This is a genomic window from Marisediminicola sp. LYQ85 (assembly GCF_046600695.1).
In the GTDB taxonomy this organism is placed as follows: Bacteria; Actinomycetota; Actinomycetes; order Actinomycetales; family Microbacteriaceae; genus Marisediminicola.
On sequence record NZ_JBKIWO010000003.1, the window covers coordinates 1 to 55,298 of the forward strand.

Annotated in this window: 57 protein-coding genes and 2 tRNA genes (1 of these 59 running past the window's edge); 22 read left to right on the forward strand and 37 right to left on the reverse strand. The window is 67.1% G+C overall.

The annotated features are described in order from the left end of the window. Positions 1-452: 452 nt before the first annotated feature. Together ACLHG5_RS12210 and ACLHG5_RS12215 are read right to left on the reverse strand one after the other, a co-directional pair. Entirely contained in the window at positions 453-3,218 is a 2,766-nt protein-coding gene (locus ACLHG5_RS12210; RefSeq protein ID WP_411319092.1) for a phosphoenolpyruvate carboxylase, read from the reverse strand. A 64-nt stretch (positions 3,219-3,282) separates the two neighbouring features. Continuing rightward, positions 3,283-4,032, reverse strand: coding sequence for a MerR family transcriptional regulator (locus ACLHG5_RS12215; RefSeq protein ID WP_411319005.1), 750 nt, complete (start codon positions 4,030-4,032; stop codon positions 3,283-3,285). Between the two features lie 80 nt (positions 4,033-4,112). On the opposite strand from ACLHG5_RS12215, the gene ACLHG5_RS12220 reads away from it, so the two are divergent. Then, positions 4,113-4,526, forward strand: a complete 414-nt coding sequence (locus ACLHG5_RS12220) for a DUF1801 domain-containing protein (RefSeq protein WP_411319006.1) — start codon at positions 4,113-4,115, stop codon at positions 4,524-4,526. Positions 4,527-4,546: 20 nt separating this feature from the next. Here ACLHG5_RS12220 and ACLHG5_RS12225 read toward each other — a convergent pair whose 3' ends face one another. Together ACLHG5_RS12225 and ACLHG5_RS12230 are read right to left on the reverse strand one after the other, a co-directional pair. Beyond that, on the reverse strand, positions 4,547-5,020 hold the full coding sequence (locus tag ACLHG5_RS12225; RefSeq protein WP_411317469.1) for a YdeI/OmpD-associated family protein: 474 nt from the start codon (positions 5,018-5,020) through the stop codon (positions 4,547-4,549). A 9-nt stretch (positions 5,021-5,029) separates the two neighbouring features. After that, entirely contained in the window at positions 5,030-6,577 is a 1,548-nt protein-coding gene (locus ACLHG5_RS12230; RefSeq protein WP_411319007.1) for an MFS transporter, read from the reverse strand. Positions 6,578-6,643: 66 nt separating this feature from the next. Here ACLHG5_RS12230 and ACLHG5_RS12235 point away from each other — a divergent pair, with 66 nt between their 5' ends. Then, on the forward strand, positions 6,644-7,150 hold the full coding sequence (locus tag ACLHG5_RS12235) for a MarR family winged helix-turn-helix transcriptional regulator (RefSeq protein WP_411319008.1): 507 nt from the start codon (positions 6,644-6,646) through the stop codon (positions 7,148-7,150). 40 nt (positions 7,151-7,190) lie between these two features. On the opposite strand, the gene ACLHG5_RS12240 is transcribed toward ACLHG5_RS12235, so the two are convergent. The 4 genes from ACLHG5_RS12240 to ACLHG5_RS12255 form a co-directional block, all read right to left on the reverse strand. Further along, a complete protein-coding gene (locus tag ACLHG5_RS12240) occupies positions 7,191-8,006 on the reverse strand; it encodes a hypothetical protein (RefSeq protein WP_411319009.1) in 816 nt (271 codons plus the stop codon). Next, a complete protein-coding gene (locus ACLHG5_RS12245) occupies positions 8,003-9,028 on the reverse strand; it encodes a TerC family protein (protein WP_411319010.1) in 1,026 nt (341 codons plus the stop codon). The genes ACLHG5_RS12240 and ACLHG5_RS12245 overlap by 4 nt, the downstream gene beginning before the upstream one ends. Positions 9,029-9,318: 290 nt before the next feature. Next, positions 9,319-9,483 (reverse strand): hypothetical protein, encoded by a 165-nt coding sequence (locus ACLHG5_RS12250; RefSeq protein WP_411319011.1) that lies wholly within the window; start codon positions 9,481-9,483, stop codon positions 9,319-9,321. 48 nt (positions 9,484-9,531) lie between these two features. Further along, a complete protein-coding gene (locus ACLHG5_RS12255) occupies positions 9,532-10,065 on the reverse strand; it encodes a hypothetical protein (protein WP_411319012.1) in 534 nt (177 codons plus the stop codon). A 502-nt stretch (positions 10,066-10,567) separates the two neighbouring features. On the opposite strand from ACLHG5_RS12255, the gene ACLHG5_RS12260 reads away from it, so the two are divergent. Next, on the forward strand, positions 10,568-11,245 hold the full coding sequence (locus ACLHG5_RS12260; RefSeq protein ID WP_411319013.1) for a hypothetical protein: 678 nt from the start codon (positions 10,568-10,570) through the stop codon (positions 11,243-11,245). A gap of 586 nt (positions 11,246-11,831) precedes the next feature. Here the strand turns inward: ACLHG5_RS12260 and ACLHG5_RS12265 are convergent. The 5 genes from ACLHG5_RS12265 to ACLHG5_RS12285 form a co-directional block, all read right to left on the reverse strand. Continuing rightward, a complete protein-coding gene (locus tag ACLHG5_RS12265; RefSeq protein WP_411319014.1) occupies positions 11,832-12,752 on the reverse strand; it encodes a hypothetical protein in 921 nt (306 codons plus the stop codon). Beyond that, positions 12,752-14,506 carry a hypothetical protein gene (locus ACLHG5_RS12270; protein ID WP_411319015.1) on the reverse strand — a complete coding sequence of 585 codons (1,755 nt, stop codon included), beginning with the start codon at positions 14,504-14,506 and terminating at the stop codon, positions 12,752-12,754. The genes ACLHG5_RS12265 and ACLHG5_RS12270 overlap by 1 nt, the downstream gene beginning before the upstream one ends. Continuing rightward, the gene (locus ACLHG5_RS12275) at positions 14,503-15,729 is read right to left on the reverse strand and encodes a metallophosphoesterase family protein (RefSeq protein ID WP_411319016.1); all 1,227 of its coding nucleotides are present in this window, start codon (positions 15,727-15,729) and stop codon (positions 14,503-14,505) included. Before ACLHG5_RS12275 ends, ACLHG5_RS12270 begins: the two co-directional genes overlap by 4 nt. Next, a complete protein-coding gene (locus tag ACLHG5_RS12280; RefSeq protein ID WP_411319017.1) occupies positions 15,726-16,553 on the reverse strand; it encodes a DNA adenine methylase in 828 nt (275 codons plus the stop codon). Before ACLHG5_RS12280 ends, ACLHG5_RS12275 begins: the two co-directional genes overlap by 4 nt. A 121-nt stretch (positions 16,554-16,674) precedes the next feature. Further along, positions 16,675-16,746 (reverse strand) — tRNA-Arg (locus ACLHG5_RS12285). A 216-nt stretch (positions 16,747-16,962) separates the two neighbouring features. Between ACLHG5_RS12285 and ACLHG5_RS12290 the strand changes: the two genes are divergently transcribed. Together ACLHG5_RS12290 and ACLHG5_RS12295 are read left to right on the forward strand one after the other, a co-directional pair. After that, positions 16,963-17,760 carry an ABC transporter ATP-binding protein gene (locus ACLHG5_RS12290; RefSeq protein WP_411317488.1) on the forward strand — a complete coding sequence of 266 codons (798 nt, stop codon included), beginning with the start codon at positions 16,963-16,965 and terminating at the stop codon, positions 17,758-17,760. Continuing rightward, entirely contained in the window at positions 17,742-19,313 is a 1,572-nt protein-coding gene (locus ACLHG5_RS12295; RefSeq protein WP_411319018.1) for a transporter, read from the forward strand. Before ACLHG5_RS12290 ends, ACLHG5_RS12295 begins: the two co-directional genes overlap by 19 nt. 6 nt (positions 19,314-19,319) lie before the next feature. On the opposite strand, the gene ACLHG5_RS12300 is transcribed toward ACLHG5_RS12295, so the two are convergent. Both ACLHG5_RS12300 and ACLHG5_RS12305 read right to left on the reverse strand, forming a co-directional pair. Next, positions 19,320-19,814, reverse strand: coding sequence for an HNH endonuclease (locus tag ACLHG5_RS12300; protein WP_411317453.1), 495 nt, complete (start codon positions 19,812-19,814; stop codon positions 19,320-19,322). A 484-nt stretch (positions 19,815-20,298) separates the two neighbouring features. After that, positions 20,299-20,991: a metal-dependent transcriptional regulator gene (locus tag ACLHG5_RS12305; RefSeq protein WP_411317452.1), complete on the reverse strand. Its 693-nt coding sequence runs from the start codon at positions 20,989-20,991 to the stop codon at positions 20,299-20,301. A 160-nt stretch (positions 20,992-21,151) separates the two neighbouring features. On the opposite strand from ACLHG5_RS12305, the gene serC reads away from it, so the two are divergent. Both serC and ACLHG5_RS12315 read left to right on the forward strand, forming a co-directional pair. Beyond that, positions 21,152-22,264, forward strand: coding sequence for a phosphoserine transaminase (gene serC / locus ACLHG5_RS12310; RefSeq protein WP_411319019.1), 1,113 nt, complete (start codon positions 21,152-21,154; stop codon positions 22,262-22,264). Positions 22,265-22,297: 33 nt separating this feature from the next. Beyond that, positions 22,298-22,549, forward strand: a complete 252-nt coding sequence (locus tag ACLHG5_RS12315; protein ID WP_411319020.1) for a DUF2530 domain-containing protein — start codon at positions 22,298-22,300, stop codon at positions 22,547-22,549. Positions 22,550-22,665: 116 nt separating this feature from the next. Here ACLHG5_RS12315 and ACLHG5_RS12320 read toward each other — a convergent pair whose 3' ends face one another. Further along, positions 22,666-23,571: a DUF3027 domain-containing protein gene (locus ACLHG5_RS12320; protein ID WP_411319021.1), complete on the reverse strand. Its 906-nt coding sequence runs from the start codon at positions 23,569-23,571 to the stop codon at positions 22,666-22,668. A 4-nt stretch (positions 23,572-23,575) separates the two neighbouring features. Next, a complete protein-coding gene (locus ACLHG5_RS12325; RefSeq protein WP_411317448.1) occupies positions 23,576-23,956 on the reverse strand; it encodes a cold-shock protein in 381 nt (126 codons plus the stop codon). A gap of 70 nt (positions 23,957-24,026) precedes the next feature. Between ACLHG5_RS12325 and ACLHG5_RS12330 the strand changes: the two genes are divergently transcribed. The 6 genes from ACLHG5_RS12330 (at position 24,027) to ACLHG5_RS12355 (ending at position 30,927) form a co-directional block, all read left to right on the forward strand. Further along, positions 24,027-24,290: a hypothetical protein gene (locus ACLHG5_RS12330; protein WP_411317447.1), complete on the forward strand. Its 264-nt coding sequence runs from the start codon at positions 24,027-24,029 to the stop codon at positions 24,288-24,290. Further along, the gene (locus tag ACLHG5_RS12335) at positions 24,287-26,224 is read left to right on the forward strand and encodes a helicase-associated domain-containing protein (RefSeq protein WP_411319022.1); all 1,938 of its coding nucleotides are present in this window, start codon (positions 24,287-24,289) and stop codon (positions 26,222-26,224) included. The genes ACLHG5_RS12330 and ACLHG5_RS12335 overlap by 4 nt, the downstream gene beginning before the upstream one ends. Before the next feature lie 111 nt (positions 26,225-26,335). Beyond that, positions 26,336-28,021 (forward strand): DNA repair helicase XPB, encoded by a 1,686-nt coding sequence (locus ACLHG5_RS12340; protein ID WP_411319023.1) that lies wholly within the window; start codon positions 26,336-26,338, stop codon positions 28,019-28,021. Positions 28,022-28,097: 76 nt separating this feature from the next. Continuing rightward, a complete protein-coding gene (locus ACLHG5_RS12345; RefSeq protein WP_411317444.1) occupies positions 28,098-28,790 on the forward strand; it encodes a response regulator transcription factor in 693 nt (230 codons plus the stop codon). A gap of 73 nt (positions 28,791-28,863) precedes the next feature. Then, on the forward strand, positions 28,864-30,540 hold the full coding sequence (locus ACLHG5_RS12350; protein ID WP_411319024.1) for a sensor histidine kinase: 1,677 nt from the start codon (positions 28,864-28,866) through the stop codon (positions 30,538-30,540). Positions 30,541-30,636: 96 nt separating this feature from the next. Next, positions 30,637-30,927 (forward strand): WXG100 family type VII secretion target, encoded by a 291-nt coding sequence (locus ACLHG5_RS12355; RefSeq protein WP_411319025.1) that lies wholly within the window; start codon positions 30,637-30,639, stop codon positions 30,925-30,927. A 91-nt stretch (positions 30,928-31,018) separates the two neighbouring features. Here ACLHG5_RS12355 and groL read toward each other — a convergent pair whose 3' ends face one another. From groL to ACLHG5_RS12385, 6 genes are all read right to left on the reverse strand, one after another. Continuing rightward, a complete protein-coding gene (gene groL / locus ACLHG5_RS12360; RefSeq protein ID WP_411317441.1) occupies positions 31,019-32,647 on the reverse strand; it encodes a chaperonin GroEL in 1,629 nt (542 codons plus the stop codon). A 128-nt stretch (positions 32,648-32,775) separates the two neighbouring features. Next, entirely contained in the window at positions 32,776-33,834 is a 1,059-nt protein-coding gene (locus tag ACLHG5_RS12365) for a DUF3048 domain-containing protein (RefSeq protein WP_411319026.1), read from the reverse strand. A 59-nt stretch (positions 33,835-33,893) separates the two neighbouring features. Beyond that, positions 33,894-34,094 (reverse strand): cold-shock protein, encoded by a 201-nt coding sequence (locus ACLHG5_RS12370; RefSeq protein WP_411317439.1) that lies wholly within the window; start codon positions 34,092-34,094, stop codon positions 33,894-33,896. 140 nt (positions 34,095-34,234) lie between these two features. Further along, a complete protein-coding gene (locus ACLHG5_RS12375; protein WP_411317438.1) occupies positions 34,235-34,804 on the reverse strand; it encodes a LytR C-terminal domain-containing protein in 570 nt (189 codons plus the stop codon). Between the two features lie 15 nt (positions 34,805-34,819). Next, positions 34,820-35,143, reverse strand: a complete 324-nt coding sequence (locus ACLHG5_RS12380) for a DUF3263 domain-containing protein (protein WP_411317437.1) — start codon at positions 35,141-35,143, stop codon at positions 34,820-34,822. Between the two features lie 4 nt (positions 35,144-35,147). Continuing rightward, positions 35,148-35,609, reverse strand: a complete 462-nt coding sequence (locus tag ACLHG5_RS12385; RefSeq protein WP_411319027.1) for a GNAT family N-acetyltransferase — start codon at positions 35,607-35,609, stop codon at positions 35,148-35,150. A gap of 50 nt (positions 35,610-35,659) precedes the next feature. Between ACLHG5_RS12385 and msrB the strand changes: the two genes are divergently transcribed. The 3 genes from msrB (at position 35,660) to ACLHG5_RS12400 (ending at position 36,806) form a co-directional block, all read left to right on the forward strand. Next, entirely contained in the window at positions 35,660-36,079 is a 420-nt protein-coding gene (gene msrB / locus ACLHG5_RS12390) for a peptide-methionine (R)-S-oxide reductase MsrB (RefSeq protein ID WP_411317435.1), read from the forward strand. 7 nt (positions 36,080-36,086) lie between these two features. Continuing rightward, positions 36,087-36,635 (forward strand): nitroreductase family protein, encoded by a 549-nt coding sequence (locus tag ACLHG5_RS12395; RefSeq protein ID WP_411317434.1) that lies wholly within the window; start codon positions 36,087-36,089, stop codon positions 36,633-36,635. A gap of 98 nt (positions 36,636-36,733) precedes the next feature. Then, positions 36,734-36,806, forward strand: a tRNA-Thr gene (locus ACLHG5_RS12400). Positions 36,807-36,834: 28 nt separating this feature from the next. Here ACLHG5_RS12400 and ACLHG5_RS12405 read toward each other — a convergent pair. The 3 genes from ACLHG5_RS12405 to ACLHG5_RS12415 all read right to left on the reverse strand — a co-directional run bounded on the left by ACLHG5_RS12405 (position 36,835) and on the right by ACLHG5_RS12415 (position 39,667). Further along, complete coding sequence (locus tag ACLHG5_RS12405; RefSeq protein ID WP_411319028.1) at positions 36,835-38,046, reverse strand: cobalamin-independent methionine synthase II family protein; 1,212 nt, start codon at positions 38,044-38,046, stop codon at positions 36,835-36,837. A gap of 104 nt (positions 38,047-38,150) precedes the next feature. Then, positions 38,151-38,603 carry a hypothetical protein gene (locus ACLHG5_RS12410; protein WP_411319029.1) on the reverse strand — a complete coding sequence of 151 codons (453 nt, stop codon included), beginning with the start codon at positions 38,601-38,603 and terminating at the stop codon, positions 38,151-38,153. 146 nt (positions 38,604-38,749) lie between these two features. After that, positions 38,750-39,667, reverse strand: coding sequence for a DsbA family protein (locus ACLHG5_RS12415; protein ID WP_411317431.1), 918 nt, complete (start codon positions 39,665-39,667; stop codon positions 38,750-38,752). A 210-nt stretch (positions 39,668-39,877) separates the two neighbouring features. Here ACLHG5_RS12415 and ACLHG5_RS12420 point away from each other — a divergent pair, with 210 nt between their 5' ends. Both ACLHG5_RS12420 and ACLHG5_RS12425 read left to right on the forward strand, forming a co-directional pair. Further along, complete coding sequence (locus ACLHG5_RS12420) at positions 39,878-40,972, forward strand: ABC transporter ATP-binding protein (protein WP_411317430.1); 1,095 nt, start codon at positions 39,878-39,880, stop codon at positions 40,970-40,972. A 103-nt stretch (positions 40,973-41,075) separates the two neighbouring features. Continuing rightward, the gene (locus tag ACLHG5_RS12425; protein WP_411319030.1) at positions 41,076-42,353 is read left to right on the forward strand and encodes a DUF4032 domain-containing protein; all 1,278 of its coding nucleotides are present in this window, start codon (positions 41,076-41,078) and stop codon (positions 42,351-42,353) included. A 123-nt stretch (positions 42,354-42,476) separates the two neighbouring features. On the opposite strand, the gene rlmB is transcribed toward ACLHG5_RS12425, so the two are convergent. From rlmB to ACLHG5_RS12445, 4 genes are read right to left on the reverse strand one after another with little or no spacing between them, the layout of a single operon-like run. Beyond that, the gene (gene rlmB, locus ACLHG5_RS12430) at positions 42,477-43,517 is read right to left on the reverse strand and encodes a 23S rRNA (guanosine(2251)-2'-O)-methyltransferase RlmB (protein WP_411319031.1); all 1,041 of its coding nucleotides are present in this window, start codon (positions 43,515-43,517) and stop codon (positions 42,477-42,479) included. Beyond that, positions 43,514-44,932 (reverse strand): cysteine--tRNA ligase, encoded by a 1,419-nt coding sequence (gene cysS / locus ACLHG5_RS12435; protein WP_411319032.1) that lies wholly within the window; start codon positions 44,930-44,932, stop codon positions 43,514-43,516. Before cysS ends, rlmB begins: the two co-directional genes overlap by 4 nt. 10 nt (positions 44,933-44,942) lie before the next feature. Further along, on the reverse strand, positions 44,943-46,109 hold the full coding sequence (gene ispD, locus ACLHG5_RS12440; protein WP_411319033.1) for a 2-C-methyl-D-erythritol 4-phosphate cytidylyltransferase: 1,167 nt from the start codon (positions 46,107-46,109) through the stop codon (positions 44,943-44,945). A 48-nt stretch (positions 46,110-46,157) separates the two neighbouring features. Continuing rightward, positions 46,158-46,640: a CarD family transcriptional regulator gene (locus tag ACLHG5_RS12445; protein WP_411317425.1), complete on the reverse strand. Its 483-nt coding sequence runs from the start codon at positions 46,638-46,640 to the stop codon at positions 46,158-46,160. 100 nt (positions 46,641-46,740) lie between these two features. Here ACLHG5_RS12445 and ACLHG5_RS12450 point away from each other — a divergent pair, with 100 nt between their 5' ends. Next, positions 46,741-47,259, forward strand: coding sequence for a hypothetical protein (locus ACLHG5_RS12450; RefSeq protein WP_411319034.1), 519 nt, complete (start codon positions 46,741-46,743; stop codon positions 47,257-47,259). A gap of 35 nt (positions 47,260-47,294) precedes the next feature. On the opposite strand, the gene ACLHG5_RS12455 is transcribed toward ACLHG5_RS12450, so the two are convergent. Both ACLHG5_RS12455 and ACLHG5_RS12460 read right to left on the reverse strand, forming a co-directional pair. Continuing rightward, a complete protein-coding gene (locus tag ACLHG5_RS12455; protein WP_411317423.1) occupies positions 47,295-47,975 on the reverse strand; it encodes a response regulator in 681 nt (226 codons plus the stop codon). Next, positions 47,972-49,126: a sensor histidine kinase gene (locus ACLHG5_RS12460; protein ID WP_411317422.1), complete on the reverse strand. Its 1,155-nt coding sequence runs from the start codon at positions 49,124-49,126 to the stop codon at positions 47,972-47,974. The genes ACLHG5_RS12455 and ACLHG5_RS12460 overlap by 4 nt, the downstream gene beginning before the upstream one ends. Positions 49,127-49,294: 168 nt before the next feature. Here ACLHG5_RS12460 and phoU point away from each other — a divergent pair, with 168 nt between their 5' ends. Then, positions 49,295-49,945 carry a phosphate signaling complex protein PhoU gene (gene phoU, locus ACLHG5_RS12465; RefSeq protein ID WP_411319035.1) on the forward strand — a complete coding sequence of 217 codons (651 nt, stop codon included), beginning with the start codon at positions 49,295-49,297 and terminating at the stop codon, positions 49,943-49,945. Positions 49,946-50,032: 87 nt separating this feature from the next. Here phoU and ACLHG5_RS12470 read toward each other — a convergent pair whose 3' ends face one another. Then, entirely contained in the window at positions 50,033-50,776 is a 744-nt protein-coding gene (locus ACLHG5_RS12470; protein WP_411317420.1) for a phosphoglyceromutase, read from the reverse strand. A 123-nt stretch (positions 50,777-50,899) separates the two neighbouring features. On the opposite strand from ACLHG5_RS12470, the gene ACLHG5_RS12475 reads away from it, so the two are divergent. Then, entirely contained in the window at positions 50,900-51,691 is a 792-nt protein-coding gene (locus tag ACLHG5_RS12475; protein WP_411317419.1) for a class I SAM-dependent methyltransferase, read from the forward strand. Between the two features lie 58 nt (positions 51,692-51,749). Here ACLHG5_RS12475 and ACLHG5_RS12480 read toward each other — a convergent pair whose 3' ends face one another. The 4 genes from ACLHG5_RS12480 to ACLHG5_RS12495 all read right to left on the reverse strand — a co-directional run bounded on the left by ACLHG5_RS12480 (position 51,750) and on the right by ACLHG5_RS12495 (position 54,969). Continuing rightward, positions 51,750-52,850, reverse strand: a complete 1,101-nt coding sequence (locus tag ACLHG5_RS12480; protein ID WP_411317418.1) for an FUSC family protein — start codon at positions 52,848-52,850, stop codon at positions 51,750-51,752. Between the two features lie 2 nt (positions 52,851-52,852). Then, positions 52,853-53,935: a YgfZ/GcvT domain-containing protein gene (locus ACLHG5_RS12485; RefSeq protein ID WP_411319036.1), complete on the reverse strand. Its 1,083-nt coding sequence runs from the start codon at positions 53,933-53,935 to the stop codon at positions 52,853-52,855. Continuing rightward, positions 53,925-54,548, reverse strand: coding sequence for an FABP family protein (locus ACLHG5_RS12490; RefSeq protein ID WP_411319037.1), 624 nt, complete (start codon positions 54,546-54,548; stop codon positions 53,925-53,927). Before ACLHG5_RS12490 ends, ACLHG5_RS12485 begins: the two co-directional genes overlap by 11 nt. Before the next feature lie 166 nt (positions 54,549-54,714). Beyond that, positions 54,715-54,969 (reverse strand): hypothetical protein, encoded by a 255-nt coding sequence (locus tag ACLHG5_RS12495; RefSeq protein WP_411317415.1) that lies wholly within the window; start codon positions 54,967-54,969, stop codon positions 54,715-54,717. Positions 54,970-55,069: 100 nt separating this feature from the next. On the opposite strand from ACLHG5_RS12495, the gene ACLHG5_RS12500 reads away from it, so the two are divergent. Further along, a protein-coding gene (locus ACLHG5_RS12500; RefSeq protein ID WP_411317414.1) for a DNA-binding response regulator crosses the window boundary here: on the forward strand, positions 55,070-55,298 show its start. 461 nt of this gene lie beyond the right edge of the window; 229 of the gene's 690 nt are visible here — the first part of the coding sequence; it begins with the start codon at positions 55,070-55,072; its stop codon lies beyond the right edge, outside the window.

Genomic DNA, 55,298 nt, shown 5'->3' on the forward strand with positions numbered 1-55,298 from the left:
CGCGGCGAGCCTCGCTTCGTCGCGTTGCACGAGTTGAAGGTCATCCAGGAGCGCGTCGCCGCGCTCGATCTCGGCCATGGCAGGGTCGAGCTCGACGTGCAGCAGGTGACTGTCGCCGGATAGCGAATCCTCCCGCTGACCAGTCAGTTCCTCGAACTTCATGCTCTAAGACAACACCCGACCACCGACATTCTCGGCAGAGAAAACCGATGCGTGTGATCCCTAATCGCGCAACCGTATCGGCAGGACTAGATGCCCCCACGAACAGCCCGCCCATCACCTCGACGACACTCCGGCATCGCGGCACCGCGCCCAAACGACCATCGAACAGCCAACCGGGCCCACTGCCCAAGCGGTCGCGCAACATCGGCCACCCCGCCTACCCACTGACGCAGCGGCCACACAACAAACCGCCGAACAACTACCGCCGCACAGCCCGCACAATCCCCGCGTCAGCCGGTGTTCTGCAGCCCCGCGGCCACTCCGTTCACGGTGAGCAACAGCAACTGACGGTCGGCGTCGGTCGCCCCCGTTTCGCCGGGATGGCGGAGGGCCCGCAGGGCTCGCAGCTGCAGCAGCGAGAGCGCGTCGACGTAGGGGCTGCGCAAGCGCACCGCGCGGCGCAGCACCGACCGGGTCTCGAGAATGCTGTCGCGTCCGGTGGCGCGCTGCACCCACTCGCGGGTGAGCTGCATCTCGTCCATCACGAGGTCGGCGAGGTCGTCGCGATCGCCGAGCGCGAGGTACCGCGCCGCGAGCCTGCCGTCGGTTTTGGCGAGCGACATCTCGACGTTGTCGATCATCGACCGAAAGAGCGGCCAGTCCCGGTAGGCCGCCCGCAGCTCGGCGTCGTCTCCCCCGGCAGCGTCGCCGACGGCGGAGAGAGCCGATCCGAGCCCGAACCACCCGGTGAGGTTGATGCGGGCCTGAGTCCAGGCGAACACCCACGGAATGGCGCGCAGGTCGGCGAGCGACTCGACGGAGAGACCTCGGCGGGCCGGTCGTGACCCGAGCGCGAGCAGACCGATCTCCTCCATCGGGGTCACCTGGGCGAACCACGGGGCGAACCCGGGAGCCTTCACGAGGTCGAAGAATCGCGCGCGGGACGCGTCATCCATCACCTTCGCCATCGGAGCGAATCGCGAAGCGGCGGATGCATTCCTCTGCTCGTTCGAGGGGCCAGACGCCAGGAGCGTGGCCGCCGCCATCTGCTCGATGTGACGCGCGGCGATCTTCTTGTCGCCGTAGTGGGCGAAGATCACCTCACCCTGCTCGGTCACTTTGAAGCGACCGTCGACCGATCCGGGCGGCTGCGCGAGCACCGCTTCGTTGGCCGGCCCCCCACCGCGGCCGAGAGCTCCGCCGCGGCCGTGGAACAGCGTGAGGGTGATGTCGTTCTCGCGCGCCCACGTCGCGATGCGCGACTGGGCGTCGAACAGGGCGAAGGTCGCCGAGACGGGCCCGACGTCTTTCGACGAGTCGGAGTATCCGAGCATCACTTCGAGCCGGCGGTCCGTCGCCGCGAGACGCGCTTGCACCTCGGGAAGCTGGATCATCTCGTCGAGGATCGACACGCTCGCACTGAGGTCGGCGAACGTCTCGAACAGCGGGATGGCGTTGATCACCGGGGCGTCATCCGCACCGAGGGCGAGGGCGGCGAGCTCGTAAACGGTTTTGATGTCGGCAGCCGACTGGGTGAACGAGACGATGTAGCGCGAGAAAGGCTGCGTGCCGTAGCGCTTCTGCAGGCGAGCGATCGTGCGATACACCTCGAGCACTTCGACGGTCATGTCGCTGAGTTCGGCGGCGCCGCCCGTCCCATCGGCGCCGGCCACGGAAACATCCGCACCCGACTCCGCTGCCGCCTTCGCCTCCTTCAGCGCCTCGCGGTGCACCTGCGAGTGCTGCCGCACCTCCATCTCGGCGAGGTGGAGCCCGAAGGTCTCGACCTGCCAGATGAGGCCCTGAAGCTCACCGTTCGCGCTGCGGTGCGCGCCGGCCGACCGCAGCGACTCCTGCAGCACCCTCAGGTCGGCGAGCAGCTCTGCCGCCTCGCGGTAGGCCATCGGCTCATCGTTGTGGGTGCGCGTCGCCGCGATGCGCCCGGCGATCACGAGCAGAACGCGCCGGTGCATCTCGAACGGTGCCCGGGTGCCGACCTGCGCGAACAGGGTGGGGGCGAGCTGCTGCTGCGTGTCGGCGAGCGCGAGGAGGTCTGCCGAGGGCGGGGTTCCCTCGTCGCTCAGCGTCAGCGAGCGGCCGACGCGCAGCGCGACCCGCTCGAGACCGAGGAGGATGTGTTCGGCCGCGATCTCGGCGGCTTCGCCGGTGACGTCGGCGGTCACGAACGGGTTGCCGTCGCGGTCGGCGGCGATCCAGCTGCCCAACCGGAAGAACGCGGGCGCGATGGCGGGCTGCAGCCCCGCGTCGTCGCCGCGCAACCAGTCGTCGAGCTTGCGATACACGCGCGGCACGACCTCGAACATCGTCTGGTCGAAGATGCTCATCGCGGTGCGCACCTCGTCGAGCGGGGTCGGACGCTTGGTGCGCAGCGGCGAGGTGCGCCACAGCACGTCGATCTCTTCGAGCAGGCGGCGCTCGACGTCGGCGCCCGACACCGTGGCCTCCGTCGTGGCATCGCGCTCGCCCAGAAGGTCGCCGATGCGACGGATGCCGGTCGACACGGCCCGCCTGCGAGCCTCGGTCGGATGCGCGGTGAGCACCGGGTGAAACCTCAGGTCGGCGAGTCGGCGCGCGACCTCCTCTTCGCCGAGCTCGTCGGTGAGTTCAGTGAGAGCGCCGGGAATGGAGTCGGCGACGACAGCCGACACCGCCTCCCGCGCGCGCAGCACCCGGGCGCGGTGGTGCTCTTCGGCGAGGTTGGCGAGATGGAAATAGCACGTGAACGCCCGCGCGACCTGTTCCGCCCGTTCGGCGGAGAACCCCGCCACGAGCGTCTCGGCGTCGGCGATGCCCGCGTCGTTTCCGGTCTCGTAGGCGTCGATCACGAGCGCCCGCAGCTGCTCGACATCGCGGTAGAGGTCCTCCCCTCCCGACTCACGCAACACGCGCCCCAGAAGGCGGCCGAGCAGGCCCACATCCGATCGGAGGGCGCTGTCGACAGCCTCGCGCGTGGCGTCGCGGCTGGAATCGCGAGTCGAATCGCGGGTCGAATCGCGGGTCGAATCGAACGTGGGCGAGTGGGGCGAAGGAGGCATCGTCACGCGTTTACGCTATCGGCACCCCGGGGCACGCCCAACACGAGCGCCCGGCACCCCTCCCCTAGCTCGCAGATTCGAGACGCCCCACCAGCGCATCCCGCACGAACTCCGCGCCCGCCACTCCGCCGTAGTTCGCCGCGAATCTCTCGTCGGCGACATACATCTCGGCAAGCCCGCGCACGTAGTCGGCGAAGTCGTCGCCGGAGGGCGTGCCGGGCACGCTCCGCAGCCAGTCGAGGTGGCGCGCCGCGAGCTGCTGCGCCTCGGGGGAGCCTGCGGAGGTGCCGACTGCCGCGGCATCCGTCCAGTGCCGGTTGAGTTCGTCGACCCGCGACATCCACTGCCGCCTCTCGTCGTCGCTCATGCCGCGCCACCAGGCGTCGGAGCGCGCATAGGCGTCCGCGCCCCAGTGCTCCTCGACCTCGGCTTTGTGCTGCGTGTGGTCGAAGCCGTCGAACATCGTCTCTGCCATCAGGTCGTCCTTTCTCTGGATGCTGGCGATGGTGTGCTCGACGGCGGCGATCTGCCGCGCGAGCCGGTCGTTCTCCTGCCTCAGCAGCGACAGGTGGGTGGTGAGAGCCGATGCTTCGTCGCTCTCGTGGGCGAGCACATCTGCGATCTGGCGCAATCCGAGCCCGAGGTCGCGCAGCAGCAACACGCGCTGCAGGCGCACGAGCGCGTGCTCGTCGTAGTAGCGATAGCCGTTGCTGCCGATGCGGCTCGGTGGCACGAGGCCGAGCTCGCCGTAGTGCCGCAGCGCGCGACTCGTGATGCCCGTGAGCCGAGCGATTTCTTGAATCGACCGTTCCATGCGAGCCACGCTAGAGGTTGACGTCGCGTCAAGGTCAAGCGGCACGGGCACATCGATTGCGCCAGTGCCACACTGGGCTCATGGCAGAGAACAAGACCGGCCCGACGGATGCGAGCGTCGACGACTTTCTCGCCGCCGCGACGCCCGCCCGCCGACGGGACGACGGCCTGCGCCTCGCCGAGATCTTGCGCGAGGTGACCGGCGTGGAGCCCGTGGTGTGGGGCCCCTCGATGGTCGGCTACGGCAGCTACCGCTACGTCTCCCCCGCCAACCCGCGCACCCACGGCGACTGGCCGAAGGTCGCGTTCTCCCCGCGCAAGGCCGCCCTCTCGATCTACGGCCTCAAGGATCTCTCCGAGGGTGCCGCTCTTCTCCCCTCCCTCGGAACCTTCACCGAGGGCGCCGGTTGCGTCTACGTGAAGAAGCTCGAGGACGTCGACCTCGAGGTGCTCAAGCGCCTCATCGCGATCGCGTGGTCGCGGCCCGACGCGTAACGCCCACCCAGGCGCAGCCCCTACAGCCCCTCCACCAGCGCCCGAACCCGCTTCGCCCGGGTCTTCTCCGTCGCCGCCGAATCGATAGGCACGAGATGGCGCCGCCGAACCGTCGGCGGCAGGCCGTCCCACACGTCTCGGCGCCCGGCATCCGCTAATGCCTCCGCCAGGTCGCCCGCGACGGGAACCTCGTCGGGGTCGATCGGCGAGAGAAACCCCGTGACCGGGTCTCCCACCTCGAGGCGCAACCGCCGCAGCAGGGATGCTCCCGCCCAGATGAAGACGCCTGAGAATACCGGGGCACGGTTGAGGGCCACGTTCACCTCGACACCCTCGAGCTCACCCGCGACCCGCCTCGTGCCGAGCGCTTCCGCTGCCTCGACGAGCGAGGGCGGCGCCGCGATCACGGTGTAGTTCGACGACCCCCACGGCATGGGGCGGATGAAGTCGTCCACCGCATGCGGCGGACCGAGAAGAGGCCACTCCACGCTCATGGCCGCAGGTTACTGAGCGGACATCCGCTGCGGCTCTGAATCGCCGACCTCTCGCCGGCGCCCGCGCGGCCCGATCACGGCGACGAGTACCGACGCACCGAGCGTGACGATGCCCGCGACCCTCATGGCGTCGGCGGTCCCCTCTTCGAAGGCGCTGCGGATATCTGCGGCGAGCGCCTCACCTCCGACCGGGGCCTGCTCGGCGATCGCGAGCCCCGCACCCGCGCTCTCTTCGATCACCTCGGCTACTTCGGCGGGAACCCCCGCAGGCGTCTCGACGTGTGCGGCGTATCCGACGGCGAGCACCGAACCGAGGATCGCGATGCCGACGACCCCGCCGACCTCCCGCGTGATGTCGTTGACGGCACTCGCGACCGAGCGCCGTTCGGCGGGGATGCCGTCGATGATGAGCACCGTGCCGGGAGTGATGGCGAGACCGAAACCGAGGCCGAACAGCACGACGCCGATGCCCGCGATCCAGAGGTTGGCGTCTCCCGCACCGAGCACGACGGCGAGAAGGATGAAGCCGACTCCCATCACCCCGAGGCCGAGCGCACCGGGCGGTGTCGCCCCGACTCGCGCGATCATCGCCGCGGCGAGGGCGGTTCCGCCGCCCACCCCGACGGTCACGGTGAGCAGGGCGACGGCGGCACCGAGCGGGCTGAACTCGGCCACGATCTGGAGATACTGCGGCGAGATGACGAAGAACCCGAGCGATGCGAAGAACTGCAGCGCGACGATGAGTGACCCGGTGGTCAGCCCGCGCGATCGGAACAGCCGCACGTCGAGTGCCGGCTCACGAGTGCGCAGCTCGTGCACCACGAACGCGGTGAGCGCGCCGGCCGCGAGCGCGTAGGCGGCGATCACGGCGGGGTCGGTGATGCCGAGCGCCGAGGTCTCGATGATGGCCCACACGAGTGCCGCGAGGCCGATCACCGACCAGGCCGCAGCCCAGGGGTCGAGAGAGAGCCCCGGTCGCTTGTTCTCGGCGACGAGCACCACGGTCGGAACGATCAGCAGAGCGGCGAGCGCCCCGAACACGATCTGGATGCTCGGCCACTCCTGCACTTCGAGCAACGCCCCGGCCACGAGGGTGCCGAGCACAGCCCCGGCCCCACTCACGGCCGACCAGACGCTGATGGCGAAAGCCCGCCGCTCACTCGGATACGCGTCGACGAGCGCCGACAGAGTCACCGGAAACACGGCCGCCGCCCCCGCACCGGCCACGGCCCGCCAGACGATGAAGGTCTCCGGGTCTGCAGAGAATCCGGAGAGGATGTTCGCGGCGGCGAACACGATGAGGCCGACGGTCAGTGTCGTGCGGCGACCGAACCTGTCCGCCGCGATGCCCGCGGGCAGCAGGAGCGCGGCGAAAGCGAGAGCGTAGGCGTCGATGATCCAGGTGAGATCGCTCTGGCTCGCATCGAGGTCGGCCGCGACATCCGGAAGCGCGATCGCCAACGCCGAGTTGCCCGCGATCACGAGGGCGAGCGCGATGCACAGCGCGATGAGCAGAAGCCGCAGGCGGGACCGGCTCTCCGTGGCGGTCGACGACATGGTCACCCTTTCGGTCGGAATCCTTATCTTTCGGAAACCATACGTTCAGGACGCTAGGGTGTCAACATGTCGGATGCGTGGACACCAGACCCTTCGGAGCTCGCCGAGCGTGAGCTCACCGAGGCGGATGAGGTCTCCTGGGCGTTCCGGGAGGCAAACCGCGCTGCGTCCGAACTCGACGCCGCCCTCGCTCGCCGGCTCGGACTCAAACACACCGACTACGAGGCGATGGGCCACCTCATGTCGACCCGCGAACCCCTCGGGCCGAACGGTCTCGCCCAGCGCCTCGGCATCACCGCGGCCTCGGCAACCGAACTCGTGGATCGCCTCGAAAGCGCCGGCCATCTCAGCCGCGAGCGTTCGACAACCGATCGCCGCCGTGTCGAGCTGCACGCCACCCCCGAGTCGGTCGCGCGAATCATCACCGAACTGCAGCCGCTCTTCGCCGGCTTCGACGACATCGCGCAGGGACTCAGCGAAACCGAGCGTGCCGTCGTGACGACGTATCTGCGAGCGGTCAGCCGTGAGACCCGGCGCTTCATCGACGACGAGCTGAAGCGCGCGGACGCATAAACGAGAGCGGTAGGCGGGAGCCCCGCCTACCGCTCAACGCTTATCGCCCGAAGAAATCGTCGAGCCCGGGCAGTTCGAAGCCCGACCCGAACTCACCCACCTGGTCGCCGAGGCCCGACACAGCGCCTCCGGCACCGGACGCGAGGTCGTCGACCCCGCCGGTCAGACCCTCGACGTCGATCCCCGACGCGAGAGCATCGAAGTCCACTCCGAGGCTCGCAGCCTGGTCGAGGAGGGGGCCCGCGACGGAGCTCAGGATGGCTCCGCCCGCGACAGCCCCAAGAACTCCGCCGGCAGCAAGGCCCGCACCCGCGACCGCACCGCCGACCATCATTCCGCGGCCTGCACCGCCGCCACCGCTCCCCGACCGCGTTCCGCCGCCGCCGACGCGGGCGAGGAGGCCGCGAAGCGACCCCGGACGACCCGCCTCCGTGCGCGCGGCGGCGCGTGCGAGGTCACCCGTTTCTGCGCTGGTCGGGCGTTCGTGCGGGGGCAGCTCGGCATTCATCCGCTCCTGGATCTCCTGCCGCTGGGCAGGAGTGAGACCCTCGAACGCCTCGCGATGCACCTGCTCGATCTGGCGAGGGTCGGCGGTCTCAAGCAGGTAGTCGTAGCGCGCGATCGCGGCACGGTCGGCATCGGTGAGGTTCGCCGCGGGCTGCGCACGCTCGGGCCGCACGGGCGCAGAGTTCGGTCGGCCCTGCGGCTCGGCACGGCCGTCGCCGGTCAGCGCATCCGCGGCGCTCCGCACGACCGCACGCCAGTCGTTCTGTCCGGAACCGGATGTCTTCGAGCCCGAGCCCGACTTGTCGAGCGCCTTCTGGGCGAGGCGGGCCAACTTCGAGATCTTGCTCACTTGCGCTCCTCCTTCACGGCGGCGATGTCGCCCTCATCTGGTGCGCCGACGTGGGCGGCTCGATCTCCGCGGGTCTTGATGAGGCTTGCGACGGTGGCGACGGTGATCGTCGCACCGATGAAGAGGAGCGAGAACGAGATCGGAATCTCGGGCACCCACAGAAGCGGCTCACCACCGTTGATGAAGGGCAGCTCGTTGACGTGCAGGGCGTGGAAGACGAGCTTCACACCGATGAACGCGAGGATGACGGCGAGACCCTGGGCGAGGTAGACGAGGCGCTCGAGCAGTCCTCCGATGAGGAAGTACAGCTGGCGCAGACCCATGAGCGCGAAGGCGTTCGCGGTGAACACGATGTATGCCTCTTCGGTGAGCCCGTAGATGGCGGGGATCGAGTCGACCGCGAAGATCAGGTCGACGAAGCCGATGGCGACGATCGTGAGCAGCATCGGGGTGACGAAGCGCTTGCCGTCGATCTTCACCGTGAGCTTGTCTTCGTGGTACTCGTCGGTCACCGACAGGTGGCGGCGCACGAAGCGCATGAACTTGTTGTTCGCGGGGTCGAGTTCGTGGCTTCCGAACGCCTGGCGGTAGGCCAGGAAGAGCAGCAGGGCGCCGAAGATGTAGAAGATCCACGACAGGTTCTCGATGAGCGTCGCGCCGACGGCGATGAAACCGCCGCGCAGAACCAGCGCGATGATGATGCCGATCATCAGCACCTTCTGCTGGTAGATCTTCGGAACGGCGAACGCCCCCATCACGAGCAGGAAGACGAACAGGTTGTCGATCGACAGCGCCTTCTCGGTGAGGTAGCCGGCGAAGTACTCGCCGCCGAAAGTCCATCCGGAGGTCATTCCGATGCCGACACCGAAGAGCAGCGCGAGTCCGATGTAGAACGCCGACCAGCGGGCGGATTCACCGATGCTGGGCTCGTGCGGTTTGCGCACGTGCGCGAAGAACTCGTAGACGAAGAAGAGGATCGTCACCGCGATGGTGATGACCCAGATCAGGGGTGTGACCTGCATGAAGGCGCTCCAAGGGTAGGCAAATAGATGCCAAGGTCTCCTCCGCCCTGACGAATCAGAACCAGCAGCCCGGAACGCAATGATGCGATCGTATTGACGGGCCTACCGCAGACGGGAGTACTCCCCTTGATGTGAACAGTTTACAAGACAGTTGGGCTAGGTTCGACCCGACCAACCGCTCGGGGTGCCCAACACGCTTCGCAGCCAGTCGATGCGACGGTCAGCGAGCTGCTTCGCCTCGGGTGAGTTAGCGGAGATGCCCGCGGCCGCGGCATCCGTCCAGTCGCGGTTTAGCTAGTAGAGACCGACATCCACTCGCGCCGCTCGTTGTCGCCCATGCCGCGCCACCAGGTGTCGGAGCGGGCGTAGACATCCGCTCCCCAGCACTCGGAACCCGCGCGGGCCGACGTCGTCGAGCAGCGATGCGCGGCACCGAGGAGTTCGCCCTCAAACATGCCACCAGCAGGCCCGAGAAGACCAGCCTGGCTCGGGAGACTAGTTACCTACCCCTCCGCCAGCATCTGAGCAACATGATCCAAGTCATCCCCGAACCAAGTGAGCCATTGAGGTGGATCCGACGGATAGACGGTAAGCCATGCTGTTTCCTGAGCCTGCGAGCCCGTGTGTTGACCCAAGTGTCCGATGACGTGCGCATCTAACGCGTCCTTGGGGATGAGCCACGCGTGAACACTTTTCGGCGAGAGCCCCAAGCAGAAGCAGAAGTCGAAATCCCGATCCCGTATTTGTTGAAATCTATAGAAACCACTTTGCCAGAGTGTCGAAAACTTGACCTGAACACGGAAGCCGTTTATCAAAAGGTAGATTTGCTTGTCGTCGGACGTCCACGATTCTGCATCAAAGCCAGCTTGCTGCGCCCAACGTTCGACGAGGCGGCGACCGACGGAACCCCGCTTTGCGGGCGGCATGGTCTGAATCCATTCGAAGGGGCTCCCCCGCCACGCCGGACTCGGCGTGTAGTTCATCGCCAGACCCTTCGCAATTTCCCCCATGTGAACGTAATCAGCAGCTGTGTTCATTCTTCGTCCCCACCCTCCAGTTGACCCGTCGTGGGGAATAAGTAGACCTGGTGCGAAGGCAGAAAGCTATGGGACGCAAGGGTATTTGTGCTTCCCGTAGATCAGATCGACCCACCTCAACAGGTGACCGCGCTCTCCTACGACAGTCCGAGGACCGAAGGGGCCGAGGCTGTTGCCGTTCTCCCCACTCCGAACGGCGCTGCCTGCCGTTGCGTTGACGGGAATGAGCTTGTCGTCGTCGACGTGTTGTGGCACCGCGTCACGAATGCCTGGTCGTGCATGACGACCGGGGACACGCTCCTCCTCGTGCAAATCTTCGTTGTCGGCCTCGCTGCGCGCAGGCCCACGGAAGTTTCGCCACAAGCATGAACTCCCGTCAGAAGCCGCGTTGCACCAATGATGCGAGTACTGCCGGCACATCGTCGAGACTGGTCGGCATCCGTAGCGGGGCGGCCAATATGGGTTGGCGGAGGGACCGTTCACCCCACAGTAGGGTTTCGCCATGCGGGACTTCTTCGATAACTGGGCAAGGTTCTTTGGTTACGACTACTGGGCATGGGGCAGTTTCGCGGACATGCTTGGTGCACTTGGCACCGCAGGAGCCTTCTTCTTCGGCTTTTGGCTGCTAGCCAGGGACAGCGCCGAGAAACGACGCAAAGATGCGGATGCGTTCATCACTGACACCACCTTTGTTATCCGCCCCGTCGAGCAAACGCGCCACATGTTCCTGGACGTGAGTAACGTCGGCGAGCACACGATCACAGGTGCAGCGGTGTACGAGTGGGCCGAAGGCGGCCCCAATGCTGTTCAGGTGCTCGGTGAGTACGTGAATTTCAGGTGGAGGTTCCCACCGGGGCACGCGGAACAGAAATCGATCAAAGTGAATCGCAACTCGGGTGAGACGAAACTACTTATTGAGTTCGTCGACGCAACCGGTCGCAAGTGGTTTCGATCGCTCGATACAGGGAGGTACATGTCGCGCAGGCAGTACAACAAGACCTACTGGGGTACTTGTTGGGGCCTCGAACCCGACCGCGCGAAAATCAGACAGAAGGCAGGCAAGCTGGCGTTCCAGCCGGCCACGAAGGAAGACGAGGCGCGAATCGTCAATCCAAGCGACAAGGACGCCCGCGTCGCCGATCACAAAACCAACCCAACTGTCGGGCCTGAATCTGAATGAAGCGAGCGCGGGAAGGTGACATTTAGCGCTCTGTCGAGGAACAAAGGGCGCCAAACGTGCTCCTTCCGTCATGCCAGGGGCCACAAAGCCACCAATACACCGTGGTCGGGCGAATCCAATACAGAGAACCCTCGGCGGATCCCGTCTGCACTGGGGGATCCCGCAGGATGAGGACGGGGACATGCAAGTTCCCGGTACCGGCCTCGGCCTCATTCGGTTCAAGAAGCCCAACCCGATGGAGGGGTGTCACTGGCTTCGTTGATGTCTATGCCGCACCCGCATGGTCGACGGTGCGTTGTAGATACCGGCAGAATTTTGTCGTCTTCCTCAAAGGCCTTCAACCCTTCGCTCAAATGACTTTGATGGGAAGTGCACCGGCGGCGATGAATTTGGAGGATGTTCCGGCCATGGCCGATGCAACCTGAGTGAGCTGGGGTTTTAGACACCCTTGAGACACCCCACAGGTTCACCGCGACGCGCCAGTACGTCCAAAGCAGGATGGGCCGACCCGGTCAGGATGTGGCTGTGCAACAGAGTCACGGGCTGCACCTCCGCAAGTTACACCGTGAGACGGAGAGCGCTCTTGTCAGGCATCATCGATGTGGTCGCTTAGCGTAACAACTGCTGACACCACGTCTCCGGCCTCTAACACGTCTATCGGCGCGTCGATCGCCCCTTCGACACCAACACGCCAGATTGCTGGCCTGCTGTCCGATCGGTTCGCGCCTACCAGAAGCGCTGCCAAACCGAAGATTTTGGGCCCGGACGGCGCGATAAGGAGCCGATATCGAAGACCCGCTGAAAAGACGAGGGAATCGAGGGAGCTGTAAATATCGCTTAGCGAATGCACGTCGTACGAAACAGGCACACTGCGTGTTCCGCCTAAGAGTGAACTGTGCATGCTTAGAACGTCAGTCGCGAAGCGCTCGTCTTCGCTAGAGGCCACGAAACTCCAAAGCCGCGAAGGCTCGAGCAACTCAATCAGTCCATCTGCGCGGTGAGGCTCGAGTCCGAGCCCAACGATGAGACCGATCGGAATCGAGGGTGATCGAAGCGTGCCGGAGAAGTAAGGAGTGATTGGCCCGGCGCTTAGCGGCCGCACAACAGCCGCTGCACGCGCGCTCGTTTCGTACCTAGCTGGGCAGTAGACAAACTGCACTACTCCCACATTTGGGTGCTCGGAGACTAATTCAACCATGTTTGCGATCGTTCGCCGCGCCATGCTGCTTACATCGATACATAGCGAAACGTGCACCGCACCATGTAGCTCTCTAGCGAGCTCATCCAGAAGCTCACGTTCGGCGACCTGGTCCCATGCTTCTGCCTCATAAATCGCTCTGTTTGAGGCGAACGATAAGCCGACGGTGCCCGGGTATACAACAGCGAGCTTGCGGGCAGCCGCGACTCCGAGCCGCGCTAAGTAGCTTGACCGCCGCTCATACCCGCAGGTAGCTACCAAGATGTCGAACTGCTGTGTCCGATTGAACGCCACATCACGAACCCTCATCAGAAGTCCACATCAAGCTGCTCATCGCGCCATACCGGCGACGAGTTGACCCGCTCTCGAAGAATAGATGTGAGCGAAACATCTTTCCCAAGCCGAAGTGGAAACTCTTTGCCGTCACGAATGCCGAGGAGGTAGGCGAGACGAAAACGTTGTCCCTCAAAGCTCGACAGGACAGCAGGACTTCGCCTGTCACGGACGTGGACAAAGGCTCCTGCATACAGTCCGAGAATAAGGGCGTTCGTAATTTCGGGGGGTGTACGTGAATCAATCGTGAAGCTGTTCGGCGGATCTGGATTGAACTGAGAGGAATTACGACTGCTCAGATAGGAAGCAATGTGGTCGACGAGTTCGACGACCGGAAAACTGAACGCTGACGTCTGACGATTGGGAAGCACTCGTAGCAAAGACTCGAAACGATTTGCCAAGGAAGACAAAGCGTCGTATTGGAATCCGGGGCCAACCTGGCCGGTCGATGGGTCGTAGAACTCCAGCATTTGCGCAAGAGCTGTCTTAATCCACCTGGGATTTCCTTCGAGCATCGCGGTGATCGCAGTTGGCCCCGTGAACGGTTCAAAGGATTTCTTGCGGCTGCGCCGTACAGGTGATCCCGCCCGAAAGTTCAATAAGGAGTCTCGGAATATAAGCAGCGGCACCACCTTTCGAACAGTCGCTGATCGCTCGTTATATGAGAGGTTTGCGAGCCGTTCAGGGGTGAGTCCCCGCTGCCGCATCCACGACGCCACGCCTGGGTCGACCTGTGCCGCCTCGAGGAGGACATCCTCCGGGGACTTCTCGGCCCGTAGACGAGTGCGTGAATCACGCTCGCTTGACGGAAGGTTCAGGGCGGACGCCAAAGAAACGTAGGGGAGTGATCTCACACGAAGTTGTTCTCGCCATAGACCGTTCGTGATCCGCCGAATTTCTTGGCGAGACTGCCCCGAGAGGTAGACCGTTTGAAAGTCGTGGCCTGGGACCGGCGCCCCCGTCGTCCCGTAAATTTGCATGTACCGGTCGAATGGGCTCATCGAAATTTTGAGAATCAGATCGCTACTTCCACCACGGACGAATGAAATGACCATCCGGTGGATCTCGACGGGTGCAAGCTCCATCTCGTCGAGCAGCAGCGCCCACTTTCGACTGACTTCGCCTACTGACCTATTAAAAGCTCGCACACCAAAGGTGAGAAGAGCCAGGCCGTCCGCCTTCGCCAGCACGTGCTCCGCCGCTTCAGGAGAGATCGATAGCCGCGTGATGAACAAGTCCAGCGCCTCCAGAAGACCGTAGAATCCGGGGCTCGCCCCTTCCAGCCCCCATGCGACCGCACAGCTGCGGCACAGATCAGCTTCAGCTTCCGGGTCGAGACGGACGCCAAGATGAACGTCGACTGCACCTGAGGTTCGATAGCTCATGGTCTCGACGAATGCATAGAGCATCTGGGCGGTGAAGGCCGCTCGAGCGATTTCCGGAGTTGCCTGACTAGCCCACAGCTCATCCGCGGGGAGGAGAATAGTGCTGAACTGAATACGCGACCGCATCTCGGACGCATCTCGACCACGCCACTCCACGAGGCTCTCGCCTGTAAGCATCCTCAGGAGTGTGGTCTTGCCGCTTCCTCGCGGGCCAATCACATAGGTGTGGTCGCTACTCGCAAGAACGCCAAATGAACTTGGCATCACGAAAGATGCGGCGACTTGACGCGGCGTCAGACGCTTAGCGTTGAAAGTATCAAGTCCGATTTCGATCATGTCGATCACACCACCCGCGCGAGTTGGACGATGCGATTCAGACGGTCTCTGGTGAATCCAAACCCTCGCGTCTCGAGGTAGTCCTCTAGGTAATTCCAGTCCGTCGGGAGGAGGAAGGGGAGTTGAGGTACAAGCGACTTAAGATCGGCGTAGTGGAGAAAATCCGCAGGCCCCGTATTCATAGCAGCCTCCACGCGCGCGGCCACTGTCCGATAATCTTCCATGCTGCCGAAGCCAGCCTCAGCGGGCAAGCCCGAACCTCTCCGCTCAGACACTTGCCAACCGTCACCCATCCCCCAGGTATAACTCATTACCTCGCCGGTCAGCCCAGGCATTGCTGCGGAGTAATCGGACCGCACAGTTATGAGGTGGAACTGATTTCGGGCGACAGTGTCGATCGGATCCCAAAGTTTGGCTCCCAGGCTGGCGGCACACAAGACAACCGGGCCACTAGACGTTGTCGATGTTGCATTGACCAACTGAGGGACATGTTTGTGACCATGTATAACCAGCCACCTACCCGCACTGGGGAACCGGCAAAACAGATCTATCAGTTCACTTCCACGACGCATCGGTCCGTAGCCATCTTGAAGAAACGTTCGCAATTGGTGCTCAACTGGATGGTGGTGAATGACCGCAATGTTTAATTTGTCATCCAATGTCGCTAGTTTCCGAGCGAGGTCCTCCTCAACACGCTCGGTGAGCCCTCCTCGGTCAATCGCTGACAGATATCGCCTCCAAGCGGGGCTATTCTTCCTCACACCTGTTGGAAAGCTCGGAAAGTCAAGTGTCGAGTCGAGAACTAGAATTCGATGGTCCGGCTTCTCCAACAAACACCATCCCTGACTCCAAAACTGGGCGTCAGCAGTACTGTCCCCAGTCGGAAAGGTCGGCAACAGGCCCTTCAGTCCCCCGCGTGGATCCGCGACGTCATCGTGGGTCATCACGTCGTGGTTGCCGGGCGCGGCAACCACGAGAGCCCCCAATCCGGCAGCCAGACTATGGACCTTCCGCCAGCCGTACGCTAGACCGTCTGTATTCGCTTGATTTGCGATATCCCCGGGGACCACAAGATAGTCCGCCGAGAGCGGTTGGGTCCTCACGAGGTCCGCCAAGTCAGCGAGTGGATGCTGACCGGATCGAGCAGCCGGAGGCTCCGCTGAGACGCGCGTCCACCGACCTGTCTGCTGGTCAGCGTGAATGTCCGAGACAACCGCGATGCGCAGTGTCACCTGGCGTCAGCATCCTTGAGTGATTCGCTGACGATGAGTAACTCAGTACTCTTCCCCCGCCGCCCGGAATTCGCTGACATGCTTGAATACCGCTCCACGGACTTCATGCTAAAGCCTTCGTACAGCTCACGTAGCGAGCTGTGATCGGCGTTCGACATAATTACGTGGACTCCTCGACGACTGAGTTCACCGAAAAGATCTGCGAGTCGGCGCTGGTCATCCCAGCTGAATATTTTGGCGTTGTAATCAACGAAGCCATTCGTGCGGTGCCCGGCGACGTAGGGCGGGTCGAGGTAGACGAGATCTCCTGCTTTTGCGTCGCAAATTGCGGCGGCAAAATCTGACGTGGTGATCTCCGCGCTTTGTAGACGTGAGGCTGCAGATTCAAGTTGACCTTCGAAGACAACTCGAGAGGACTTCGGACGACCGTATGGGACGTTGAATTGACCCCGTTGGTTCTCCCGGTATAGGCCGTTGAAGCAAAGCTTGTTGAGGTACAAGAATTGTGCAGCTCTCGCTACAGGATCAGTGAATGCACTCGAGCGAATCAGATAGTACGTCTCTTTGTCCGTACTCCACGCCGCAGCCGCTTCAGCAACAGCAGAAGGCGAATCACGCACTGTTTGGTAACAGTGAACCAACGGTTCGAGTGCGTCCGACAGGAAAGCATCCGCAACCGGCGAGAGTGCGAAATAAACCGCGGCCGACCCCATGAAGGGCTCGTAATAGTTCCCGAACGACTGTGGCGCGATCTTACCGAGCTCCCGAACAAGCCATCGCTTCGAACCGGCCCATCGCAGGAACGGCTGGAGCTGCTCACTCATGATTTGGCCGGCTCCCCGCGATGTCTTAGCTACTGGCGGCCGCAGCTTGTGCAGCTTATTCAGATCTGTCGGTCAGATCATTTCGCCGAATACCGAAGCAGCAGCTGGCCAATCTGGGCGGTGCCCCTGGAGGGACTCGAACCCCCAACCGTTTCCTTAGGACGGAACTGCTCTTCCATTGAGCTACAGAGGCTGGCGGTGTCGAGTTTAGCCGCATGGCACGACTGAGTCCTTCGGCAGGCTCAGGGACCGCCGCTCCACCGCACGGGGGATGCCACGCGTCACCCGCGCCCGATAGCGTGAGCGGAGCCGAGCAAAGCTCGCGCCGCCCCCCAGACCCGAGAGCGAGACATCTGTGACCGACGCCTCGAACGCCCCACGACTCAGCCATGACGTCGTGGACGACCACATCCCCTCCCCCGACACCACACCGCGAGCCGCGGGCGCAGACGGCGAGACCGCCCTCAGCATCCGCGGCCTCCACAAGCGCTTCGGCGACAAGGTGGCCGTCGACGGCATCGACCTCGATGTTCCGGCCGGCTCGTTCTACGGCCTCGTCGGCCCCAACGGCGCCGGCAAGACCACCACGCTCTCGATGGCCACGGGCCTCCTGCGCCCCGACGCCGGCGAGATCACCATCCACGGAACGGATGTCTGGCACCACCCCCTCGAGGCCAAGAAACTCGTCGGCGTGCTGAGCGACAACGTCCGCCTCTTCGATCGCCTCACCGGCGAGCAGCTCGTCACCTACTCGGGCCTTCTCACCGGCTTGGACAGGGAGACCGTTGCGACTCGCGTCGCCGACCTCCTGCGCGTGCTCGACCTGCAGGAGGCCGCGGGCACCCTCGTCGTCGACTACTCCGCGGGCATGACCAAGAAGATCGCGCTCGCGTGCGCCCTCGTGCACGCGCCGCGGTTGCTCGTGCTCGACGAACCCTTCGAATCGGTCGACCCGGTGTCGGCTGCCAACATCCGCGACATCCTCGCCGGCTACGTGCGCACCGGCGGCACCGTGATCGTCTCCAGCCACTCGATGGACCTCGTGCAGCGCATGTGCGACCACGTCGCCATCATCGCGCAAGGCCGCGTGCTCACCGCCGGAACAGTGGATGCTGTGCGCGGCGACTCGAGCCTCGAAGACCGGTTCGTCGACCTCGTCGGCGGACGCAGCCACGAGGAGGGGCCCGAATGGTTGCGCATCTCCTAAAGCTCAGGTGGCTGCTGCTCGCCAACTCGCTCAAACGCAGCCCCTGGGTTCTCGTCGGCGCCATCTTCGGCGGGCTCTACGCCCTCGGCGCACTCGCCGTCGCGACCGTCGGGCTCGCCCTGCTCTCGGGCGCCGAACCCGAGACCGCCCGCATGATCGTGGTGCTCGCGGGCGCCGCGCTCATCATCGGGTGGGTCGTCGTGCCGCTGCTCACCTCCGGCATCGACCAGACGCTCGACCCCAGCCAGCTCGTCACATTCCCGATCCCCCTCAACAAACTCGTCGCCGGCCTCGCCCTCGCGGGCCTCCTCGGCATCCCCGGAATCGTCACGCTGCTCGGCGCCCTCGCCACCACGGTCACGTGGTTCCGCTACCCGCTCGCAGCCATCGCGGCACTCGTGTGCGCGGTCATCGGGGTGGCCACCTGCATCCTCGCCTCGCGCCTCGTCGCGACCCTCAGCCGCCGCGTCGCCGCCAAACGGCGCTACCGCGAGCTCGTGGGCATCCTCATCTTCATCCCCATCATCTTGATCGGGCCGATCCTCTCCTTCGTCGGAACCGGGCTCGACGCGCTCTCCGACCGCCTCCCCCTGATCACCGACGCCGTGTCGTTCACGCCGCTCGGCGCCATCTGGTCGGTGCCCGCCGACATCGCCCTGGGCGACTGGGGTGCCGCGGGCATCAAATTCGTCATCGGCCTCGCGACCCCCGTGGTGCTCGCGCTGCTCTGGCGACGCGGCCTCGCCGACGCCCTCGTCACCCCCACCGAAAGCGGCGGTGGCGCGGCGACGCGCGGCAAGCTCGGGTTCTTCGGCACCCTCCCCGCGTCCCCCACCGGAGCCGTCGCCGCCCGCGCCCTCACCTACTGGATTCGCGACCCCCGCTACTCCCGCCAGCTGCTCATCGTGCCGCTCTTCCCCGTGCTGCTCATCTTCATGAGCTCCACGGGCATGTCGCCCGGCCTCCTCATGCTCGCCGGGCCCGTCATCGCCTTCTCGCTCTCCCTCGCCATCTACAACGACATCTCGTTCGACAACACCGCCTTCGCCTCGCACATCGCCGCGGGCCTCAGCGGCACCGCCGACCGCGCCGGGCGCGTGATCGCCGTCGCGAGCTTCGGGGTCCCCCTCGTCGTGATCGCGACGCTCGCCACCGCCGCCTTCTCCGGAGCGTGGGATGTCGCCGCCCCCGCCCTCGGCATCGCCCTCGGGGTGCTCCTCAGCGGGTTCGGTCTCGCGAGCGTGTCCTCCGCCCGCGTCGTGTTCCCCGTCCCGGCCCCCGGCGACAACGCGTTCAAAACCATCCCCGGCACCGCGACCATCAGCTTCGTCAGCTCGTTCGCCGTCATGGGGCTGCTGCTGCTCGCGATCCTGCCCGAGCTCATCCTCGGCATCATCGCGCTCGTCACGGGCAACCTCGTGCTGGGCTGGATCAGTCTGGTCGTCGGGGTTGTGCTCGGCGCAGGTCTCACGGTGGCGGGCATCCGCATCGGGGGGCGCATCGTCGACCGGCGCGCGCCCGAGCTGCTCGCGAGTCTGACCAAGCAGGGGTAGCGGGCCCTACGCCGCCGGCAGGTACTCTTCCCAGTCGGGCTCGGCGCGCTCGACCCCGCGCACGAGCCACGTCGTGCCGTGCGGGGGCTTCGGGCGCACGCGCAGCGTCCAGCCCATCTCGCCGGGAGTGCGGTCACTCTTGAGGTTGTTGCACTTGAGGCAACACGCCACGAGGTTCTCCCACGAGTCCGCTCCCCCGCGCGACCGGGGCAACACGTGGTCGATCGTCGTCGCCGTGGTGCCGCAATATGCACACCGCTGACCGTCGCGCCGCAACACCCCGCGGCGGCTCACCGGCACGAGGCGGTTCGACGGGATGCGCACATACCGTCTCAGCAGAATGACCGACGGGCGATCCCACGCCTCAGACAACCCGAAGACCGGGTGCTCCTCGTCTGCGGCGATCACGGTGGCTTTGCCATTCATGACGAGCACGAGAGCTCGTTTGAACGACACGACCGCGAGGGGCTCGAACCCGGCGTTGAGAACCAAAGTGCGCATGCTCATCCTTAGACCCACGTCCCTGCACGGCTTGCAGGGAATCGAAGTGTCTTGGACCACGACCGGTTCACCCGGGAGCAGGCAAACAAAAAGGCACCGTCGAGGTGACGGTGCCTAACTGGTGCGAGCGGATGACTGCATTCCGCTCCGACTGCTGAATCGTATGTAGAACAGCGCGCGAACATCCACGGTTTGGATGCTGCGGCTACTCGACATTCGGCTCTCCGAAGAACTGGTGGAACTCCAAGGCCCTCAGAATAGCCCAGACCCCCGCGTTTGCACCTGTGCAGGAGCCCCGCGTCATCCGCTGTTCACACGAGGCGCGCGCCCCACACTGCGTCATTTCCGCGAGGGTACGCCCGATCCGGCGTACGCTCGCGGAAAGTGCGTACTCTCGGCTCGTACTTGAGCCCCAGGGGCGACCCCGCGAGAGAGCGGCAACCACGCCGAGAGCGGTGGGCGGCGGCCGTTCGCCTGGCCGGCGCTAGATGCCGACGTAGACGTGGATGGCCACCTCGTTGGGCAGCTCGAGGCCGTTCTCGTAGCCCTCGACCTCGACGAGCACATACGACCCCGCGGCCGAGAACTGCGCGTCGGCACCGGGCAGAACGCCGGCGCTGCGCAACTGCTCGAGCAGCTCGCTCTCGTATTGCACGGGCTCACCGAGCCTGCGCACCGTGCCCTTGACGGGTCCGACGGCACCGTGCACGAGCGCGACGATGTTGACGACGCCATCGGCGAACTTGCCGGTCGGCTCCTGCCCGAGCTCGTCGAGCCCCGGGATCGGGTTTCCGTAGGGCGAGTGCGACGGTCGGTCGAGCATCTCGATGATGCGGCGCTCCACCGACTCGCTCATCACGTGCTCCCAGCGGCAGGCCTCCTCGTGCACGAGCGCCCAGTCGAGACCGATCACGTCGGCGAGCAGGCGCTCCGCGAGGCGGTGCTTGCGCATCACGTGGGTGGCTTTGGCGCGGCCGTCGGCGGTGAGCTCGAGGTGCCGGTCGCCCTCGACGACCACGAGGCCGTCGCGCTCCATGCGGCCGACGGTCTGCGACACGGTGGGGCCGGAGTGACCGAGACGCTCGCTGATGCGGGCCCGGAGGGGAACGATGTTCTCCTCCTCGAGCTCGAAGATGGTGCGCAGATACATCTCGGTGGTGTCAATGAGATCCGTCATCGCGCCCTTCCTGCTCTCGCTCCCTAGGTAACCCTAACCTGAGGCGGCCCCCCGGCATTCCTGCCACCCCCCGCGCGCGCCGGTGCACGCCCGTGCGCGCTCGTGCGCAGAGCGGATGCCGCCGCGTCACCCTTCGACACGCCTCGATAACATGGGGGGCATGCCTGACATCGTCATCCCCACCGACCTCCTTCCCGCCGACGGTCGCTTCGGGTGTGGCCCGTCGAAGGTGCGGCCGGAACAGCTCGCCGCGGTCACGGCCCTCGGCGCGAACGTCATGGGAACCTCCCACCGCCAGGCACCCGTCAAGAACCTCGTCTCGAGCGTGCAAGTGGGCCTCGCCGACCTCTTCTCGCTCCCCGACGGCTACGAGGTCGTTCTCGGCAACGGCGGGTCGACGGCGTTCTGGGATTCGGCCGCGTACTCGCTCATCGAGCGCCGCAGCGAGAACCTCACGTTCGGCGAGTTCGGGTCGAAGTTCGCTGCCGCCGCCGCCGCTCCCTTCCTCGACGCGCCGCACGTGCTCAAAGCCGACGCCGGGTCGCGCAGCGAACCCGAGGTCGTCGACGGCGTCGACGTCTACGCGTGGCCCCACAACGAGACGTCCACGGGGGTCATGGCCCCGGTGACGCGCGTGCACGGCGACGCCGGCGCCCTCACTGTCGTCGACGCGACGAGTGCGGCCGGAGGCATCCAGTTCGACGCCTCCGAGACCGACGTCTACTACTTCGCACCCCAGAAGAACTTCGCGTCCGACGGCGGACTCTGGTTCGCCCTCATGTCGCCCGCCGCGATCGAACGCATCGAGCGCATCGCCGCCTCCGACCGCTACATCCCCGAGTTCTTGAGCCTCAAGAACGCCGTCGACAACTCGCGACTGGCGCAGACCCTCAACACCCCCGCGGTCGCGACGCTGCTCATGCTCGAGAACCAGATCGAGTGGATCAACACCAACGGCGGCCTCGCGTGGGCCGACGAGCGCACGCGCGAATCGTCGAACGCGCTCTACGCGTGGGCCGAGCGGGTCGACTACGCGACGCCGTTCGTTGCGAACCCCGACCACCGCTCGAGCGTCGTCGTGACCATCGACTTCGACGACTCGATCGACGCGACCGCCGTCACGCAAGCGCTGCGCGCCAACGGCATCGTCGACACCGAGCCCTACCGCAAGCTCGGCCGCAACCAGATCCGCGTCGCGACCTTCGTGGCCATCGACCCCGACGACGTGCGCAGCCTCATCGAGAGCGTCGAGTTCGTCGTCGCCGCCCTCTAGCGGGCAGCCCGACGACCCCGAGACCCCGAACTCATGCCCCTGCGCCTCTGGCTCAAAGACTCCGAGCGACGCCCCGACCCCGCGCCGGTGCAGACGGATGATCGTGCGCCCATGCTCCTCGGAACGGTCGGCTGGCTCGCGGCCCTCATCACCCTGCTGTTCTTCGCCGGCCCGATGATCGAGGGCGGCAACCGGTGGTGGCTTCTGACGTGCGCGATCGGCGTGGCACTCGGCCTCGCCGGGCTCGTCTACGCCCACCTCAAGCGGCGGCGCGCCCGGCGCTGAGCTTGCGCGCGGCTCGCCCATTCGCAGGGAAAACCGCGCCCGCGGTCGCCGAGACTCCTGCGGCCCGCGTTCTCGGGACGAAAGCTCCTGCTAGTCAGGCCGTAGGTCAGCGCGGGTCAGCGGCGGCGACGACGACGCGATGTGAATGTCTGCGCCGCATCGTCGCTCGACCGCTGCGCGTCATCCGAATCGTCGTCTGACTCATCGCTGTCGTCGTCATTCGACTCGTCGTCGTCGTCTGAGTCGTCTGACTCGTCAACGTCATCGTCGTCGTCGTCGTCGTCGTCGTCGTCCGAATCGTCATCGTCGTCGGACTCGTCGTCGTCCGCCCCGTCTACGAGCTCATCGATGTCGACACCGTCGAGGTCGCCGCCGTGCAGCACGGGAACCGGCGCGCCGTCGTCGGATTCGTCGTCATCGTCCGACTCGTCGTCATCCGACTCATCGTCGTCTTCGAGGGCGGCGAGTTCGGCCGCTTCAGCGTCCTGGGTCGCGCGGTACTCGGCGAGCCTGTCGACCCACGGCACCCAGTCCGGCGAGAGGATGGCGCCCTCACCGGGCATGAGCTCGACCTCGAGCACGCTCGGCTCTTCGCCCTCGACGTGGGCGATGCTCGCGGTCCAGAACCAGCCCGGGTAGCCGAGCATCGCGGTCTCGAAACGCACCGAGACGACGCCGTCGCTCTCGTCGAACGCCGGAGCGGGCGCGCCGATCATCTCGGCGGTCGTGATCTCGAGCAGCGCGGTGCGGGCGCGCGCGAGGTCGTCGTCGGTCGCCTCGATCGTCGGACGCGCGATCACCGCGGCTTCGACGGCCGCCGCGACCGCAGGGTCGATGTCGTCGGCGGCGAACTCGCTCTCGGCGACGTCGTCGATCGGGGTGTCCCCGAGATCGGTCGCACCGGCAGCGGAGCCGTCCGCACCGCTCCCCTCAACAGCGCCGTCGACCACACCGTCGCTCACCGAGACGTCACCGTCCACGGCAGCGTTCTGCTGTGCGTCGTCACCTGTCCCGTCGCCCACGGCGTCACGCATCCAGTTCGTCGGCGACTTTTCTCAGCATCGCCGCGATCTTGCGGCTGTGGCTCGAGTCGGGGTAGCGGCCGCGCTTGAGGTTCGCGCCGATGCCATCGAGGAGCTTGACGAGGTCTTCGACGATGATCGACATGTCGTCGGCGGGCTTGCGGGTGAGCTTGACCATGCTCGGGGGCGCCTCGAGGATGCGCACCGAGAGCGCTTGAGCGCCGCGCTTTCCGTCGGCGATGCCGAACTCGAGCTTCGAACCCGCCTTGACCGTGGCGCCTGCGGGGAGTGCCGAGGCGTGCAGGAAGACTTCGCGGCCGTCATCTGCTGAGATGAAGCCGAAGCCCTTCTCGTCGTCGTAGAACTTGACCTTGCCGGTAGGCATGGCGGCCCCTCTTTCTTGTCGCTGGAACATCCAAGCCTACGTGGTGCCGGGTGCATCTAGGCTTGACCCCGTGGTGAAACCGACGGAGTCCAGTGCGAACCGCGCCGAGCGCGTGCTCGCCTACATGCTGATCTCGATCGTCGCGCTCTCGCTGCTGTCGTTCCTGGCCGTGATTTTCGCCACACTCGCCGGCATGGTCCGCCAAGACTTCGGCGAGGGCGTCTGGCCCGCCATCACGATCCTCCCCCTCTTCGGTCTCCCGATCGCTTTCGTCATGCTGATCGTCCTGGTCGTGGTGAGTGCGCGACGGCGCGCACGCGGCAGCGCTGGATGAGCGACACTTTTTCGCTCGCAACCCGATTGCGAGCTCTCGATGACGAGACCCTGGCGCGGGAGATCCGTGCGCGCGAGGTGCGCGCCGGCAGCATCAAAGACTTCTTCGACCTCGCCGAGGCTTTTCTCGACCGCCAGTCGATCCAGGTGCAGCTCACGCGCCTCGACCGCATGACCCTCGCGGTCGCGGCCGCCGCGTCGGCCGCGACGCCGTCTCGCGCGGTCACCGTCGACGACGTCGTCGCGATACTGCGAGAGAAGGGGTCCGAGACGGATGTGAGCGCCGTCGAGTCTCGATTGCGAGCGCTCGTCGCGCTCCTCCTCGCCGACTCCGACACCGCCGACGAGGCCGACACCTCGAACACGGCCGGGTCGGATGGCGCGAACTCCCCGACCTTCGCCGCGACCGTGTACGACAGCGTCGCCGAACAGCTGCGGTCGTGGCCGGCATTCGGTCTGCCGGGCCTCGACGAGCTCGCCTCCGCGGTGCCCGGGGGTGTGATGGAGCCCGTCGCCGACGTCGACATCCGTTTCATCGACCGGGTCGCCTCCGAGCGGGCGTTCGCGGCGACGAGCGAGATCACCGAGATGCTCGCCGAGCTCGAGCGCGAGCCCGCGCGCGAACTCGCGAAGGGCGGCGTCGCCCTCCCCGACTCGAAGCGGCTCGCGAACGCCATGGCCGTGGCTCTCGAGAGCGTGCCGCGCCTGTTGACGATCGCGTTCGACGCCGACCTCGTGGCACGCGAAGGCGGCTTCGTGCTCATCACCGAGGCGGGCGGCGCGTGGCTGCAGCTCGCGACCGGCACCCGGTGGGGTGCTCTCGTCGACGGCTGGCGCAGGCGACTGCCGCCCGACATCCTCGCGGTTCTGCGCGAGCGCGACCACGCCGCGTGGGGTTCCGGTTTCGCGCGCTACATCGACTGGCTCTACCCCGCGGGAGGGTCGTGGATGGCCGACCGCATCGAGGTCTACACGACCGCGGCGGAGCTGCTCGGCATCACCGCAAACCAGGCGCCGAGCTCCCCCGGGTCGCTGCTGCTCGCGTCGGGAGCCGACGCGGCCGCCCCTGCCATGACCGAGCTCCTGCCGCGCGAAGTCGAACAGGTATACCTGCAGCACGACCTCTCGATCGTCGCCCCCGGTCCGCTCACACCGGAGGTCGACGGGCGGTTGCGCTCGATCGCCGACGTCGAGAGCCGCGCCCTCGCGTCGAGCTATCGTGTCACCGCGGCGACGATGAACCGCGCCATGGCTGCCGGCGAGACAGCCGAGAGCGTGCGCGAGTTCCTCTCCGCGATCTCCCTCACGGGCATCCCGCAGCCGCTCGACTACCTCATCACCGAGGCATCCGCTCGCTACGGACTCCTGCGTGTGGGCTCGATCTCGGAGAGCGACGCCGGCGACTCGGGCGCTCGCAGCTACGTGCGCAGCGACGACGAGGCGATGCTCGGCACCGTGCTCGTCGACCAGAACCTGTCGGCCCTCGGGTTCACGCGCATCGACGGCGGCCGCGCCCACAGCCGCTTCGCCCTCGACACGGTGTTCTGGAGCCTGAGCGACGCGCGCTACCCCGTGGCCGCCGAGGATGCCGCGGGCGAGGTCGTGAGCGTGCGTCGCCGTCGGCACGCCCGACCCGCACCTCCCGCGACGGCCGACTCGGTCGCCGGACTCCTCGAGCGCTTGCGACTCGGTAGCGACGACGAACCCGACGAGGCCTCGGAGGCGTGGTTGTCGAGGCAGCTCGAGACCGCGATCCGCGTGAAAGCGGCACTCACGGTGAGCGTGACGATGCCGAACGGCTCGATCGTCGACTACCAGCTCGAGCCGACGAGCATCGCGGGCGGGCGTCTGCGAGCGCGGGACCGGCGCTCCGCGATCGAGCGCACCCTGCCGCTCTCGAGCATCGCCGGCATCTCGACCGCCGACGACGCCTGAGCGGCGGCGAGCACACGGCCCGAACCGGCCACCCGGACGACCGCCGCTCGAAGGGGTTTCGCGGGCGGCGGAGTCAGCTCGCCGCCAGCACGGCGCGGTTAGACTTCCGTGGTGAATTCCGCCCCCGCTCCCGCACCGGTGTCTGCCATCCCGGGCCCCCTCATCGTGCAGAGCGACCGCACCGTGCTCCTCGAAGTCGCTCACCCGCTCGCCGAGGACGCGCGCCACGATCTGGCGGTCTTCGCCGAGCTCGAACGGGCCCCCGAACACATCCACACCTATCGCATCACGCGACTCGGGCTGTGGAACGCGCGCGCAGCCGGTCACGCCGCCGACGACATGATGGCGACACTCGAGAAGTACTCGAAGTTCCCGATCCCCCAGAGCGTCTCGGTCGACATCGCCGAGACCGTCGCGCGATACGGACGCCTCGTCATCGAGCGCGACGACGAGGGCGTGCTGACGCTCACGGCCACCGACTCCGCCGTGCTCGCCGAGATCGCGCGCGCGAAGAAGATCGCCAACCTGCTCTTCGAGAAGCGCGGGGACAACTCGTTCGTCATGCAGCCGTGGGCGCGAGGCGAGCTCAAGCAAGAGCTGCTCAAGCTCGGGTGGCCGGCGGAAGACCTCGCGGGCTACACGCCCGGCACGCCCCACGAGATCGCTCTCGACCACTCGGGCGGGTTCGCTCTGCGCGAGTATCAGGACCACGCGGTCGCGAACTTCTTCGAGCACGGTTCGGGAGTCGTCGTGCTTCCGTGCGGGGCGGGCAAGACCCTCGTCGGCGCGGGCGCGATGGCCACCTCGAAGACGACGACGCTCATCCTCGTGACCAACATCGTGTCGGCCCGCCAGTGGCGCGCCGAGCTACTCAAGCGCACGACCCTCACCGAAGACGACATCGGCGAGTACTCCGGGCAGCTGAAAGAGATCAAGCCCGTGACGATCGCGACCTATCAGATCCTCACGGCGAGGCGGAAGGGCGAGTACGCCCACCTCGCGCTCCTCGACGCCCTCGACTGGGGTCTCGTGATCTACGACGAGGTGCACCTGCTGCCCGCGCCCGTCTTCAAGCTCACCGCCGACCTCCAGGCGCGTCGCCGCCTCGGCCTCACCGCCACACTCGTGCGCGAAGACGGGCGCGAGGGCGACGTCTTCAGCCTCATCGGACCCAAGCGCTTCGACGCTCCGTGGAAGGAGATCGAAGCTCAGGGGTTCATCTCCCCCGCGTCGTGCTTCGAGGTGCGCATCGACCTCCCTCACCAAGAGCGACTCGAGTACGCCGCATCGGCCGACGACGCGCGCTATCGGCTCGCCGCGAGTGCCCCCGCGAAGCTCGACGTCGTGCGTCAGCTCGTCGCGAAACACGAGGGCGAACGCATCCTCATCATCGGGCAGTACCTCGACCAGATCGACGAGCTCGCCGAAGCCCTCGACGCTCCGCAACTCACCGGTGCGACCTCGGTCGACGACCGGGAGCGGCTCTACCAGGAATTCCGCGACGGCACGACGAAGATCCTCGTGGTGTCGAAGGTCGCCAACTTCTCGGTCGATCTCCCCGAGGCGACCGTGGCGATCCAGGTGTCGGGGTCGTACGGCTCGCGCCAGGAGGAGGCCCAGAGGCTCGGCCGCCTGCTGCGCCCCAAGGAGTCGGGACTGCCCGCCAACTTCTACACCCTCGTCACGCGCGACACCGTCGACCAGGATTTCGCCCAGAACCGGCAGCGGTTCCTCGCCGAGCAGGGCTACAGCTACACGATCCTCGACGCCCACTCGCTCGACGCCGCCGCGGCGTGACCACGCCGGACGTCCACTCGCGCAACATGCGCTTTACGTCCAGACAACTCCCAGCGCTCTCGCAAATAATAGGGGCATGAGTGATGGCCCGAAAATCCTTATCGTCGACGACGAACCCAACATCCGCGACCTCTTGACCACGAGCCTCCGGTTCGCCGGTTTCGCTGTGCGAGCGGTCGGCAACGGCGCCCAGGCCATCTCGGCGGTTCTCGAAGAGGAGCCCGACCTCATCATCCTCGACGTCATGCTCCCCGACATGAACGGCTTCGGCGTGACCAAGCGACTGCGATCGAGTGGATACACCTCGCCCATCCTCTTCCTCACGGCGAAAGACGACACCGAAGACAAAATCACCGGCCTCACCGTCGGCGGCGACGACTACGTGACCAAGCCGTTCAGCCTCGACGAGATCGTCGCGCGTATCAAGGCGATCCTCCGTCGCACCATGGCCGAGGAGGAAGACGCCATCATCCGCGCGGGCGAACTGACCATGGATCAGGACACCCACGAGGTCACGATCGGCGCAGAACAGATCGAGTTGAGCCCCACCGAGTTCAAGCTCCTGCGCTACCTCATGCTCAACCCCAACCGCGTGCTCTCGAAGGCTCAGATCCTCGACCACGTCTGGGAGTACGACTTCAACGGAGACGCCGGAATCGTCGAGAGCTACATCTCCTACCTCCGCCGCAAGCTCGATCAGTTCTCGGCGGAGCCGGTCATCCAGACCAAGCGCGGATTCGGGTACATGCTCAAGGCGACCAAGGTCTGACGGGCTCCGGGCAGCCTCCGGAGGGTTCGCCGCCCAGAACCCCACCAGGCTGACGCGCTAGCCTGGCGTTCTTATGCCTGAGCCCCTCGCCGAGCGGTGGAACGCTGTTTCGCTGCGCACGAAGATCACCACGGTGACCGTGCTTCTGGTGACCCTCGGGCTCCTCGTTGCGGGAGTCGGCACGATGACCGTATTGCGCACGTACCTCATCGAAGCCGTCGACGCGAAGCTCGAAGACACCGTGGGCGGGCTCAGCGTCGGCGAACTACTCGAACTCGACTGCATGAACCCCGGGCCGAACGACTACTACGTCGCCGTCATGAACGACAACGGCCTCGTCATCTGCGAGAGCACGCACGCCGACCCGCCGCCCGTGCTCTCCCAGATGAAAGAGGGCGACATGAGTGTCGACCCTCACCCCTTCACGCTGTGGGATGCCGCGGGAGCGACCCAGTGGCGTGCCGTCGCCGTGCCGATCGCCGACGTCAACTCCTCGGCCACCGGCGGACTGCTCGTGGCCCTCAACCTCGACGACACCAACGACATCATCGGGCGCTACGCGAGCATCTTCCTCGGATTCGGCCTTTCGGTCGTCATCCTCGGTGCGGCCCTCACGAGGCTCCTCGTCACGACGACCCTCGGCCCGCTGCGGCAGGTCGAGGCGACCGCCGCGGCGATCGCCGACGGCAACTTCAGTGAGCGGATGCCCGGCGCGACGCCCAACACCGAGGTCGGCCGACTCAACGGCTCCCTCAACACGATGCTCGCCCGCATCGACCGCGCCTTCGGCGATCGGGCCAACACGATCGAGCAGATGCGCCGATTCGTCGGTGACGCGAGCCACGAGCTGCGCACCCCCCTCGTATCGGTTCGGGGTTACGCCGAGCTCTATCGCATGGGAGCGCTGACCTCGCCCGAAGACGTCGCGCAAGCCATGGAGCGCATCGAGAAGGAGGCGATCCGGATGGGTGAGCTCGTCGAGGATCTCCTCGAGCTCGCGCGCATCGACGAGGCGAAGCCGCCGAAGTTCGCTCCCGTCGACCTCGTTCCCATCGCCTACGACGCCGCCCTCGACGCGATGGCGCAGGCGCCCGACCGCACGATCAGCGTCGAGATCATCGAGGTCGAGCTCGGCGAGCCCGACGAGGACGACGTCGGAGACACCCCGGCCGGGCCCGCATCGGACGACGCCGTCGCCGCGTCGACGCCCCGGTCGCTCGTCGTCGCGGGCGCGCGTCGCCTCACGGGCTCGCAGCTGCTGCGGTTGCGGCCGCGCCGCTCGGCGAGCAAGCGCGCGACCGTCGACGAACCCGTCGAACGCGAGGCCGAGGAGAGCGCCCTCCTCGAGACCCCCGCGATCGTGCTCGCCGAGGAGAACAAGATCCGCCAGGTCGTGACCAACCTGCTCGGCAACGCGATGAGGTTCACCGACCCCGGAAGCCCCATCGAGATCGGTGTGAGCGTCGACCCGCGCGCCGAGATCGCGATCGTCGACATCATCGACCACGGCGACGGAGTCCCCCCGCAGATCCGCGACAAGGTCTTCCAGAGGTTCTGGCGCGCCGACACCTCCCGCACGCGGGAGACGGGTGGCAGCGGCCTCGGCCTCGCGATCGTTCTCGGCATCGTCGAAGCCCACCGGGGCACCGTCGAGGTTCTCGACACCGAGGGTGGCGGAGCGACCTTCCGGATCGCACTGCCCCTCCTCCCCTCGGACTGGAGGCCCCAGCCTTCCCCCGAGACGGTCTGACGCCTCACACCCGCGCGCCGCTGCCCTACGGTCGACCCGACATCCGCTTCACGCGGGTGCTCTGCGGCCGGCAGGAGTAGAAGAGAGGCCCATCCCATGACCCGATATCAGGTCGACAGTGACGCGGTGATGACCACGACGACCGCCGTGCGCGCATCGATAGCCACGATCTCCTCGGAGGTCGGCGCGCTCAACGCGCGCTTGATCGAACTGCAGAGCAGTTGGACGGGGTCGGCGTCGACCGCGTTCCAGTCCGTCGTCATCGACTGGAAGGCGACACAGCAGCAGGTCGAGGCGAGCCTCGAGTCGATCACCGAGGCCCTCGGTCTCGCCGGTCAGCACTACGCGGACGCCGAGGCGACGAACGCCCGCCTCTTCCTGCGCTGAGCACACTGCCGCGCGAGCGCACGAAAAAGGGCGACTCCCGAAGGAGTCGCCCTGATTCGTGTTCTCGTCGAACGAACCGCTGAGCCGAGGCTTAGAAGTCCATGCCACCCGTGGGGTCGCCGGCCGGGGCCGGGTTCTTCTCGGGCTTGTCGGCGACGACGGCCTCGGTCGTGAGGAAGAGGCCGGCGATCGACGCTGCGTTGAGCAGAGCCGAGCGGGTCACCTTGACCGGGTCGTTGATGCCGGCGGCGAGCATGTCGACATACTCACCGTTGGCGGCGTTGAGGCCGTGACCGGTGGGCAGGTTGCGCACCTTGTCGGCGACGACACCGGGCTCGAGACCGGCGTTGAGCGCGATTTGCTTGAGCGGCGCGTCGACGGCGACGCGAACGATGTTCGCACCGGTCGCTTCGTCACCCGTGAGGCCCGTGAGGGCGTCGCTCTCGAAGGCCGTCTTGCCTGCCTGGATGAGCGCGACGCCACCACCGGCGACGATTCCCTCATCGACGGCGGCCTTGGCGTTGCGCACGGCGTCTTCGATGCGGTGCTTGCGCTCCTTGAGCTCGACCTCGGTCGCGGCTCCGGCCTTGATCACGGCGACTCCACCGGCGAGCTTCGCGAGGCGCTCCTGGAGCTTCTCGCGGTCGTAGTCGGAGTCGGTGTTGTCGATCTCGGCGCGGATCTGCTTCACGCGACCGGCGATGAGGTCGGCGTCGCCGGCACCCTCGACGATCGTGGTCTCGTCCTTGGTGATGACGACCTTGCGTGCGCGGCCGAGCAGGTCGAGGGTCGCGTTCTCGAGCTTGAGTCCGACCTCCTCGGAGATGACCTGGCCACCGGTGAGGATGGCGATGTCCTGCAGCTGCGCCTTGCGGCGGTCACCGAAGCCGGGAGCCTTGACGGCGACCGACTTGAAGATGCCACGGATCTTGTTGACGACGAGGGTCGCGAGGGCCTCTCCGTCGACGTCTTCCGCGATGATGAGGAGCTGCTTGCCCGACTGGATGACCTTGTCGACGATCGGCAGCAGATCTTTGATGTTCGAGATCTTGCCGTTGACGATGAGCACGTAGGGGTCTTCGAAGACCGCTTCCTGGCGCTCGGCGTCGGTCACGAAGTATGCCGACAGGTAGCCCTTGTCGAAGCGCATTCCCTCGGTGAGCTCGAGCTCGGTGCCGAACGTGTTCGACTCCTCGACGGTGACGACACCCTCTTTACCGACCTTGTCGATCGCCTCGGCGATGAGCGCACCGATCTCGGGGTCCCCGGCCGAGATGGAGGCCGTGGCCGCGATCTCTTCCTTGGTCTCGATCTCCTTGGCACCCGACACGAGGGCTTCGATCACCGAGGTGACGGCCTTCTCGATGCCGCGCTTGAGGGTGATGGGGTCGGCGCCGGCTGCGACGTTGCGCAGTCCTTCGCGCACGAGCGCCTGAGCGAGAACGACCGAGGTGGTCGTTCCGTCGCCCGCGACGTCATCGGTCTTCTTCGCGACCTCTTTGACGAGCTCCGCACCGATCTTCTCGTAGGGGTCGTCGAGCTCGATCTCCTTGGCGATCGAGACACCGTCGTTCGTGATGGTGGGGGCGCCCCACTTCTTCTCGAGAACGACGTTGCGACCGCGTGGGCCGAGCGTGACCTTGACGGCGTCGGCGAGGATGTTCAGGCCGCGCTCGAGGCCGCGACGGGCCTCTTCGTTGAAAGCAATGATCTTTGCCATGTGTGTTTCTCGTCCCTCCCGGACGTCGTAAAACCTGCAGTGCCTTTGGCACTCCCCTGAAGGGAGTGCTAACTGATTCTGGCACTCTGCCCCAGAGAGTGCAAGTGAACGACGGGGGCGGAAGCCCGTCAGCCCGCGGGCGGAGCGAACTCGACGGAGCCTTCGGTCGGCACGAGCTCGAACCACGTGGTGCCCGGCGCGAGGCGCACGACGGCACCGTGGTCGTCGACCAACCGCACGGGGCTCGTCGCATCCGGTTTCGACCACGTGCCGTGCACGGTCGCCCCGCCGCTCGACACCCACGCCTCGCCGGAGCCGACGAGCTCGGTCTTGGGGATGTCCTGGTCGATGGTCACGGCGACACGCAACACGACCACGTTGGTCGCCTCGAGCTGATCACCCGCCGCATCCTCGTCGGGAGCGCCCGATTGAGCGCGGGCGAACGTCTCGGCCGCGGCATCCCACGTCCACGAGCCCGACACCTGAGGCGAGAACGCGTAGGAGAGGGATGCCGTCGGCTCGCCGTGTCGCGTCGCGGTCGCCGATGCGGCATCCCGCGCGAACGCGAACTGCTGCGCGGGCGGGGCGAGATCGGTGTGCTCGCTCGCGACTTCGCGCGCCTTGACGAGCACGTTGTGCGGCGCCCGCTTGTCGTCGGTGCGGTAGAACGTCGATGCCGTGTCGGGTTGACCGTGGATGGCGTTGTAGACGCCGGTCTGCTGCATGAGCGCAACGAAGCGTTCCTGGCCTCCCGAGTAGGCGATGATTCCACCGAAGGGCGACACGATGTCGGGGTCCATGGGCCGGATGGACCGCACGGGACCGAGCACCTCGGGTATGTCGGAGTGCCACACCCCGACGTAGCGCGTCATCCCGCCCTCGACGAGCTCCTCGAAGACCACGTCTGCGGTGTCGAGACCGACCTGCGGCCTGGCGTCGGGATGATTGTCGATCTTGGCGCTCAGAGAGGCCCCCTCGAGCGATCCCGGCTCCACCGAGGTGCCCCGCAGCGGCGCGAATTCGGTCGGCGCGGGAGCCTCGAAGTCGGAGACGTAGCTCGGCGACGGGCTCGGCGCGACCGCCGCGAGCTCGATCGCGCACCCTGCGGAGACGAATGCCACCCCCGAGCCGACGAGGAGTGCGGCGGCGAGACGACGGCGAGACGGCGAGCGCCGCGGAGAAACCATGCGCCACACCATAGTGTCGACGCACGCCGCGCTCGAAGCGTGCACCCCGCGATTCGCGATCAGGAGAGCCGCACGGACTCCGCTTGCGGTCCCTTGCTGCCGGTGCCGACCTCGAACGTCACGTGCTGGCCCTCTTCGAGCACTTTGTATCCGGTCATCTCGATCGCGGAGAAGTGCACGAAGACGTCCTCGCCGCCGTCGACGGTGATGAAGCCGTAGCCCTTCTCCCCGTTGAACCACTTCACTGTTCCGGTCGCCATGCCGTGCTCCTGCCGCGCTGTGCCGGTCGCACTCGCGACCTGCACAGGATGCTAGCGGCGGCGGGTCGGCCGGAACAGGCCGGACGGGGCTTCCGCGGCGCTCGGTCGCGAGATTAAACCTGCCCGAAACCTCGCGGAGATCAGCCGGCCGGAGGTGCGTAGTCGGAGCCGATGAGCACGACGATGGGCGACTGCGGGTAGTCCTGGCTCAACTGGATCTGTCCGGTGCCGAGGGTGTCGACGAGGGCGCGCGCGGCAGCCTCGTCGGCGGTGTCACCGTAGAAGACCGTCGTCGCGACGACATCCTCGGCCGCGGCATTGGCGCGTGTGCCCACCCCCTCGGCTGCGCCACCCCACCCGGCAGCGACGAGACTGTCGCCGACGGTGTTGGCGAGGCCCGTCGTGGCGGTGCCGTTGAGCACGGTGATGACGACGTCGGGGTCGAGCTCGGCGACCGCGTCGGTCGGCTCGGGCTCCTCGGGGGCCGCATCGCCCGGGGCGGCGGACTCGAACGGCAGCTCGAAGTTGACCGAGTCACTGAAGGTGGAGAGCGCGAAAACCCCGGCCCCCACGAGCACGCCCGTGACCAGAGCGGCCCACGCGAAGGCGATCCAGCCGCGATTCCGGGGTGCCGGGGCGCGATGAGCCCCGACGCGTTCCGGTTCGTCGGTGATCTCGTCGAACCGGTCGCGAGGGAATGTCTTCGTCATGCAGTGGTACCCGTCTTAGTCGTCCGCTCGACCGGGAACGATCGAAGATCGGCTACCGCCTCGAGCTGCTCGCGCCGCCACGCGTGCGTCACGCACACGCCGCAGTCGGCGGGTGAGGATGGGATCGTGCGCAATGGCGGCAGGGCTGTCGATGAGTGAGTTCAGCACTTGATAGTAGCGAACGACCGAGAGACCGAACTGGAGACGGATGGCCTCCTCCTTCGCACCGGCGTGCCTCGACCACGTGTGCTCGAACGCGAGGATGTCGGCATCGCGCGCCGTGAGCTCCGATGCGGGGTCGGCGGGGCGCCGAGCATCCGCGGGTTCGGGGGTCGTCATGGCGTCAGCCTAGGGCGGCGCGGTACATCGTCACGTGAGGCATGCCCGCTTCGAGGTAGATGTCCCCCTCGGCCTCGAAGCCGAACCCCGCGTAGAGCGACGCGACGTAGTGCTGGGCGTGCAGAACCACCGGCACGGGGCCGACGGCGTCGAGCGCTGCGGCCACGAGCGTCTTCGCGAGGCCCTCGCCGCGCCGGTCGTGGCGCACGACCACGCGCCCGACGATGTGGCGGGCGTCGCGATGGGAGGGCTCGGCGTCGACGAGCACGCGGGCGTATGCGGCGATGCCGTGATCATCCGCCGTGAAGAAGTGCAGGGTGCGCGGCTCCTGATCGCGATCGTCGAGCTCCTCCTCGTCGATGCGCTGCTCGACGAAGAAGACGTCGGTGCGCAGTTTGAGAAACGCGTAGAGCTCGGTTGTCGTGAGTTCGCTCCACGACTTGGCGACGACGGAACAATCTGGCACGGTCGCGAGTTTAATGGGGCAGTGAACGTTTTCCTGAAAGGAACCAACGCATGACTTCTGACTCCACCGACCTCACCGTGAAGAAGACGGATGCCGAGTGGCGCGAGCTTCTCGACCCCACCCGCTTCTCGATCCTCCGTGAGGCCGCGACCGAGCGTCCGTGGTCGGGCGCCCTCCTCGACGAGAAGCGTGCCGGCGTCTACACATGCGGCGCGTGCCACGCGGAGCTGTTCCCCTCGGGCACGAAGTTCGACTCGGGTTCGGGATGGCCGAGCTTCTACGAGGCCGTCAACCCCGACGCCGTGAAGCTCGTGACCGACACGAGTCTCGGCATGACCCGCACCGAGGTGCAGTGCGCCGCGTGCGGTTCGCACCTCGGCCACCTGTTCGACGACGCCTACCAGACCCCGACGGGCGACCGGTACTGCATGAACTCCCTCTCGCTCGAGTTCAAGGAAGAAGAGAAGTAACTCTCTCGTGACGGCACTCGATGCCGTGCTGAGGAGGCGGTCGCAGCCCAGAGTGGAGGCGGCCGCCCCGTCACGTGCGGACCTCTCCCCCCTCGTCGCGGCAGCCGCGACGGTCGCCGACCACGCGGCGATGCGCCCGTGGCGGCTCATCGAGCTGCGCGGCGACGCGCGGGGGCGACTCGGCGAGGCTTTCGTCGACGCGACGGGCGCGACCGATCGCGCGGCGGAGAAGCTCGCGGGCAAGCCTCTGCGTGCGGAGCTGCTCATCGCGGTGGTCGCGATCATCCGCCCGAGCATCAAGGTCGACGCGTGGGAGCAGGAGGCGACCGCGGCGGGTGTCGCCCACGTGCTGAGTCTTCTGCTCGACGAGGCGGGCTGGGGTGTCATGTGGCGGTCGGGTCACCTCACGCGCACCGAGCCGGTGAGCCGCATGCACGGTCTCGCCCCCCACGAGATCCTGCTCGGGTGGCTCTACGTGGGTGAGCCCCTCGACCGGGGCAGCAGGCCGGCGCGCGCAACCGTGCCCCTCGACGAGGTGCTCACGCGCCTCGACTGAGCATCGGGCCGGGCGCTTCGCGCCGTGCACACCCCGACACGGTGTTTCGCGGGCCGCCGCCGGCTGCGGATAGCATGGGGCGGTGCCTCGGCACGTTCGCCCCCTTAGCTCAGTGGCCAGAGCATCGCTCTTGTAAAGCGAGGGTCGTCGGTTCGACTCCGACAGGGGGCCCCCTTCTCTTGGGCTGGCTCCGCGGGTGCTAGCCCCTCCTCGCGGCAGCGATGCGCGCACCCTCGCCGAGCGCCTGCAGCTTCGCCTCGGCGATCTGCGGGTGGATCCGGCCTCCGAGTCCGCAGTCCGTCGACGCGATGACGTTCTCCGCGCCCACGAGCGACGCGAAGGCGTCGAGGCGGTCGGCGACGAGGTCGGGGTGCTCGACGACATTGGTCGCGTGGCTGACCACACCCGGGGCGATGCGCTTGCCCGCCGGCAGCGCGACATCCTTCCAGAGCTTCCACTCGTGGGCGTGCCGCACGTTGCCCGCCTCGAACGAGTAACTGCCCGCGTCGATCTCGAGCATGAGGTCGATGATGTGCCGGAACTCGATATCGGTCGTGTGCGGTCCGTGCCAGCTCCCCCAACACAGGTGAAAGCGCACCTGGTCGCGAGGGAGGTCGCGGATGGCCCAGTTGAGCGCCTCGACACAGATGCGCGTGAAAGCGCGGTAGTCCTCGATCGTCGGTTCGGGGTTGATCTGGTCCCAGTTCTCGGCGATCGACGGGTCGTCGATCTGCACCGTGAGGCCCGCATCGACGATCGCCGTGTACTCCTCGCGCATGACCTTGGCCCACGCCCAGATGTGCTCCTCCTCCGTCGCGTAGTGGTCGTTGTGGATGCGCGCCCCGCTGCCCGGAGAGAGCGACGTGAGAAAACCGTCGGAGACCCCGGCAGCCTCGAGACCGGCCTTGAGGTTGGCGATGTCCGACGCGATCGCGGACTGCCCGACGTAGCTCAGCGGGCCGGTCGTGCTCGGGAACGGCGTCGCGGTGTTGCCCGTCGAGATGCCCGACGCGGGGTCGGTGTAGGCGTCGTGGAACCTCGTCCAGTCGCGGCGGTCGGGAAAGCTCGTAAGCCGCACCGCTCCGGGCTCCGAGCGCACGGGCTCCTGCGTGAAGATCGTGTGCTCGGTGAGTGAGAGCCCGGCGACGCGCTGGAACGAGTACGACCACCATGCCCCGTAGTCGACCGCGCTCGTCATCGCCTTGCCGAACTCGCCGTCGCCGGGGATCGTCACCCCGAGGTCGACCTGGCGCTGCACGAGCTCGACGACCGCTGCAGTGAGCAGCTCGTCGAACTCGGGGGTGCGCTCGAGGGTGAATCCGTCGTCGGCGAAACTGCGCGCGTCGTTGGCCGCGATCAATTCGGGACTACGGGGAAGGCTACCGGCGTGGCTGACATCGAAGGGTGACATGCCGTCTTGTCTAGTCGCGGCATCCGCACGACGCCACCCGCCCCGGGTCGAGCCGCAACACGGCGACTCATTCGGCGCGGCGCGTGCTGTCGGTCGCTGCGGCCTCAGTTGGGCGGAAGCAACCTGATGGCACGGTCGATCACGGTCACGACGGCCATCGCGACGAGGGTCCCCCCGGCGACCATGAGCGCCCCGACAGCCCACAGCCCGGAGTCGTCGACAGCGGATGCCGCGATCGAGAACCCGAGGGTGAACCCCGCCGTGACGCTCACGACCGCCACCGGGGCCGACGTCCATCGCGACGAGACGATCGTGAGAACGACGAGGGTCACGGCGGCGCCGATCCACTGCCACGGCTCCGAAGCGCTGCGCAACGCGCCCTCCGCCCCGCGCGCGATCGCTGTCGCGAGCACGAACCACGCGCCCCACGTGAGGCCCGCGAGCACGATCGTGATGACCGCGACGATGAGATCGGATGCGGCCGTCGCGAGCTTCCCGCGCCGTGGCTGCTCGGGGTCGACGTGGGTCGGGGCGGGTGACGCCATCTCGTCCATCACGACGTCGACACTCTCGCCGGAGCGGCCGCGAGCGCTCGGCCGTGAAGACGGAGCGACGGCCACGACGATGACCGCGAGGAGACGAAGGTCATGACCTCACAATAATGCGAAGCGGGCATCCCCGACAGGCGCCACGCGCGGCGCGGTCAGGGACTCGGCGAGGGCGACGGTGACGCCGACGGAGAGGTCTCCTCGGTGAAGGCCTCGCCGTCCGCGGCCGCGACGAACTGGGCGAACACGGTCGGGTCGTCGGCCGGACCGGGGTAGCGCTCGCCCGCGACGAAGATCGTCGGGGTCACGAAGTTGCCGTCCTCGTTGAAGAGCGACTCGTCTGCCGTGGCGCGCTCGGTCGAGGCATCCACCCAGTTCTCGAACTCGAGGTCGTCGATGCACTCGCTGATCACGGTCGGGGCGTCGACCTCGGCGTCGCGGGTGATCTCGATGAGCTGCTCGTCGGTGAGACCGGTCTCGCCCTCGGCGGGCTGGTTCTCGAACATGAGGCCGTCGAAGGCCCAGAAGCGGTCGGGAGAGTACGACGCGACGCACGCCGCGGCGTTCGCCGCACGAGTGGAGTAGCGCGAGCCGGCCGACGCACGGTCGAGGATTGCGACGGGGTGGATCTCGATGGTCGCGGCGCCCTCTTGGAGGAGGGTCTCGAGGAGCTCCTTGTTCGCCGAATCGAAGTCCGCGCAGAACGGGCACTGGTAGTCGACCCAGACCTCGATCGGGATGACATCGCTCTCGGGGTCGACCGCCGTCGTGACGGGTTCCTCGTCCGCGGCGAGCGCGGGGGTCGTCACCGCGGTGAACCCCTCGCCGATGACGATGCCGTCGCTCGCCATGTTGGCGGGGCCGGGGCCGGGCGGACGGATCGAACCGACGACCACGATGGTCACGATCGCGACGACGGCGAGCAAGCCGACGATGATGCCGCCCTGGAGCAGGAACTTGCCGCGGCGCTCCTTCTTACGCTGTTGCTCGCGGAGCGCGCGCGCCTTGTTGCGCGCCATCTCGCGGCGCTGATTCTTGCTCATGCGCTCGATGTCGGAGCCGTCGCCAGTCATACAACCTCATCCAATTTCCGGTCACAAATGCCGCCCCAGCCTAACGAAGCCACCTGAGCGCGACCGACGCGGAGGGTTACCCCGAACGGGTGACAGTGGCATAATGGCCCGTGGCGCGCACAGACGCTCGCCACGGGATGATGACTCACCCCACATCCATTCACTACGGATCGTCCGGCACGTACCTGCCGGTGAAGGAGAAGTACAGTCATGGCATCAGTCACATTCGACAAGGCAACCCGCCTCTACCCGGGATCCACGACCCCGGCCGTCGACTCGCTCGACCTCCAGGTCGCCGACGGCGAGTTCCTCGTTCTCGTCGGACCCTCCGGTTGCGGAAAGTCCACGTCGCTCCGCATGCTCGCGGGCCTCGAAGAGGTCAACGACGGCAACATCCTCATCGGTGACCGCAACGTCACCGACGTTCCGCCGAAAGACCGCGACATCGCGATGGTCTTCCAGAACTACGCCCTCTACCCCCACATGACGGTCGCCGAGAACATGGGCTTCGCGCTCAAGATCGCGGGCGTCAACAAGGATGAGCGCGCCACGCGCGTTCTCGAGGCGGCGAAGCTGCTCGACCTCGAGCCCTACCTCGGCCGCAAGCCGAAGGCCCTCTCGGGTGGTCAGCGTCAGCGTGTCGCCATGGGTCGCGCGATCGTGCGCCAGCCCCAGGTGTTCCTCATGGACGAGCCGCTCTCGAACCTCGACGCCAAGCTCCGCGTGCAGACCCGCACGCAGATCGCGTCGCTGCAGCGTCGACTCGGCGTCACGACCGTCTACGTGACCCACGACCAGACCGAGGCGCTCACGATGGGTGACCGCATCGCGGTTCTCAAAGACGGCGTGCTCCAGCAGGTCGGAACGCCTCGCGACCTCTACGAGAAGCCGCAGAACGTGTTCGTCGCCGGCTTCATCGGGTCGCCCGCGATGAACCTCTTCGAGGCGAACATCGTCGACACGGGAATCACCTTCGGTACGGCCGTCGCCCCCGTCGAGCGCGAGACCCTCGCGGCCTCGTCGGGCAACAAGGCCACGATCGGTGTGCGACCCGAAGACCTCTTCGTGTCGACCACCGGCGAGGGCCTCTCGGTCGAGGTCGACCTCGTCGAGGAGCTCGGCGCCGACGGGTACCTCTACGGTCACCACGAGGTCGACGGTCGCCGTGTCGACATCGTCGCGCGCGTCGATGGTCGCATGCACCCGAACGCCGGCGAGACGGTGTTCATCACTCCCGAGCCGAAGCACATCCACGTGTTCGACATCGAGTCGGGCCAGCGCCTGAGCAAGCCGGTCACGGTCTGACCTCACCGCTCGTCACAGCCTGCCGGGGACTCGACTCGAGACCCCGGCAGGCTTTCTCGTTTCTCACCCGGTCGCGGCGCGGCCCCAGCAGTCAGGATTCACCGTGAGCGGCTCCCTCAACATCACCTCGGCCATCGTCGACCCGGCGCTTCTCGACCTCCCGTGGAACCGCCCCCTCGACACCTGGCCCGACGACTCGATCGCCGCGCTCCCGAAGGGCATCTCCCGCCACCTCGTGCGGTTCGTGCACTTGAGCGGGTACGTCATCGCGATCAAGGAGACCTCGGTCGAGCTCGCGAAGCGCGAATACGAGATGCTCCGCACCCTGCAGAGGCTCGACGTGCCGTGCGTCGACCCCATCGCGGTCATCACCAACCGCACGGATGACGACGGCGAGCCCCTCGAGGCCGTACTCGTCACGAGGCACCTCAAGTTCTCGCTCCCCTACCGGGCGCTCTACTCCCAGACCCTCCGACCCGACACCGCGACGAGGCTCATCGACGCCCTCGCGGTGCTCCTCGTGCGGCTGCACATGATCGGCTTCTTCTGGGGCGACGTCTCGCTCTCCAACACCCTCTTCCGCCGCGACGCCGGAGCCTTCTCGGCTTACCTCGTCGACGCCGAGACCGGGCAGCTCTACAACGGTCTCTCGAACGGCCAGCGGGAGAACGACCTCGAGATCGCGCGCGTCAACATCGCCGGCGAACTGCTCGACCTCGCGGCGGGTGGGCGCACCGACGAGGCCCTCGACCCGGTCGCCGTGAGCGACGGCATCGTCGCGGCATACCGCACGCTGTGGGTCGAGCTCACGGGCTCGGAGTCGTTTTCGTCGAGTGAACGGTGGCGCATCAGCCAGCGCGTCGAGCGCCTCAACGATCTCGGGTTCGACATCGAGGAGCTCGCGATCAAGACCGACGACTCCGGAACCCAGGTGCGCATTCAGCCCAAGGTCGTCGACGCCGGACACCACTCCCGCCGCTTGCTGCGACTCACGGGACTCGACGCCCAGGAGAATCAGGCGAGGCGCCTCCTCAACGACCTCGACTCCTATTCGGCGACGCTCTCGAAGCGCGACCTCGACGAGGAGATGGTCGCGCACGAGTGGCTCGCGACCGTGTTCGAACCCGTCGTGCGCGCCATCCCGAAAGACCTCAAGGGTCGCCTCGAGCCCGCGGAGATGTTCCACCAGATGCTCGAGCACCGCTGGTACCTCTCGCAGAACGAGAGCCGCGACGTGCCGCTCGCCGAAGCGGTGAGCAGCTACATCGACACCGTCCTGCGCCACCGCCGAGACGAGGCGACCGTGATCGACCCGCCCACGGGCACGTTCACCGTTCCCGTCGAGCTGCTCGACGATGACGACTGGCGCAGCAAGGTCTGACCCCGCGGCCGTCCCCCCGCCCAATGTGCGCAGTTTCCGCGAGCGTACGTCGGATCCGACGTACGCTCGCGGAAACTGCGTTGTTTGGGGGTGGCGTTGCTGGAGGCGCGGCGGAGGCGGGCGTCAGCGCTTGGCGGCGGCGCGCAGCTTCTGGATCTCGTAGAGGGTCACGGATGCCGCGATCCCCGCGTTGAGCGACTCCGTCGACGCACTGATCGGGATCGACACGACCGCGTCGCACGTCTCGGTCACGAGGCGCGAGAGGCCTTTGCCTTCGCTGCCGACGACGACGACGAGAGGCTCGGTCGCCCAGCTCAGACCGGGCAGGTCGACGTCGCCCTCGCCGTCGAGCCCGAGCACGAACACGCCGCGCTCCTTGAACGACTTGAGGGTCTGCGTGAGGTTCGCGGCCATCGCGACGGGGGTGCGAGCCGCAGCACCCGCCGAGGTCTTCCACGCCGACGCGGTGAGCCCCACCGACCGACGCTGAGGCACGATCACGCCTTGCCCACCGAAGGCGGCGACCGACCGGATGATCGCCCCGAGGTTGCGCGGGTCGGTGATGCCGTCGAGCGCGACGAGCAACGGCTTCTGCCCGCGCGAGATGATCTTGTCGAGCAGCTCACCCGGGTGCGCGTACTCGTACGGCGGCACCTTGAGGGCGAGGCCCTGGTGCACGGAGTCGAAGCCCGCGAGGCGGTCGAGCTCGGGGCGCATGACCTCGAGGATCGGCAGGCCACGCTTCGTCGCGATGTTCATGACTTCTTTGACGCGGTCGTCGTACTCGATGCGCGTCGCCACGTAGAGCGCGGTCGCGGGGATCTTGGCCCGCAGCGCCTCGAGCACCGAGTTGCGTCCGGTGACGACCTCGATGTCGTCGCTCTGCTTGGGGCGACGAGCCCCGCCCGATGCCGACGCGGGGCGCTGGTCCGAGCGACCGGAACCGCCACCGGTGGAGGCGGCGCGCTTGCCGCCGCCCGCGGCCGAAAGTCGCTCCGCCGCCGCCTTGCGCTTTCCGGCGGGGTGATACGGCCGGTCTTCGGCTTTCGGGGTGGGCTTCTTGCCCTCGAGGGCCTGCCTGCCCTGGCCGCCCGATCCTACCTGCGGACCTTTGCGTCCCTTGCGCACTGCGCCCGCTCGGGGCTTCGCACCGTTGCTCTTCATTGTTCGATTCTCCAGTCCGGCCCCGTGGGGGTGTCTTCGATGTGGATGCCGGCTGCGGCCAGGTCATCGCGGATGCGGTCGGCGGCGGAGAAGTCGCGGGTCGCCCTCGCCTCGTCGCGCTGCTCGAGGAGCGAGGCGACGAGCGTCGCGAGTGCGCCTGCCGCGGGGGTCGAGTCGGTCGACTGCCACTCCGGCGCGAGAGGGTTGATGCCGAGAACGTCGGTCATCGCGAGAACGTCGCGCCTCGCGGATGCCGCCCCCTCGAGGTCTTCGGCGTCGAGCGCGGCGTTGCCGGCTCGCGTGCGCTCGTGCACGACGGCGAGAGCCTCGGGAACGGCGAGGTCGTCGTCCATCGCCGCGGCGAAAGCGTCGGGCACCTTCACATCCGCGATCGAGGCGAAGCGCGTGTCGGCGAGCCTGCGCTCGGCGCGACGGAGGAACACCTCGATGCGGTCGAGCGCCGCTTCGGCTTCGACGAGCGAACCCTCGTGGTAGTCGATCGTCGACCGGTAGTGCGCGGCGCCGAGATAGTAGCGCACGACGAGCGGGCGGGCCGAGGCGAGGAAGTCGCGCGCGAAGATCGAGTTGCCGATCGATTTCGACATCTTCTGGCCGTCGACCGTCACGAGGCCGTTGTGCACCCAGTAGTTGGCGAACTCGGCCCCCGCGGCAGCGGACTGCGTCAGCTCGTTCTCGTGGTGCGGAAAACGCAGGTCGAGACCTCCGCCGTGGATGTCGAAGTGGTCGCCGAGGTAGCGGGCCGACATCGCCGAACACTCGATGTGCCAGCCCGGCCGACCGTCGCCCCACGGGGAGGCCCACGAGGCCGATGCGGGCTCGGAGTCTTTGCGCGTCTTCCACAGGGCGAAGTCCCGCGGGTCGCGCTTGCCTCGCGGGTCGGCATCGGTCGCGGCGGCCATGTCGTCGGGATCCTGGTGGGTGAGCTCGCCGTAGCGACCCCACGACTTCGTGTCGAAGTAGACGTCGGCAGATCCGTCGCTTGCGGGGTAGGCGTGACCGCGCTCGATGAGCCGGGCGATGAGGGCCTGCATGTGCTCGACGCTCGCCGTCGCGCGCGGCTCGTACGTGGGCGGGCGGATGCCGAGCGCCGCGTAGTGCGCGCTGAACTCGAGCTCGACCCGGTAGGCGAGCGCCCACCACTCTTCGGTCGACCCGTCGGATGCCGCGAGGATCTTGTCGTCGATGTCGGTGACGTTGCGCACGAGGGTCACGCGGTAGCCGCGGTGCTCGAACCATCTCGACCACTGGTCGTAGACGAGAGCCGATCGCAAGTGGCCGATGTGGGGCGACGATTGCACCGTCGGTCCGCACACGTACATGCCGACGCGGCCGTCGACGAGCGGGACGAAGTCTTCGAGGGTTTGCGACTTCGAGTCGTAGAGGCGCACTGTCACGGGAGCAAGCTTAACGACTGCGTTCGAGCAGCACCGTCGCGACGGCGGCGACGCCCTCGGCGCGACCGGTGAACCCGAGGCCGTCGGTCGTGGTGGCGGAGACGCTCACGGGTGCTCCCACGAGTGCGGAGAGCAGTGTCTGCATCTCGTCGCGGCGCGGCGCGAGCTTCGGGGCCCGGGCCACGACCTGCACGGCGACGTTCGCGATCGTGAAGCCCGCGTCGGTCACGAGCCGCACGGTCTCGCGGAGGAAGACGTCGCCGTGCGCCCCCGAGAATCGCGCGTCGGACGTGCCGAACCGCCCGCCGATATCGCCGAGGCCGGCCGCGGAGAGGAGCGCGTCGCACACCGCGTGGCTCACGGCGTCGCCGTCGCTGTGCCCCGCGAGCCCCCGCTCACCGGGCCAGAACAGTCCGCCGAGCCACAGCGGGCTCTCGTCGTCGTAGGCGTGCACGTCGATGCCGATGCCGGTGACGACGGATGGCGCGCGCTGCGGTCCCGCGTCGCGAGCAAGTTGCTGGGCGCGCCCGAGGTCCCACGGCGTCGTGATCTTGAAGGCGAGGGCGTCGCCCGCGACCGTCGTGACCCGGCCTCCCGCCGCCGCGAAGAGCGACGCGTCGTCGGTGTGCTCGACGGTCGCGCTCGCATAGGCCTTGGCGAGAGCGTCGCGGGGAAATCCCTGAGGTGTCTGCACCGCGACGAGGGAGGCGCGATCCGGTGTCTCGATGACGGCGCCGGTCGAATCGGTGCGCTTGATGGTGTCGGTCACCGGGAGCGCGGGGATGACTCCGCCTCCCGTATGGCGCACCGCCGCCGCGACGGCCTCGAACTGCGCCGTCGGGGTGAACGCTCGAGCGCAATCGTGCACGAGCACGATATCGACGTCATCGGGCAACGCGCCGAGCCCCGCGAGCACCGACGTCTGACGAGAGGCCCCGCCGACCACGACGCTGAGGTGCCCGTGCGCGGCGCCCGCGGCCTCCGCGCACGCCAATCTGGTCTCGTCGAGGTGCGTCGGTGGAGCGACGACGACGACACGCACCGGCTGCGTGAGCGCGAAGACGGCGTCGAGCGAGCGCGCGAGGATGCTGCGGCCCGCGAGGTCGACGAGAGCCTTGGGGCGACCCTCGCCCAAGCGAGTCCCGCTGCCCGCGGCCACGACGATGACACCGATCACGATTGTGCGCCGATCACGGCCACACGAGCCGATCGGGAGCTGGCTCCGCTAGGACGCCAGCACCTCGTCGAGGACCGTCGAGGCCTTCTCTTCGTCGGTCTTCTCGGCGAGCGCGAGCTCGGAGATGAGGATCTGCCGCGCCTTCGCGAGCATCCGCTTCTCTCCGGCCGAGAGGCCGCGGTCCTGATCGCGGCGCCACAGGTCGCGAACGACCTCCGAGACCTTGATGACATCGCCCGACGCGAGCTTCTCGAGGTTCGCCTTGTAGCGGCGCGACCAGTTGGTCGGCTCCTCGGTGAACGGTGCCCGCAAGACCTCGAAGACCTTGTCGAGGCCCTCGCGCCCGATGACATCGCGCACGCCGACCAGATCGACGTTGTCGGCTGGCACCTCGATCGTCAGGTCACCCTGAGTCACGTTGAGCTTGAGATACATCTTCTCTTCGCCCTTGATGGTGCGGATTTTGACTTCGGTGATAGTTGCGGCACCGTGGTGGGGATATACGACGGTTTCGCCGACCTCAAAAAGCATTGATGGAACTCCATTCTGCGGCGCTCAGTTTACCACAGCGTTTTCTCAGTAAGGGTGGCCTTACTCAGTCGTCGCCCATCGCGCAAAGTAAGGTGGACTCGTGAGAAGACGCGCGACATCCATCGTCCTGGCCGCTACCGCCGCCCTGGCCCTGAGCGGCTGCACCTTCACCGCCGTGCAGGCGACCCAGAAGGTCTACGACCCGAGCGACGGCGTGGGCGCGACCGTCGGCTCGGTGCGGGTGCTCAATACGATGCTCCTCACGGACGACGGTGAGACCGGCAACCTCGTCACGAGCTTCGTCAACACGGGCCAGCAGAACGTCGCGATGTCCGTGTCGTGGGAGGGTCCGAACGGCCGCGTCGACCGCAACGTCTACATCCCCGCCGGCACGGTCCGCGACCTCGGAACCGGGGGCAACCAGTTTCTCCTCCGCGGCATCGACGCCGAACTCGGCGGGCTCTTCCCGGTCTACTTCCAGTACGACGACAGTGCCGAAGAACTGCGGGTTCCCGTGCTCGACGGCGACCGCCCGGAATACGCCGACCTCGTGCCGACGACGGACGACGACACCGCCGACGACGACACGGAGACCGCGGAGACCACCGAGTCCGAGTGACCGGCCGCCCGTAGTCCGGGCGGCGCGCGTGCGGGCTACGCCTCGAAGCGGTATCCGAGCCCTCGCACCGTCACGAGCATGACGGGTTCGCTCGGCACCTTCTCGATCTTCGAGCGGATGCGCTTGATGTGCACGTCGAGCGTCTTGGTGTCACCGAAGTAGTCGGCCCCCCACACCCGGTCGATGAGCTGGCCGCGCGTAAGCACCCGACCGGCGTTGCGCAGCAGAAGCTCGAGGAGCTCGAACTCCTTGAGCGGCATCGCGATCTCTTTGCCGTCGACCGCGACGGTGTGGCGCTCGAGGTCCATGCGCACGTCGCCGGCCTCGAGTGTGCCGTCGGGCTCGTCGTCGAGATCGGTGCGGCGACGCAGCACCGCGCGGATGCGCGCGAGCAGCTCTCGCGTCGAGTACGGCTTCGTGACGTAATCGTCGGCTCCGAGTTCGAGCCCCACGACGATGTCGACCTCGCTGTCTTTCGCCGTGAGCATGATGATCGGCACCGTCGAGCGCGTGCGGATCTCGCGGCACACCTCGGTGCCCGAGACACCGGGCAGCATGAGGTCGAGGAGCACGAGGTCGGCCCCGTTGCGCTCGAACTCGTCGAGCGCCTTGCGACCGTCTTTCGCGATCGTCGTCTCGTAGCCCTCGCGCTCGAGAAGGAAAGCGAGGGGCTCGCTGAGCGAGGATTCGTCTTCGACGATGAGGATGCGGGTCATAGCGTTTCTCCTGATGCTGTCGCAGCGGGCCGCGCTGCTTCGGGGAGTCGGATCGTGAAGGTCGAGCCGCGACCGACCTGAGACCACACCCGCACGTCGCCACCGTGATTCTGCGCGACGTGCTTGACGATACTCAAGCCGAGCCCGGTGCCCCCGGTTCGGCGGGAGCGAGCGGGATCCGTGCGGAAGAAGCGCTCGAAGACGCGGTCGAGTTCGTCTTCGGGGATGCCGACGCCCTGGTCGGTCACGGCGATCTCGACGAGGCCGTCGACCGTGCGCACCCCCACGCCGATGCGGGAATTCTTCGGGGAGTACTGCACGGCGTTGACGATGAGATTGTGCAGCGCGGTCACGAGGAGGGTCTCGTCTCCGTAGACTTCCGCTCCCGTCGGTGTTCCTGTGCGCACCGTGATCTTGGCGTCGTCGGCCGCGACCCGCGACTGGTCGACCGCGTGGGCGACGACCGAGTCGATCGACACGACCTCGGGCGCCGTGAGCGGATCGGCGGACTGCAGCCTCGAGAGCTCGATGATCTCCTGCGTGATGCGCGCGAGCCTGTTGGCCTCTTTCGTGAGGCGCTTGGCGAACCTCTTGACCTGGTCTGGCTCTTTCGCCGCAGCCTGGAGGGCCTCGGCGAGAAGTCCGACGGCGCCGATCGGGGTCTTGAGTTCGTGGCTGATGTTCGCGATGAAGTCGCGACGCACGGCGTCGAGCCTGTGCGACTCCGTGCGGTCTTCGGCGAGGAGGATGACGTGGCGGGCGCCGAGTCGCGCCACGCGCACCGAGAGCACGATCGTCGTCTCTCCCGACGGACCGCGCGACAGCTCGATCTCGTCGCTGATCGACTCGCCCGAGCGACGCACGCGATCGACGATGTCGAGCAGCTCGGGGTGCACGATCGACTGGTTCCACACGAGCCCGTAGGTCAGTGCCCCCGTCGACGCCTTGACGACGATGTTCGACGGGTCGATGACGACCGCGGCCGACTCGAGAGTGTCGATGACGGCATCCACCCCGTCGGGCACCGCCGAGTTGATGACCCGGTGCGCGCGTTCGCCTCGGAGGGCCGCGAAGTGCAGCAGGGTCACGATGCCCGCCCCGACGACCAACCCGAAGATCAGCGACGCAGGCACCAACCAAACGGGGTCCATGCATCCAGATTAGTTACTCGCCGACGGCTCGCCGTCAGCGGGGGACCCTCGCACCCGGGTACTTTGGAATCTGTTCAGCCATCCACCACCGGTTGTTAACCTGGTGCGACGAAGCTGAATGGACCTGTGTGGGAACATCCACGCTGCAGTGAAAGGGATGTCACGACCATGCGCGAAGTCTTCCAGCAGGAATTGCGAGAGGTTCAGGACCGTCTCGTCGAGATGGCCGAATTCGTCGAGAATGCCATCGAGAACGCCACGCGGGCGTTCAACGAGTCGGATGTCTCGCTCGCCGAGCTCGTCATCGCCGACGACCGTAAGATCGACAGCGCCGCTCTCGCGCTCGACGAGCTCGCGATCAACATCCTCGCCCGCCAGCAGCCGGTCGCGCGCGACCTGCGCATCGTCGTGAGCGCCCTGCGCATCAGCGCCTCGCTCGAGCGCATGGGCGACCTGTCGGAGCACATCGCCCAGCTCGCCCGCTACCGCTTTCCCGAGAAGGTCGTTCCGTCGAGCCTGCGCGAGACGTTCCACGAGCTCGGCGTTCTCGACGTCGCCATCGCCAAGAAGCTCACCCAGCTCCTCCGCACCGAAGACCTCAAGCTCGCCGAAGAGATCCGCAACGACGACGACCGCATCGACGAGCTGCACGTCGGCGTCTTCGACGCCGTGCTCGGCGAGACCTGGAAGGGTGCCGCCGTCGACACCGTCGATTCGACCCTCGCGAGCCGCTACCACGAGCGTTTCGCGGATCACGCCGTGACCATCGCGAAGAACATCCAGTACCTCGCGACCGGTGAATTCAGCGCGACCGCGTAGCACCACCCACGAACACACGAAAGCGCTGCGAGCTCAGGCCCGCAGCGCTTTCGTGTTGCCTGCCCCGGATACGTCCGGGGCGCAGCCCTACTTCTTGCCCTGGGCCGCGACGGCCGCCGCACCCGCCGCGGCGGCTTCGGGGTCGAGGTAGCGCGCGGGCCTCGTCGGCGCGAACGAGTCGTCGAGCTCGTAGACGAGCGGGATGCCGGTCGGGATGTTGAGCTCGGCGATGTCGCCGTCGGAGATGCCGTCGAGATGCTTGACGAGCGCGCGCAGCGAGTTGCCGTGCGCCGTCACGAGAACGGTCTTGTCGTCGGCGAGGTCGGGGATGATGTCGGACTCCCAATACGGCAGCATGCGCTCGATCACGAGGGCGAGAGACTCGGTGCGCGGAACACCGTCACCGAGGTCGGCGTATCGCGGGTCGTGCACTTGCGAGTACTCGTCGTCGGCGTCGAGCTCGGGCGGCGGCACGTCGAACGACCGGCGCCAGGTCTGGAACTGCTCGGCTCCGTATTCGGCGAGCGTCTGCGCCTTGTCTTTGCCCTGCAGGGCACCGTAGTGACGCTCGTTGAGGCGCCACGAACGCCGCACGTCGATCCAGTCACGGTCGGCGACCTCGAGCGCGATGTTGGCGGTCTGGATGGCCCGCTTGAGACGCGAGGTGTGCTGCACGTCGGGGAGGATTCCCGACGAGAGCAGGAGCTCGCCCGCGCGCTTGCCTTCTGCTCGCCCCTGGTCGGTGAGGGGCACATCCACCCACCCCGTGAAGAGGTTCTTCTGGTTCCACAGGGAGTTGCCGTGACGCAAGAGAATGAGGGTATGGGTCATGCTCCCAGCCTATCGAGAGGCGTCGCGCCCGCAGGAATCGGATGCCTCGCCCGTCGAGGCCGACGAGCCCGGCAAGCCCGCCGCGAGCGCCGCGGGCAGCGCTGAGTCACGAGAGAATCGACTATGCCTATCGGTTCCGTTACACGCGGCACGACGGGGACCAACAGGCTCAGGCGCGTCGACCGCTGGATCGAAGCGAGCGCCGTCGTGCGGGCGATCGAGAGGCCCCTCGTGGTCGACCTCGGTTTCGGCGCGTCGGCTACGACGACACTCGAACTGCATCGACGGCTCGCCCGCTCGCATCCGCTCGTGAGGGTCGTCGGAGTCGAGATCGATCCGGCGCGCGTCGAGGTCGCGAAGCGGTCGGAGCGCCCCGGGGTCACCTTCAGGGTCGGAGGTTTCGAGGTCGCGCTGCCGGGAGGCGAGAGACCCGACGTGATCCGCGCGTTCAATGTCTTGAGGCAGTACGACGAAGCCGACGTGCTCCCCCAGTGGCGGCGGATGTCGGCGAGGCTCGCCCCCGCCGGCATCGTCGTCGAGGGCACGTGCGACGAGATCGGCCGCGTCTCGAGCTGGGTCGCGATCGGCGCGGAGGGCCCGCGCACCCTCACGGTGAGTCTGCGCGTGAGCGGACTCGAGACGCCCTCGATCGTGGCGGAACGACTGCCGAAAGCCCTCATCCACCGCAACGTCGCGGGCGAACGCATCCACGCCCTCCTCGAGGATCTCGACCGCGCGTGGTCGGTCGCAGCGAACCTCTCGCCGTGGGGTCCCACCCAGCGTTGGATCGCGACCGTGGATGCCCTCGAGTCGGCGGGATGGCCCGTGCGCGACGCCCGGTCGCGCTCGCGCCTCGGCGAAGTGACCGTCGATTGGCACGCGGTCGCCCCGGCGGGATTCCGCTGGGCACCCTGACCGCGCGACGTGGTGGACGCTGCCGACTCGTCGGGCTGCCGAGTCTCGCGCCCGATCGTCAGACGTCGGGGAGACACTCCCGCGCTTCGGCCGAACTGAGGCCGCTCGCGACGAGCACATCGACGACGAGGGGGCGCAAGAGCAAGACGATGACCGCCTCGGTCATCTCCGAATCGGGGAGCTCGCTTCCGGGAGACAACCGCTCGCCCACGGCCGTGAGCACGACGCGAGACGCCTCGGGGTCGGACTCGAGCAAACGGATGCCCTCGCGAACCTCGTTCATGAGCTCGGCCAGTTGCGGCCGGGGCGCCCCGTCGCGCACGAGAAAGTCGACGCGGCGAGTGATGATCCGCAAGTGACGCGTCGCGAGGTCGAGACCGGCGAGCTGGCGGGAGTGCCGCGAGAGTTCGGGGAGGTGGCGCCGCAGGAACGGCGAGATCGTGGCGATGCCGATCGCCGACTCGAGCGACTCCGACCAGGCGTCGACGAGTTCCTGCGTGCGGCGCAACCGTGTGAGGGCGAGGTCTGCCGCAGGCTCGTCGCCGCGCTCGAGCGCCGTCACGACCGTCTGCAGCGACTCGTCGATCGTCGCGAACAAGCGCCGGCTGTCGCGCTGGGCCGCGCGCCGGGGGTCGCGCGGGATGAGCGCCGTCACGAGTAGGGCGAGCACTCCCCCGACGAGGCCGTCGACGCTGCGGACGAAGACCCCGCCGTCGGGAGCGGGGAGCACGACGACGAGCATCGACTGCACCGCGGCGGCGATCGCGAACGAGGCGCTCGGCGAGAAGAAGCGGGCGACGAGCAGAGTCGTGGCCAAGACGAGGGCGAGCTGCCAGATTCCCGAGCCGGTGAGCACGACGATCGCCTCGCTCAGGGTGATGCCCACGAGGATGCCCACGATCGTCTCGAGCACGCGCCGGGGCCGAGCGTCTCGCGTGAACCCGAGGGCGGTGATCGTGACGGTCACCGCGACGATCGGCAGCTCGTGGCCGAGCAGGAACCGCGCGACGGCATACGCCGCGGTGGCCGCGACCGTGATCTGGAGCACGGCGGGGATCGACGCCGTGAGCCTGCGGGCCCTCTGGGTCAGTTCGATCCGACGGCGGATCGACCTTTCGAACCGGCGCATCGCCGACGGGTCGGGTGCGGGTGTCGACACGGTCAGCGCCGCACGGCACCCAGGCGGGGCAAGCGCGCCACGTCGGCGACAGCGCCGGCATCGGTCGGCACGATGGTCTCCTGAGCCGCGGCGACCTCGGTTCCCTTCGAGAGCACCCGGAGCGCCGCCGAGGCGTCGGTCGTGCGCTTGATGACGGCGAGCCCGATCGGCCCGAGTTCGAAGTGCTGTGCCGCCGCGGTCACGTGACCGACCACGACGTCGCCGAGGAGAACGTCGTCGCCCGCGATCGGGAGCACGTCGTCGGACCCGTCGAGGTGCAGCATGACGAGTCGGCGCGGGGGGTGACCGAGGTTGTGGACTTTGGCCACCGTCTCCTGCCCCCGGTAGCAACCCTTGTTGAGGTGCACGGCCGTGCGCAGCCAATCGAGTTCGTGCGGGATCGACTTCTCGTCGACCTCGGTGTCGCGCGCGGGCCGCCACGCGGCGATGCGCAGCGCCTCGTAGGCGAGGAGGCCCGCGAGGGGATACCCCGCGGCGATCTCGGCGAGCCGTTCACGCTCGACGATCTGCTCCGTCCACTGCCAGTCGAGGGCCGGATGCTCGGCTTCCGCGGCGTACTGGTAGCCGCCGGGCGACACGGCAGACCACGGGTCACGCCAGTCGAGTGGCACGCCGTGCGGCGTCGCGGCCGTCGCGATCCCCGCACGCGAGCCGATCGCGGCGAAGTCGGCCGAGCGATCGGCGACCTCGACCCGGAGCATGAACCTCATCCGGTCGAGCCAGGCGACGAGACCGGGGGCCGACGCCGCGTCGACGAGCATCCACAGCGTGTCACCGTCGTCGATGAGACCGGCCGCGTATTCGAGGCGACCGTTCTGGTCGAGCACGAGGGTTTCGCTCGATTCCCCGGGGGCGAGCCGCGCGACGGACTGGCTCGTGATCGAGTCGATCCACGTGAGTCGGTCGGGCCCCGACACGGTCACGATCGCGCGGTGGGAGAGGTCGACGATCGCGTCGCCCGCGGCGAGCGCGCGCTGCTCGCGGAACGGGTCGCCGTAGTGCGCGGCGACCCCGAGGTCGCCCGCTTCGACCGCTCCCGGCCGCGCGAGGAACTCACTCGACACGAGCGAGCCTCCCCGACGCGTGCGTGCGCAACTCGAGGCCGAGGGCGGCGATGTCCCACGCCCAGAGCAGGTGGTTCTCGACGAGACCGTAGAGCCGCGTGGATGCCGCGTGGTTCTTGGAGTTCGCCGACCGCAACACGGCGTCGGTCGACAGGTCGATCCGCGCTCCCTTGACCTGGCCGACGTAGAGCTCGCTCACCCCGCCCGGGTGCACGAGGGAGACCTCGATGTCGAAACCTCCCGCGGCGTTGCGCAGGGTTTCGACGGAGTCGGTCGTCGCGAACGGCCGCGCCCCGACACCCGGAAGGAGGCCGGGACCGGGGTCGCCGTCGGTCGCGGGGCGGCTCAGCCGCCAGTATCCGGTCTCCGTCGCGAGGGGCATCGACTCGGTAGCCGAATCACTGCCCGCGGCAGGGTCGATGAGCCACGTGTACGAGGTGTAGTTGAGGTGGGGCAGCCCGTCGTGGCTGAAGCTCACGCGGTGGCCGAACTCGTAGTTGCGCGTCTCGTCGTCGCCGACGTCGTAGCCGACGACGCCCGTTCCTTCCCACACTCCGATGAGCCAGGAGAGAGGCACGAGCTCCGAGGGGAGCCCGGAGTCGAGCTCGATCATGAGTGCGTTCCGAACGGTGATGTCACCGGGTCAGCTCTGGCCCTTGTAGAGGTTGTAGACCACGAGAACGGAGATGTAACCGATCGCGAGAGTCGCCAGCACGAGAAGGCCGACGAAGAAGAGTTCGATCGCGAGCAGCATGTCCATAATCCTATCCTCCCCCTCTTCAGATGAGCGTCAAGACGACGGTCGCGATGGCGAGCAGAACGATCGAGCCGCCCACGGTCGCCATGATGCGGGTGACGAGGCCCTCCTTCTGCACGAGGGCGATCTGCAGGCAGAAAGTCAGGATGATCGCGGCCGCGAGGAGGATCGTCACGAAGTCGATCTGCGCCGCCGGCTCGACGAGAACGCCGATGAGCACCGCCCCCACGACGACGACGGTCCACACCGGGAGGGCGGACTTCACGAGCAGAGACATGATCCGATTCTGCCTCACCTCGCTGAGCGCGTCGTGCCGCACGGCGCGGACGGCGGCGACGCTCCTTATAGACTTCAGTCCTGGCTCATCAGGAGGACGCGTGGCTCAGCTGCTGATTCTGACCCCCGCGGTCAACAGCGAGGTGCTTCCGGCACTCAGCCTGCTCAGTCACAAGACTCGGCAGATCCCCGCCGAGCCCGCTCAACTCATCAACGCGCCGAGCTGCGACCTCTTGCTCGTCGACGCGCGATACGACCTCGCGAGCGCCAAGTCGCTGTGCAAGATCCTCAAGACGACGGGCATCAACGTGCCTCTCATGCTCATCCTCA

Excerpts from the sequence above, each read along its gene's own strand:
- rlmB (WP_411319031.1), bottom strand. The coding sequence starts at position 43,517 with ATGAAGAGCAACGGTGCGAAGCCCCGAGCGGGCGCAGTGCGCAAGGGA.
- ACLHG5_RS12490 (WP_411319037.1), bottom strand. The coding sequence starts at position 54,548 with ATGATCGAGCTCGACTCCGGGCTCCCCTCGGAGCTCGTGCCTCTCTCC.
- ACLHG5_RS12420 (WP_411317430.1), top strand. The coding sequence starts at position 39,878 with ATGGCATCAGTCACATTCGACAAGGCAACCCGCCTCTACCCGGGATCC.
- ACLHG5_RS12365 (WP_411319026.1), bottom strand. The coding sequence starts at position 33,834 with ATGGTTTCTCCGCGGCGCTCGCCGTCTCGCCGTCGTCTCGCCGCCGCA.
- ACLHG5_RS12445 (WP_411317425.1), bottom strand. The coding sequence starts at position 46,640 with ATGCTTTTTGAGGTCGGCGAAACCGTCGTATATCCCCACCACGGTGCC.
- ACLHG5_RS12495 (WP_411317415.1), bottom strand. The coding sequence starts at position 54,969 with ATGTCTCTGCTCGTGAAGTCCGCCCTCCCGGTGTGGACCGTCGTCGTC.
- ACLHG5_RS12355 (WP_411319025.1), top strand. The coding sequence starts at position 30,637 with ATGACCCGATATCAGGTCGACAGTGACGCGGTGATGACCACGACGACC.
- ACLHG5_RS12380 (WP_411317437.1), bottom strand. The coding sequence starts at position 35,143 with ATGACGACCCCCGAACCCGCGGATGCTCGGCGCCCCGCCGACCCCGCA.
- ACLHG5_RS12300 (WP_411317453.1), bottom strand. The coding sequence starts at position 19,814 with ATGCGCACTTTGGTTCTCAACGCCGGGTTCGAGCCCCTCGCGGTCGTG.
- ACLHG5_RS12305 (WP_411317452.1), bottom strand. The coding sequence starts at position 20,991 with ATGACGGATCTCATTGACACCACCGAGATGTATCTGCGCACCATCTTC.
- ACLHG5_RS12315 (WP_411319020.1), top strand. The coding sequence starts at position 22,298 with ATGCCCCTGCGCCTCTGGCTCAAAGACTCCGAGCGACGCCCCGACCCC.
- msrB (WP_411317435.1), top strand. The coding sequence starts at position 35,660 with ATGACTTCTGACTCCACCGACCTCACCGTGAAGAAGACGGATGCCGAG.
- ACLHG5_RS12295 (WP_411319018.1), top strand. The coding sequence starts at position 17,742 with ATGGTTGCGCATCTCCTAAAGCTCAGGTGGCTGCTGCTCGCCAACTCG.
- ACLHG5_RS12405 (WP_411319028.1), bottom strand. The coding sequence starts at position 38,046 with ATGTCACCCTTCGATGTCAGCCACGCCGGTAGCCTTCCCCGTAGTCCC.
- ACLHG5_RS12350 (WP_411319024.1), top strand. The coding sequence starts at position 28,864 with ATGCCTGAGCCCCTCGCCGAGCGGTGGAACGCTGTTTCGCTGCGCACG.
- ACLHG5_RS12235 (WP_411319008.1), top strand. The coding sequence starts at position 6,644 with ATGTCGGATGCGTGGACACCAGACCCTTCGGAGCTCGCCGAGCGTGAG.
- groL (WP_411317441.1), bottom strand. The coding sequence starts at position 32,647 with ATGGCAAAGATCATTGCTTTCAACGAAGAGGCCCGTCGCGGCCTCGAG.
- ACLHG5_RS12265 (WP_411319014.1), bottom strand. The coding sequence starts at position 12,752 with ATGAGGGTTCGTGATGTGGCGTTCAATCGGACACAGCAGTTCGACATC.
- ACLHG5_RS12220 (WP_411319006.1), top strand. The coding sequence starts at position 4,113 with ATGGCAGAGAACAAGACCGGCCCGACGGATGCGAGCGTCGACGACTTT.
- ACLHG5_RS12345 (WP_411317444.1), top strand. The coding sequence starts at position 28,098 with ATGAGTGATGGCCCGAAAATCCTTATCGTCGACGACGAACCCAACATC.
- ACLHG5_RS12470 (WP_411317420.1), bottom strand. The coding sequence starts at position 50,776 with ATGACCCATACCCTCATTCTCTTGCGTCACGGCAACTCCCTGTGGAAC.
- ACLHG5_RS12255 (WP_411319012.1), bottom strand. The coding sequence starts at position 10,065 with ATGAACACAGCTGCTGATTACGTTCACATGGGGGAAATTGCGAAGGGT.
- ACLHG5_RS12335 (WP_411319022.1), top strand. The coding sequence starts at position 24,287 with ATGAGCGACACTTTTTCGCTCGCAACCCGATTGCGAGCTCTCGATGAC.
- ACLHG5_RS12250 (WP_411319011.1), bottom strand. The coding sequence starts at position 9,483 with ATGTTTGAGGGCGAACTCCTCGGTGCCGCGCATCGCTGCTCGACGACG.
- ACLHG5_RS12260 (WP_411319013.1), top strand. The coding sequence starts at position 10,568 with ATGCGGGACTTCTTCGATAACTGGGCAAGGTTCTTTGGTTACGACTAC.
- ACLHG5_RS12475 (WP_411317419.1), top strand. The coding sequence starts at position 50,900 with ATGCCTATCGGTTCCGTTACACGCGGCACGACGGGGACCAACAGGCTC.
- ACLHG5_RS12455 (WP_411317423.1), bottom strand. The coding sequence starts at position 47,975 with ATGACCCGCATCCTCATCGTCGAAGACGAATCCTCGCTCAGCGAGCCC.
- ACLHG5_RS12225 (WP_411317469.1), bottom strand. The coding sequence starts at position 5,020 with ATGAGCGTGGAGTGGCCTCTTCTCGGTCCGCCGCATGCGGTGGACGAC.
- ACLHG5_RS12210 (WP_411319092.1), bottom strand. The coding sequence starts at position 3,218 with ATGCCTCCTTCGCCCCACTCGCCCACGTTCGATTCGACCCGCGATTCG.
- ACLHG5_RS12325 (WP_411317448.1), bottom strand. The coding sequence starts at position 23,956 with ATGCCTACCGGCAAGGTCAAGTTCTACGACGACGAGAAGGGCTTCGGC.
- ACLHG5_RS12280 (WP_411319017.1), bottom strand. The coding sequence starts at position 16,553 with ATGAGTGAGCAGCTCCAGCCGTTCCTGCGATGGGCCGGTTCGAAGCGA.
- ACLHG5_RS12230 (WP_411319007.1), bottom strand. The coding sequence starts at position 6,577 with ATGTCGTCGACCGCCACGGAGAGCCGGTCCCGCCTGCGGCTTCTGCTC.
- ACLHG5_RS12215 (WP_411319005.1), bottom strand. The coding sequence starts at position 4,032 with ATGGAACGGTCGATTCAAGAAATCGCTCGGCTCACGGGCATCACGAGT.
- ACLHG5_RS12415 (WP_411317431.1), bottom strand. The coding sequence starts at position 39,667 with ATGACTGGCGACGGCTCCGACATCGAGCGCATGAGCAAGAATCAGCGC.
- serC (WP_411319019.1), top strand. The coding sequence starts at position 21,152 with ATGCCTGACATCGTCATCCCCACCGACCTCCTTCCCGCCGACGGTCGC.
- ACLHG5_RS12460 (WP_411317422.1), bottom strand. The coding sequence starts at position 49,126 with ATGGACCCCGTTTGGTTGGTGCCTGCGTCGCTGATCTTCGGGTTGGTC.
- ACLHG5_RS12245 (WP_411319010.1), bottom strand. The coding sequence starts at position 9,028 with ATGCAGGTCACACCCCTGATCTGGGTCATCACCATCGCGGTGACGATC.
- phoU (WP_411319035.1), top strand. The coding sequence starts at position 49,295 with ATGCGCGAAGTCTTCCAGCAGGAATTGCGAGAGGTTCAGGACCGTCTC.
- ACLHG5_RS12370 (WP_411317439.1), bottom strand. The coding sequence starts at position 34,094 with ATGGCGACCGGAACAGTGAAGTGGTTCAACGGGGAGAAGGGCTACGGC.
- ACLHG5_RS12375 (WP_411317438.1), bottom strand. The coding sequence starts at position 34,804 with ATGACGAAGACATTCCCTCGCGACCGGTTCGACGAGATCACCGACGAA.